Origin of the sequence: Oceaniferula flava (assembly GCF_016811075.1) — a bacterium.
GTDB classification, from domain to species: domain Bacteria; phylum Verrucomicrobiota; class Verrucomicrobiia; order Verrucomicrobiales; family Akkermansiaceae; genus Oceaniferula; species Oceaniferula flava.
The window spans coordinates 57,672-115,342 of record NZ_JAFBGL010000007.1 but is presented as its reverse complement, the minus strand read 5'-3'; the positions used below and the strand labels follow the sequence as shown (position 1 = coordinate 115,342).

52 protein-coding genes (2 of these 52 cut by a window edge) are annotated in these 57,671 nt (G+C 56.8%); 15 read left to right on the top strand and 37 right to left on the bottom strand.

Annotation, left to right across the window (positions count from 1 at the left end; genetic code table 11):
• On the bottom strand, positions 1–171 hold the beginning of the coding sequence (gene metE / locus JO972_RS11520; RefSeq protein WP_309490202.1) for a 5-methyltetrahydropteroyltriglutamate--homocysteine S-methyltransferase. 2,124 nt of this gene lie to the left of the window's left edge; 171 of the gene's 2,295 nt are visible here — the first part of the coding sequence; its start codon is at positions 169–171; the stop codon falls past the left edge of the window.
• A gap of 99 nt (positions 172–270) precedes the next feature.
• Here metE and JO972_RS11515 point away from each other — a divergent pair, with 99 nt between their 5' ends.
• Positions 271–1,194 (top strand): LysR family transcriptional regulator, encoded by a 924-nt coding sequence (locus JO972_RS11515; protein ID WP_309490201.1) that lies wholly within the window; start codon positions 271–273, stop codon positions 1,192–1,194.
• A gap of 187 nt (positions 1,195–1,381) precedes the next feature.
• Complete coding sequence (gene pheT, locus JO972_RS11510; protein ID WP_309490200.1) at positions 1,382–3,784, top strand: phenylalanine--tRNA ligase subunit beta; 2,403 nt, start codon at positions 1,382–1,384, stop codon at positions 3,782–3,784.
• 71 nt (positions 3,785–3,855) lie between these two features.
• Here the strand turns inward: pheT and JO972_RS11505 are convergent, their stop codons facing one another.
• The 4 genes from JO972_RS11505 to JO972_RS11490 all read right to left on the bottom strand — a co-directional run bounded on the left by JO972_RS11505 (position 3,856) and on the right by JO972_RS11490 (position 8,480).
• Positions 3,856–4,902: an ABC transporter ATP-binding protein gene (locus JO972_RS11505; RefSeq protein ID WP_309490199.1), complete on the bottom strand. Its 1,047-nt coding sequence runs from the start codon at positions 4,900–4,902 to the stop codon at positions 3,856–3,858.
• Positions 4,899–6,503, bottom strand: coding sequence for an ABC transporter permease (locus JO972_RS11500; RefSeq protein WP_309490198.1), 1,605 nt, complete (start codon positions 6,501–6,503; stop codon positions 4,899–4,901). The genes JO972_RS11505 and JO972_RS11500 overlap by 4 nt, the downstream gene beginning before the upstream one ends.
• 98 nt (positions 6,504–6,601) lie before the next feature.
• On the bottom strand, positions 6,602–7,660 hold the full coding sequence (locus tag JO972_RS11495) for a substrate-binding domain-containing protein (protein ID WP_309490197.1): 1,059 nt from the start codon (positions 7,658–7,660) through the stop codon (positions 6,602–6,604).
• Complete coding sequence (locus tag JO972_RS11490; protein WP_309490196.1) at positions 7,650–8,480, bottom strand: hypothetical protein; 831 nt, start codon at positions 8,478–8,480, stop codon at positions 7,650–7,652. The genes JO972_RS11495 and JO972_RS11490 overlap by 11 nt, the downstream gene beginning before the upstream one ends.
• Before the next feature lie 1,493 nt (positions 8,481–9,973).
• Between JO972_RS11490 and JO972_RS11485 the strand changes: the two genes are divergently transcribed.
• Complete coding sequence (locus JO972_RS11485; RefSeq protein WP_309490195.1) at positions 9,974–10,813, top strand: PEP-CTERM sorting domain-containing protein; 840 nt, start codon at positions 9,974–9,976, stop codon at positions 10,811–10,813.
• 262 nt (positions 10,814–11,075) lie between these two features.
• On the opposite strand, the gene JO972_RS11480 is transcribed toward JO972_RS11485, so the two are convergent.
• From JO972_RS11480 to JO972_RS11395, 18 genes are all read right to left on the bottom strand, one after another.
• Positions 11,076–11,504 (bottom strand): Fur family transcriptional regulator, encoded by a 429-nt coding sequence (locus JO972_RS11480; RefSeq protein WP_309490194.1) that lies wholly within the window; start codon positions 11,502–11,504, stop codon positions 11,076–11,078.
• Position 11,505: 1 nt separating this feature from the next.
• Complete coding sequence (ruvB, locus tag JO972_RS11475) at positions 11,506–12,522, bottom strand: Holliday junction branch migration DNA helicase RuvB (RefSeq protein ID WP_309490193.1); 1,017 nt, start codon at positions 12,520–12,522, stop codon at positions 11,506–11,508.
• A 54-nt stretch (positions 12,523–12,576) separates the two neighbouring features.
• Positions 12,577–13,035, bottom strand: coding sequence for an acetolactate synthase (locus tag JO972_RS11470; RefSeq protein WP_309490192.1), 459 nt, complete (start codon positions 13,033–13,035; stop codon positions 12,577–12,579).
• 171 nt (positions 13,036–13,206) lie between these two features.
• Complete coding sequence (locus tag JO972_RS11465) at positions 13,207–14,502, bottom strand: 3-keto-disaccharide hydrolase (RefSeq protein ID WP_309490191.1); 1,296 nt, start codon at positions 14,500–14,502, stop codon at positions 13,207–13,209.
• Positions 14,503–14,588: 86 nt separating this feature from the next.
• Positions 14,589–14,912, bottom strand: coding sequence for a MerR family transcriptional regulator (locus tag JO972_RS11460; protein ID WP_309490190.1), 324 nt, complete (start codon positions 14,910–14,912; stop codon positions 14,589–14,591).
• Between the two features lie 8 nt (positions 14,913–14,920).
• Positions 14,921–15,883 carry a DnaJ C-terminal domain-containing protein gene (locus JO972_RS11455; RefSeq protein ID WP_309490189.1) on the bottom strand — a complete coding sequence of 321 codons (963 nt, stop codon included), beginning with the start codon at positions 15,881–15,883 and terminating at the stop codon, positions 14,921–14,923.
• Positions 15,884–15,924: 41 nt separating this feature from the next.
• A complete protein-coding gene (locus JO972_RS11450; RefSeq protein ID WP_309490188.1) occupies positions 15,925–18,246 on the bottom strand; it encodes an alkaline phosphatase D family protein in 2,322 nt (773 codons plus the stop codon).
• Between the two features lie 93 nt (positions 18,247–18,339).
• The gene (locus tag JO972_RS11445; RefSeq protein WP_309490187.1) at positions 18,340–19,392 is read right to left on the bottom strand and encodes a sulfite exporter TauE/SafE family protein; all 1,053 of its coding nucleotides are present in this window, start codon (positions 19,390–19,392) and stop codon (positions 18,340–18,342) included.
• A gap of 73 nt (positions 19,393–19,465) precedes the next feature.
• The gene (locus tag JO972_RS11440) at positions 19,466–20,638 is read right to left on the bottom strand and encodes an alginate lyase family protein (RefSeq protein ID WP_309490186.1); all 1,173 of its coding nucleotides are present in this window, start codon (positions 20,636–20,638) and stop codon (positions 19,466–19,468) included.
• A 27-nt stretch (positions 20,639–20,665) separates the two neighbouring features.
• Positions 20,666–21,433: a 3-keto-disaccharide hydrolase gene (locus JO972_RS11435; RefSeq protein WP_309490185.1), complete on the bottom strand. Its 768-nt coding sequence runs from the start codon at positions 21,431–21,433 to the stop codon at positions 20,666–20,668.
• Between the two features lie 22 nt (positions 21,434–21,455).
• Positions 21,456–22,523 (bottom strand): Gfo/Idh/MocA family protein, encoded by a 1,068-nt coding sequence (locus JO972_RS11430; RefSeq protein ID WP_309490184.1) that lies wholly within the window; start codon positions 22,521–22,523, stop codon positions 21,456–21,458.
• 33 nt (positions 22,524–22,556) lie between these two features.
• On the bottom strand, positions 22,557–23,261 hold the full coding sequence (locus JO972_RS11425) for a hypothetical protein (protein WP_309490183.1): 705 nt from the start codon (positions 23,259–23,261) through the stop codon (positions 22,557–22,559).
• Positions 23,262–23,294: 33 nt separating this feature from the next.
• Positions 23,295–24,587 (bottom strand): Gfo/Idh/MocA family oxidoreductase, encoded by a 1,293-nt coding sequence (locus JO972_RS11420; protein ID WP_309490182.1) that lies wholly within the window; start codon positions 24,585–24,587, stop codon positions 23,295–23,297.
• A gap of 39 nt (positions 24,588–24,626) precedes the next feature.
• A complete protein-coding gene (locus tag JO972_RS11415) occupies positions 24,627–25,970 on the bottom strand; it encodes an MFS transporter (protein ID WP_309490181.1) in 1,344 nt (447 codons plus the stop codon).
• A 74-nt stretch (positions 25,971–26,044) separates the two neighbouring features.
• Positions 26,045–27,061, bottom strand: coding sequence for an FAD:protein FMN transferase (locus tag JO972_RS11410; protein WP_309490180.1), 1,017 nt, complete (start codon positions 27,059–27,061; stop codon positions 26,045–26,047).
• Positions 27,062–27,079: 18 nt separating this feature from the next.
• A complete protein-coding gene (locus JO972_RS11405) occupies positions 27,080–28,273 on the bottom strand; it encodes a formylglycine-generating enzyme family protein (protein WP_309490179.1) in 1,194 nt (397 codons plus the stop codon).
• 75 nt (positions 28,274–28,348) lie between these two features.
• Positions 28,349–29,650: a Gfo/Idh/MocA family protein gene (locus JO972_RS11400; protein ID WP_309490178.1), complete on the bottom strand. Its 1,302-nt coding sequence runs from the start codon at positions 29,648–29,650 to the stop codon at positions 28,349–28,351.
• Between the two features lie 139 nt (positions 29,651–29,789).
• Positions 29,790–30,920, bottom strand: a complete 1,131-nt coding sequence (locus tag JO972_RS11395) for a citrate/2-methylcitrate synthase (RefSeq protein WP_309490177.1) — start codon at positions 30,918–30,920, stop codon at positions 29,790–29,792.
• Between the two features lie 232 nt (positions 30,921–31,152).
• Between JO972_RS11395 and tsaB the strand changes: the two genes are divergently transcribed.
• Both tsaB and bamA read left to right on the top strand, forming a co-directional pair.
• Positions 31,153–31,875, top strand: coding sequence for a tRNA (adenosine(37)-N6)-threonylcarbamoyltransferase complex dimerization subunit type 1 TsaB (tsaB, locus tag JO972_RS11390; RefSeq protein WP_309490176.1), 723 nt, complete (start codon positions 31,153–31,155; stop codon positions 31,873–31,875).
• Between the two features lie 180 nt (positions 31,876–32,055).
• Positions 32,056–34,374, top strand: a complete 2,319-nt coding sequence (gene bamA, locus JO972_RS11385; RefSeq protein ID WP_309490175.1) for an outer membrane protein assembly factor BamA — start codon at positions 32,056–32,058, stop codon at positions 34,372–34,374.
• A gap of 163 nt (positions 34,375–34,537) precedes the next feature.
• On the opposite strand, the gene JO972_RS11380 is transcribed toward bamA, so the two are convergent.
• The 4 genes from JO972_RS11380 to JO972_RS11365 form a co-directional block, all read right to left on the bottom strand.
• The gene (locus JO972_RS11380; RefSeq protein WP_309490174.1) at positions 34,538–34,918 is read right to left on the bottom strand and encodes a response regulator; all 381 of its coding nucleotides are present in this window, start codon (positions 34,916–34,918) and stop codon (positions 34,538–34,540) included.
• Positions 34,919–34,991: 73 nt separating this feature from the next.
• On the bottom strand, positions 34,992–35,423 hold the full coding sequence (locus JO972_RS11375; protein ID WP_309490173.1) for a hypothetical protein: 432 nt from the start codon (positions 35,421–35,423) through the stop codon (positions 34,992–34,994).
• 46 nt (positions 35,424–35,469) lie between these two features.
• Positions 35,470–35,850 carry a hypothetical protein gene (locus JO972_RS11370; RefSeq protein WP_309490172.1) on the bottom strand — a complete coding sequence of 127 codons (381 nt, stop codon included), beginning with the start codon at positions 35,848–35,850 and terminating at the stop codon, positions 35,470–35,472.
• A gap of 112 nt (positions 35,851–35,962) precedes the next feature.
• Positions 35,963–36,460: an RDD family protein gene (locus JO972_RS11365; RefSeq protein WP_309490171.1), complete on the bottom strand. Its 498-nt coding sequence runs from the start codon at positions 36,458–36,460 to the stop codon at positions 35,963–35,965.
• 226 nt (positions 36,461–36,686) lie between these two features.
• On the opposite strand from JO972_RS11365, the gene JO972_RS11360 reads away from it, so the two are divergent.
• The 4 genes from JO972_RS11360 (at position 36,687) to JO972_RS11345 (ending at position 43,494) form a co-directional block, all read left to right on the top strand.
• On the top strand, positions 36,687–37,769 hold the full coding sequence (locus tag JO972_RS11360) for an ABC transporter ATP-binding protein (protein ID WP_309490170.1): 1,083 nt from the start codon (positions 36,687–36,689) through the stop codon (positions 37,767–37,769).
• Positions 37,766–39,292 (top strand): ABC transporter substrate-binding protein, encoded by a 1,527-nt coding sequence (locus JO972_RS11355; RefSeq protein ID WP_309490169.1) that lies wholly within the window; start codon positions 37,766–37,768, stop codon positions 39,290–39,292. Before JO972_RS11360 ends, JO972_RS11355 begins: the two co-directional genes overlap by 4 nt.
• Before the next feature lie 5 nt (positions 39,293–39,297).
• A complete protein-coding gene (locus JO972_RS11350) occupies positions 39,298–40,995 on the top strand; it encodes an ABC transporter permease (protein ID WP_309490168.1) in 1,698 nt (565 codons plus the stop codon).
• Positions 40,996–41,196: 201 nt separating this feature from the next.
• On the top strand, positions 41,197–43,494 hold the full coding sequence (locus JO972_RS11345) for a DUF6288 domain-containing protein (protein WP_309490167.1): 2,298 nt from the start codon (positions 41,197–41,199) through the stop codon (positions 43,492–43,494).
• A gap of 75 nt (positions 43,495–43,569) precedes the next feature.
• Here JO972_RS11345 and JO972_RS11340 read toward each other — a convergent pair whose 3' ends face one another.
• The 6 genes from JO972_RS11340 to kduI form a co-directional block, all read right to left on the bottom strand.
• On the bottom strand, positions 43,570–44,307 hold the full coding sequence (locus JO972_RS11340) for a PEP-CTERM sorting domain-containing protein (protein ID WP_309490166.1): 738 nt from the start codon (positions 44,305–44,307) through the stop codon (positions 43,570–43,572).
• 149 nt (positions 44,308–44,456) lie between these two features.
• Positions 44,457–45,218, bottom strand: coding sequence for an SDR family oxidoreductase (locus JO972_RS11335; RefSeq protein WP_309490165.1), 762 nt, complete (start codon positions 45,216–45,218; stop codon positions 44,457–44,459).
• A gap of 7 nt (positions 45,219–45,225) precedes the next feature.
• Entirely contained in the window at positions 45,226–46,515 is a 1,290-nt protein-coding gene (locus JO972_RS11330; protein ID WP_309490164.1) for a TRAP transporter large permease, read from the bottom strand.
• A gap of 21 nt (positions 46,516–46,536) precedes the next feature.
• A complete protein-coding gene (locus JO972_RS11325) occupies positions 46,537–47,001 on the bottom strand; it encodes a TRAP transporter small permease (protein WP_309490163.1) in 465 nt (154 codons plus the stop codon).
• 1 nt (position 47,002) lies between these two features.
• A complete protein-coding gene (locus tag JO972_RS11320; protein WP_309490162.1) occupies positions 47,003–48,037 on the bottom strand; it encodes a TRAP transporter substrate-binding protein in 1,035 nt (344 codons plus the stop codon).
• 98 nt (positions 48,038–48,135) lie between these two features.
• Positions 48,136–48,966 (bottom strand): 5-dehydro-4-deoxy-D-glucuronate isomerase, encoded by an 831-nt coding sequence (gene kduI / locus JO972_RS11315; protein WP_309490161.1) that lies wholly within the window; start codon positions 48,964–48,966, stop codon positions 48,136–48,138.
• 175 nt (positions 48,967–49,141) lie between these two features.
• On the opposite strand from kduI, the gene eda reads away from it, so the two are divergent.
• On the top strand, positions 49,142–49,798 hold the full coding sequence (gene eda / locus JO972_RS11310) for a bifunctional 4-hydroxy-2-oxoglutarate aldolase/2-dehydro-3-deoxy-phosphogluconate aldolase (protein ID WP_309490160.1): 657 nt from the start codon (positions 49,142–49,144) through the stop codon (positions 49,796–49,798).
• A 3-nt stretch (positions 49,799–49,801) separates the two neighbouring features.
• On the opposite strand, the gene nusG is transcribed toward eda, so the two are convergent.
• The 4 genes from nusG to JO972_RS11290 all read right to left on the bottom strand — a co-directional run bounded on the left by nusG (position 49,802) and on the right by JO972_RS11290 (position 52,811).
• Positions 49,802–50,362 (bottom strand): transcription termination/antitermination protein NusG, encoded by a 561-nt coding sequence (gene nusG / locus JO972_RS11305; protein WP_309490159.1) that lies wholly within the window; start codon positions 50,360–50,362, stop codon positions 49,802–49,804.
• A 29-nt stretch (positions 50,363–50,391) separates the two neighbouring features.
• A complete protein-coding gene (locus JO972_RS11300; RefSeq protein WP_309490158.1) occupies positions 50,392–50,892 on the bottom strand; it encodes a GbsR/MarR family transcriptional regulator in 501 nt (166 codons plus the stop codon).
• A gap of 128 nt (positions 50,893–51,020) precedes the next feature.
• Positions 51,021–51,221, bottom strand: a complete 201-nt coding sequence (locus JO972_RS11295; protein ID WP_309490157.1) for a hypothetical protein — start codon at positions 51,219–51,221, stop codon at positions 51,021–51,023.
• Positions 51,222–51,365: 144 nt separating this feature from the next.
• On the bottom strand, positions 51,366–52,811 hold the full coding sequence (locus JO972_RS11290; protein WP_309490156.1) for a glycoside hydrolase family 10-like protein: 1,446 nt from the start codon (positions 52,809–52,811) through the stop codon (positions 51,366–51,368).
• 551 nt (positions 52,812–53,362) lie between these two features.
• On the opposite strand from JO972_RS11290, the gene JO972_RS11285 reads away from it, so the two are divergent.
• The 5 genes from JO972_RS11285 to JO972_RS11265 all read left to right on the top strand — a co-directional run.
• On the top strand, positions 53,363–54,025 hold the full coding sequence (locus tag JO972_RS11285; RefSeq protein ID WP_309490155.1) for a helix-turn-helix transcriptional regulator: 663 nt from the start codon (positions 53,363–53,365) through the stop codon (positions 54,023–54,025).
• A 159-nt stretch (positions 54,026–54,184) separates the two neighbouring features.
• On the top strand, positions 54,185–54,934 hold the full coding sequence (locus JO972_RS11280) for an SDR family NAD(P)-dependent oxidoreductase (RefSeq protein ID WP_309490154.1): 750 nt from the start codon (positions 54,185–54,187) through the stop codon (positions 54,932–54,934).
• 32 nt (positions 54,935–54,966) lie between these two features.
• Complete coding sequence (locus JO972_RS11275) at positions 54,967–55,830, top strand: fumarylacetoacetate hydrolase family protein (protein ID WP_309490153.1); 864 nt, start codon at positions 54,967–54,969, stop codon at positions 55,828–55,830.
• A complete protein-coding gene (locus JO972_RS11270) occupies positions 55,827–57,164 on the top strand; it encodes an enolase C-terminal domain-like protein (protein WP_309490152.1) in 1,338 nt (445 codons plus the stop codon). The genes JO972_RS11275 and JO972_RS11270 overlap by 4 nt, the downstream gene beginning before the upstream one ends.
• 12 nt (positions 57,165–57,176) lie before the next feature.
• Positions 57,177–57,671: the 5' portion of an MFS transporter gene (locus JO972_RS11265; protein ID WP_309490151.1), read on the top strand. It continues 1,011 nt past the right edge of the window; 495 of the gene's 1,506 nt are visible here — the first part of the coding sequence; the start codon lies at positions 57,177–57,179; its stop codon lies beyond the right edge, outside the window.

Below are 57,671 nucleotides of genomic sequence, written 5' to 3'. Positions count from 1 at the left end.
GGCGTCCTGCTGCTCCTGCCAGTGACGTCGGCGCAACTTCCGGCCGACCTCTTGCAGCGCTGAGGCTGAGATTTCCTGACGCCAGAATTTTTCCGTCGCCCACTTCAGTTCGCGGCCAGCTCCCAGTCGCGGGTAGCCGATGACGTGTGTTGTAATGTGTTGTTTTTGCATTGCCAAAATAGCGTGAGGGAAATTGCATGATTAGAATAATGAAATGATGAGGGTGACAATATGAATTGAAATAATGATTCTGTGATGTTAGCGGAAGGCATGCAGCACTTAGAACTTAGGCAGATGCAGACGATGATTGCCTTGGCCGAAACCGGCAGCCTGACCAGGGCGGCAGAGCGTGTGAATCTGAGCCAGAGTGCTTTATCGCATCAGATCAAGGCGCTGGAAGAGCGCTACGAGGCCTCGCTTTACGTGCGCAAAACCAGTCCGCTGCAGTGGACCAGGGAGGGCGAGCGCTTGTTAGGATTGGCTTACGATGTACGCCGATTGATCGAGGATGCAGAGCGCGATCTAACCAAACTGAAGCAAGGCGTCTCAGGGCAGCTGCGCATCGCGGTGGAGTGCCACTCCTGTTTCGACTGGCTGATGCCGGCAATGGATTTGTTTCGGGAGTCGTGGCCGGATGTGGAGATGGATTTGATTTCAGGTTTCCACGCAGATCCGGGAGGCTTGTTGGATGAGGGGCGGGCCGACATGGTGATCGTCTCGCGCAACACGCGGCGCAAGCGCACCGAATATCAGCCATTGTTCAGCTTTGAAATGCCGGCTTTGTTAGCCAATGATCACCCGCTGTTAGCCAAGGACTACCTGACGGCGCGTGATTTTGAGCTGGAAAACGTGATCTGTTATCCCATTCCGGAAAGCCGCATGGACCTGTATCGTAAAGTCCTGCAGCCGGCAGGCGTGCGTCCCCGGCAGCAGCGGCGAACCGAGCTGACGGTGGCCATTTTACAGCTGGTGGCCAGTCGCAGGGGGATCGCGGTGCTGCCGCGTTGGGCGGTGAAACAGCACCTCGACAGCGGATATATCAGCGAGCGCCCAGTGACGCGGAACGGTTTGCAAAGCGAGCTTTATGCCGCCACCCAAGCGGGCTCCAGCGAGCACGCCTACATGCGTGATTTCGTGAAGATGATGAAATCGACCATGTCCAAGATGTTCACCGACGTGACCCTTTTGCAATGAGACCTCTTCGGACATGGCTTCGCATTCACTCTATCCTTGCTGCTCGACTGCCTTTCGCACCGCGGGTAACTCAATAATTTTACTGTAAAAATCCCCCGTTCTGTGGTCAAACCCACCGCGCCGCACGGTAGTCACTGCCGACCGCCTACCTACCACAGCCCACTGATTTCCACCGACCACCGAAAAAATGAACGTCTCACTCAACTGGCTCAACGATCACCTTGATCTCTCCCACATGTCCCTGCAGGAAATTGATGACCTGCTCACCTTTGCCGGTGTGGAAGTGGAGGGGATCGAATCCAAAGGTGTGCCATCGGATAAAATCGTGGTCGCTCAGGTGAAATCCGCCGAGCAGCATCCGGACGCCGACAAGCTGAAAGTTTGCATGGTCGACGCCGGCGAAGGCGAACTGCGCCAGATCGTCTGTGGCGCGAAGAATTACAAGGTGGGCGATAAAGTCCCCTGCGCGCTGCCCGGTGCCGACCTCGGTGGCGGCTTCGTGATCAAGGAGGGCAAGCTTCGCGGCGTGCCATCACTCGGCATGCTCTGCGCCGCCGGTGAGATCGGCCTGATCGATGCCGAAGACGGCCTGATGATCCTGCAGGAGGACGCCGTGATCGGTGAGAAGCTGCAAGACATGTTCGATGCCGATACCATCATCGAAGTCGAAGTCACACCAAACCGCCCCGACCTGCTTTCCCACACCGGCATGGCCCGCGAGCTCGGTGCACTGGCTGGCATCGATCGCAAATCTCCGGCACTCGAAACTCCCGAAACGACCGGTGCGGCTGGTCTGATCCAACTCAACGCCACCGACTCCTGCCCGTACTACACCGCCGTGAAAATCTCCGGTGTGAAGGTTACCGAGTCGCCCGAATGGTTGAAGACCAAGCTGGAAGCGATCGGCCTGCGCCCGATCAATAACGTCGTCGATATCACCAACTACGCCCTGCACGAGCTCGGCCACCCGCTGCACGCCTTCGATGCCGCGAAAGTAAAAGGCGCTCTCGATATCCGCATGGCCGCCGATGGCGAAACGTTCAAAGCTCTCGACGAAGTCGACTACAAGCTCGCCGCCGACGATGTGGTGATCTCAGACGCCTCCGGCAAAGCGCTTGCGCTCGGTGGCATCATGGGTGGGCTCGATAGCGGTGTTACCGAAACCACCACCGACGTCATTCTGGAAAGCGCCTACTTCACGCCATCGAATATCCGTCGCAGCTCACGCCGACTGGCACTCAGCTCGGATTCCTCCTATCGCTTCGAGCGTGGTAGCGATCCGCAAGCAGTGCTGACCTCCTCCGCGTTCGTCGCGAAATTGATCACCGAGCTGGCTGGTGGCAGCATTGAAGGCGCCACCGCTGTGGCCGGAGAAGCTCCTGTGCTCACCAGCGAAGTGGAGCTCGATGCCGCCAAGCTGGACCAGCTGATGGGAGGTTCTATTTCCCTTGCCGATGCCGAAGATATTCTTACTCGCCTCGGACTGGACAAGGTCGCCGACAACAAGTGGCAAGTCCCCAGCTATCGTCTCGACCTGCCGCGCCACATCGACCTCGTGGAAGAAGTCGCCCGCGTCCACGGTCTCGACAAAGTTCCCTCACGCTACACCGGCACCTTCGTGCAGGAAAGCGCGGTCGATGCCGCCTACGATTACCAAATGGCCCAGCGTAAGACGCTCGCCGCTCTCGGGTTCTACGAAACCCAGACGATCAAACTCATCGCCGAAAGCTCCACCGAGGCCACCGTGCCGCAGATGGACACCGCGTTGCCACTCCGTCCGCTGATGGATGGTGATGTCATTCGTGTCGCCCTGCCACTGAGCGAAGACCACGCGATCATGCGTCCTTCTCTGACTCCTGGTCTGGTCGCCACTGCCGCGCGTAACATCCGCCAGGGCGTGAAGTCGCTGCGTTTCTTCGAGATCGGTCGCCAGTTCCGCAATGCCGGAGGCGGCAAGGCGAAGGACTTGGAGGCGGATTCGCTGGCACTGCTGATGGGGGGCGATGCCTCACCGTCCGGTTGGTCGGCCGACAGCAAGAGCATCGATGCCTTCGATCTCAAAGCTGTGATCGAATCTCTGCTGCCAAACAAAGACATCCAATTCACACCGCGCAAACGCGACGGCTTCATCCTGGCTGCTGACATTCAGTGCGATGGCAAGCCGATCGGTGCCTTCGCCCAGCTCAGCCCGGCGAAGTGCCGCGAGCTTGGCTCGAACACACCGATCTACCTCGCTGAGCTGGAGCTGAAAAAGTGCCAGCAGCTCGGTGCTGGAACCTCTCAGGCGGATGAACTTCCCCAGTTCCCCGGATCGAGTCGTGACGCCGCCATGGAAGCTCCCGTGGACATGCCAAATGCGGACATCGAGAAAGCGATTAAGAAGCACAACGAGATGCTGTTAGTTTCCTCCGCCTGCTTCGATCTGTTCACCGATCCCACCGGCGAAAAACTGCCTGCCGATAAAAAATCCATCGCCTACACCTTCCACTACCGCTCCCCGGAGCGCACCCTGAAGGCCAAGGAAGTGGACGACGCACACCAGAAGCTGTTGGCTCACCTGACCAAAACACTGCCGATCACCTTCCGTTAGGAAAGAGCGGAACGGAGCATGGACATTCCTGTCCATGGGCAACCCCTGCCCGCAACCCAAGAGCACTGCCCTTAGCTTGCCGGCGGACAAGAATGTCCACCCTCCCTTCTGAACGCCATCAGGGGATGGCTGGCAATCACATCCAAGCGCACGGCTTCGCCGGGAGCGGGCTGAACTTCATGGCTGACGCGGACTTTGACCTCCTCGCCGCCCTCGTTCAGCTTCACCTTGCAAAGTCGGGAGCCTCCTTCGAAGCGCGACCAGATAAGCTGCGCATTGGGCTCGGCGCTTTCGGTGAGGGTGAAATCGTCGGGGCGCACGAGTAGCTGGATATCGCCGGACGGTGGGCAATCGACCGCAATCACCGGCACGCTACCGAGTGGGGTGTCGGCCCGGTTTTCCTGAAGTTGGGCGGATAAAAAGGATGCGTCACCGAGAAATTCGGCGACGAAGCGACTGGATGGGTGTTCGAAGCAATTCTCCGGCGTATCGAGCTGTTCCAGCTTTCCTTGGTTGAGGATCCCCACTCGATCGCCGATGGACATCGCTTCGTCCTGATCGTGGGTCACCCAGACGGCAGGCACGCCAGCTTCCTTGAGGGCATCGCGGATGGTCCAGCGTAGGCTGTCCTTGAGGGCGGCATCGAGATTGGAAAGAGGTTCGTCGAGCAGCATCAGCGATGGCTGATGGGCGAGGGCGCGGGCCAGCGCAACCCGTTGTTTCTGCCCGCCGGAAAGTGTCTGCGGCATCGCGCGCCGATGCGACTCCAGCCCGAGAACCTCGATCCAGTGCTTAACCTCAGACTTGTCACGCAGGCGGAAGCCGATGTTCTTCTCCACATTGAGATGGGGGAAAAGGGCGAAATCTTGGAACACCATACCGATATGGCGTTTCTCCGGCGGCACCGGGTTTCCCTTAGTGATGCGGAGATCGTTCATCCTGATCTCGCCGCTGGTCACAGGGAGGATGCCGGCGAGGGTGCGTAGAATCGTCGATTTGCCACAACCGGTCGGCCCCACTAGCATCAAGATCTCGTTGCCCTCAAGCTTGAGGTTCAAGTTCTCCACCACCGTGGCCTTGCCGTAGCCGGCGCATAGCTTGTCGATTTCTAGCTTCATGATTCTTCCTGGTGGAGCAGAAGTTTCTCAGCCCTCCGCTCACCGGCGAGCATGATGGCCAGACCGATGGCGGAAAACAAGACCAGTAACAGCCCGGGGATGGCGGCGCGGCCGAAGTAGCCAGCCTCGTAGACCAGCCAGATTTCCGTGGTCAAGGTTTCGTATTCATTCGGGCGCAGCAGCAGGGTGGCGGGCAGCTCGCGCATGGTTTCGAGGAAAACCAAGGCGGCTCCGGCGACGATTCCCCGCATGGCCAGCGGCATGGTTACCCGTAGGAAGACCTCACTGCGACCGGCCCCCAAGGTGCGCGCGGCGTGCACCATGTTGCCATCGATTTTTTCCAAAGTCGCCCGAATCGTGCCCACCGCCAGCGGCAGAAAACGCAGCACGTAGGCGATCACTAACAAAGCCAACGTCTGATACAAAAACGGCTCCTCCAGCCCCCATTTCTCCAGAAACTGAGTCACCTCTGGGTTCTCCTCAGACGCTTTGTAAATCTCAGCCTCGGCGCGCAGTCCGAGGTAAACCAGGGCGGTGCCCATGACGATTCCAGGCACGCCGTAGCCGAGGTAGACGATGCGTTCGAGGAAACGACCGACCTTTCCAATCGTTGCCGCATAAGCCACCGGCAGAGCCACGATCACCGCCACGCCCGCAGCGATCAGCGAGACCTTGAGTGAGTTCCAGGCGATGATTTGATCAAAGTCTCCCGCCCCCTCGCGCTTCAGCCAGATACCGAAGATCAGTAGCGGTAACCCGATAGCCAAAGCGACAATGCCGGCCACTGGTATCAGGGAAAATGCGACACCCGCACGGCTCGGCTGTAGCGACAAACAATGGCCGCTATTTTCCCGCACGCTGCGAAAGCAAAACTCGGCCACCAGCACCACCACCACGAGGAAAATCAACTGCAGCGAGAACAGGGCGGCGCGGTCGAGGCCGAAGGCATTGTATTCCACAAAGATGGCACGCGTGAAGGTGTCCAGCTGCATGATCGCCGGTGTGCCGAAATCCGAGAGCGTGTAGAGCGCCACCAGCAAAGAGCCGGCGGCGATGCCATTGCGCACCCGTGGCAGCACCACTCGCCAGAGGGAGCCCGGCAACGAGAGCCCGAGAGTGCGGGCGGCATTGACGATATTTCCGTCCAGTCCTCGCAGTGCAGCGCGTGTTGTTAGAAAAACAAAGGGGTAACTGTAAAGCGTCATCACCACGGTGGCACCCGCCAGTCCCTCCATTCTGGGCAAGGTCAAACCAATCAACTTTTCGAGCTCACCGCCCTTGCCGAAGGCGGCGTAGAAGGTGAAGGCGCCGAGGTAGCTGGGCATCGCCAAGGGCGTGGCCAGTGCGATCACCCAGAGGCGCTGGAGCGGTAGCTTGCAGTAGGCTGTTAGGAAGGCAAGCGGCACCCCGATCACGATCGACCCCACCACGGTGGTGGCTGTGAGCAGCAGGGTGTTTTTGAGAATTCGCCACGTTTCCTCGCTGAAATAAACCTCCGCTCCCTTAGCCAGGTAGTAGAGCACCGCAATAGGAGCTAGCGCCAGCACCGCAATCACAGCGGAGAGCAGGTAGGAAGGGTAGCGGCTTAGCCAGCGGGTCATCGCATGCGGTTATAAGGGCCGGCCGGCCTCCGCGTCAATGGCTACTGGGAGCGCATCGAGCGGTGACCGGCCTGCTTGAGCTTGAGAAGTTCCGAGTTTTACAAGACCCCGGTGCTGCGCATCAGTCGCAAGGTGGGGGCGAGATCCGCCAGCTGGGCGAGGTCGACCTTCGGCGGATGGATGTCAGCGAGGTCGGGCAGGCCTTTCGGCATGGTGACGCTCGGCAGCATCGGGATTTCATAGGCTTCCGAGGCGAGGAATGATTGCGCTTCGCGACTGAGGAGGTAGCGGACGAAATTCTGCGCCAGCTCGCCGCCGCGCAGGGTCATGGCGCCGGAGGCATTGAGCAGACAGCCGGCATCGTTGTTGGTGAATGCGAGGTCCACCTTGGCGTCCGGATCGCCTGCTTTCAGTCGCAGGGTGTAGTAGTGATTGGCAAAGGCGATGTCCACTTCGCCACGAGCCACGCCCATGACGGCACCGAGTTCGCCGGCGTAGGATTTGGCACGTTTCTTGGTGGCGATCAGCCATTTCTTGGTGGCCTCGTCACCGCGCAGGATCCGCATGGCGGAGACAAACGATTGAAAAGCTCCGTAAGCCGGGGCCCAGCCGATGGTGAGATCGCTGTCGGCAATTTCCGAAAGTGTCTTCGGCACATCGGCAGCTTTGAGTTTACCGGTGTGGAAGGGGATGGTGCGGATGCGACCCGAAATCGGCACCCAGTTATCGTAGCGGAAGCGTTCGTCGACTTGGCTGGTAATCGTATCGGGCAGCTTGCGCGCCTTGCCGGTGCCGGCGACCAGTCCGATGGCTCCGGAATCGACCGCCCAGAAGACGTCGGCGCGGACCAGGCCCATTTTCGCCTCGGCGACGATGGTGTTCGCCAGTGCCGCGGTGGGTCCGCGGCGGATGCTGAGTCGGAGATCCGGATTGCGCTTTTTCACCGCATCGATGACGCGCTCATACAGTCCGCCTTCGCCACGTCCGAGGTAGAGCGTCAGCTTCCCCTTCAGGCGCGGAAGATCTTCCACGGAAACGCCGGCAAGCTTTTGCGCGGCATCCTGGCCCAGCCCCATCAGCGGCAGCCCGGACATGCAGCCACCGGCGGCACCGATGGCGGAACGTAGGAAATGGCGGCGTGTGGGATTAAAAGGCATCTTTCTTCTCCTTGGCAGCTTTGGCCATCAGTTCGCTGGCCTTGGCAATTTTTGCCTTCATGGCTTCGGTGGTTTTTTTGATCTCAGCCAGTGCGGCCTCACCTTCGATCAGCTTCGGCAAGGTGACGTTGAAGTCTTTTTCCAGATCGGCCACCAGCTTGGCGTCTTGCTCAATGAGGCCACCTTCCACGCCCTCGAAAAGGTTCAGGTAGGTCGCGTGCACCATTTTCTTGGCTTCCTCGAAGTCGCGCTCGGCAGATTTTGCCATGATGCGATCGAGCTTGTCCTTGATGATGGCGAGCGTGGCTACTGGATCGGCAGCGGCGTCATGTTTGTCACCAGCGGCCTTGGGAGCGGCTGCTTGGTTATTGGCCTGTTGATGGGCGGCGAGTTTGACGGCGCCCAGCCCCTGCCAGAGTGTTTCACGCAGGCTGGTCATGGAGGCTTGAACCTCTTTGCCAGGCTTGCCGGCATCGATGCCTTCCTTAATCGCGTAAATGCCCTGCCAGATCTTGGCATAGTGCTGCACGAAGTTGAGCTCCACTGGGTAGTGCATCTTGGCGTCTTCCCAGAACTTCAGTAAATCACCGGTGTCCACGGCCTTACCGCCTTTTTCGGCGTAGGTGTTTACCAGGGTTTCATACTTGGAGATGGTCTTGCGCAGATCGGTTTCATACTCGCCGACGTGCGCCTGCATGTTTTTCACGTCCTCACCCAGTGCGCCGTGGGCGTTGGCATTGGATGGTTGCAGGGCAATAATGGCAGCGGCGACTGCCAACGAGGTAGGCAGCATGCGGGTCAGTGAGCGAGATAAAGTCATTGTTGGAATTTGTTGAGTTTGAGTCTCATTAGCAATGAGAGCGAGCGGGTTACGATTAGCACCCGTCCGATTTGCCGTCCAGTGCAAATGCCGAGACTGACTGTGAAAGCTGCGCATTTGGCAAGCTGGCGCTAGGGGTGACAAGCTGGCACCAAAGATCAGGAGACTGTGAAACTGGCTCTGCCTCTCCTGAATAGAGTGAATTGCGAGGCTGGTATTGCTTGGAGGCATTATCTGGTGTGGTGGTTGGACATTGTCTGTGACTGGATGGTATTATAAAAAATAACGTAAAAACGGGTGTTGGGCAGGAAGGTCATTGCGCAGATATGGGCTTCCAAGGCAGTTAATTGCAGACAAATAGGCCTGTATTATAAAAAACAGCAAAATTAATCGTAAAAAACGCTTTACCTATCTTGAAAATCACCCTAATTATGTTTTCAGCAAGCGAGACGATATTATCGCCGGACTTGCTGCCCTCCAATCCAGGACAAGACCACGCACGAAAGTGACAATGCTCTCTTGCAATCGACACCCTCCAAGTCGGTTGAGTCCTTGGAAACACAAAAACCAAGGATGCCAAGAGAACACGGTTGCAAGCTTTTCACTCTCTATTCCTTATCATTAAGACCCCCCTCCCAAGAAAACAGCGTTTCCCTCCAAGAAACATTATTTCATTAATCCAGAGCAGTCCTCAATTTTGACAGGCGTTTCCTCCCAAGAAACTCTGGATTAACTACCCAAAAAGCAGCTTTCTCCGTCTTCAATGGAGAAAGCTGTTTTTTATTATAGCTAAGCGGTGATTACAGAGGTCACAGCCTCGCGGCAGAAATTACAGAAAATGTATTTTATGTAATGGTGTAGAGGTAATCTGTGGGTCTAAATGGTCGATATTGAGTTAGGTTATCGTGTTTCTAACGTTAAATTATACTTTTTATTACTTTAAGCAGAAGAAATCCGTTTACATTTATAAAAAATAACATTAACTTCGTTTCAGCAAGCGAGACAATCCCCATTGCCGAACTTGCTAACCCCCTTCCAGGACGAGACCACCCTCCAAAGCTGACACTGCTCTCTTGCAATCGACGCCCCCCAAGTCGGTTGAGTCCTTGGACACCACACTAACCCAAGGATGCCAAGAGAACACAGTTGCAAGCTTTTCTCTCCCTTCCCCAGGTAGAACTCATGACAACCGTTCCTCCCCAAGGAAATTGTCGTAGGCCGCAAGGCCACCATACAGCCCGCTAGCTCAAATCCCCTCCGGAGCAGCGGGTTTTTTGGTGGAAGGGCGCGGATCCTGTGGGATTCAGCCGGGTATGAAGACTGCCGGAGCTAGGATAGTTTTTGGGTAAACACGGAGGCTATTAAGTAACCTATTTGTAAGGAATTAATATTGGATAAAGTTTGCAGTTGATGGGGAATATTTTGTATGTGTTATTTTGTATAGTAGGTGTGATCTATCGATTATTGCCTGCGTAAGTCACACACACATAACTATGAAAATTAATTATCATCGCAAAATCACTACCGCATCACTCACCCTGTCATGCTTGGCAGCTAGCGGTCTAGCAGCGTCAGCAGCCACCTATCTTCACACTGGAGGCAATCTGGAAACGGCGGCCAACTGGGAGAATCAAGCCGATTCATCGACTGGTGTTCTTCCAGGATCTGGCGACGTAGGTATTATCAACATCACCGATACCGTCGGCAATGGTGTGGGCACTAGCAATGTCATCCAAGGATTCGAGGGAGCTACTATCAACCATACGACGGGAACGATGACTGGAGCCTACAACTGGACCAGTGCTGATAGCACTTACAATCTCTCGGGTGATGCTGTCATCAATAATACGACCAACTTTAACTCCAATGGAGACAATGGTGCTTTTAACCTGTCGGGTAACTCCATGTTGATTTTTGCTAATGCCGCTAGTGATGTCATTGCGAATAGTACAAACTCGAGCATTAATTTGAGTGATGCAGCGACGATTGTGGTTCCCAATAACTTTGACCTTCGCCTCAGCGGCACGGGCGCTTCTTTCACCATTACTTCTGATTGGACAGGGAGCCTTATCGCTGGAACTACTGCTACTGAGACAGACTGGATCAACGAATTGGTCTACGGTGCCGAAGCGAATGGCACGATCCCGGGTACAGCCCCGACCAACTTCGTGTCTGTCGGCGGAGTTCAAGTGACGGAAGAAAATTTCTCTTCCATTTTCAAGGTGACCTCTGATGGTGGAACGGGTAGTTCTTTAACTCTTGTTCCTGAGCCTAGCTCTGCGGCTTTGCTCGGTCTTGGTGGTCTTGCTTTGATCTTGCGTCGTCGCAAGTAATCAGGCTGGGGTAAACAACTGAATCTATTTCACTGGGGGTGGTCTGTTAATCGGACCATCCCAGTTTTTTTTCTAGAGGCCTTTATTTGACGTGCTTCCAAGTATTGTATTTGGGCACCTCGCAAAATGTACAGGAGATGCAAAGAGGACTGTTACTGGATGCACCGTAAAGTAGCTAAGGAATAGCTAGTTATGGGTTTCCTCACACGGTTTGAAGTGTGAGGCACATCAAGCGCCTATCCTGTGAATGCCATTCTCCGAATCAAGCCGCGCAAGCTGGGCAGGTTCCGAAGAATTCGAGCTCGTGGTAGAGGTTTTTGTATCCGGTGGTGAACTGGATCTCTTTTTCCAAGTCTCGCACTGGGCAAGGTGCGTTGACGGTTTCGATATTGCCGCAGCTGGTGCAGATCAAGTAATCACAGTGCCGACCTGGAACGAGCAGGGCAAAATAAGCAGCGCGCTCGTGGAGACCGAGGCGGCGGACGATGCCTTTGTCTGCAAGGCGCTGCAGTAGACGGAAAACGGTGGCTTTGTCACATTGATTCACCAGTCGTGACGACTCCGCGAGCTCGGCGAGTGTCATGGGGCGCTCAGACTCTAGCAGGGTGGCGAGAAGTTCCTCAAGCGCCTTGGTGCGGCGCAGTCCCTCGGAGCGGCAGCGATCGATGATGGTGTTTAGTTCACTGGACATTTTAGAGGAGTTCTTGCTGGTTGGGGTTTGGTGTGGCGCCGATTTTGGTGTAGGCGGCGGGCAGGGCGACGCGTCCGCGAGGGGTGCGCTTGAGGAATCCCTGCATGATGAGGAAGGGTTCGTGTACTTCCTCCAAGGTAGAGGCATCTTCGCCGATGGCAACTGCAAGCGTAGAAAGTCCTACCGGGCCGCCGTTGAACTTGTAAATGGCGGCTTCGAGGATGCGTTTGTCCATTTCATCGAGACCATCGTTATCGATCTCGATCATGGCCAGGGCATCGTTGGCAATTGGGCCGGTGATGGTGCCATCGGCACGGACTTGTGCGTAGTCACGCACCCAGCGTAGGAGGTTATTGGCTATCCTTGGAGTGCCGCGAGAGCGGGAGGCAATTTCCTCGGCTCCATCAGGTTTGATGGAAACGTCGAGTAGGCCAGCGGAGCGCAGGATGATACCGGCCAGTTGCTTGGCGGTGTAGTAATCGAGCCGGTTCACCAGGCCAAAGCGAGATCTTAGAGGCGAGGTCAACATACCGGCGCGGGTGGTGGCACCGACTAGGGTGAATTTCGGTAGGTTCAGCTGAATGGTGCGAGCAGATGGCCCGGAGTCGATGATGATATCGAGTCGATAATCCTCCATCGCGGGATAGAGGTATTCCTCAATGGCGGGGTGCAGGCGGTGAATTTCATCGATGAAGAGAATGTCGCCCTTCTGAATGTTGGTGAGGATGCCGGCGAGGTCACCTGCCTTTTCAATCTGTGGTCCGGAAGTTGTGTGTAGTTGGGTGCCGGTGGCGTTGGCAATGATGTTCGCCAGGGTGGTTTTACCTAGCCCCGGAGGGCCTGAGAGCAGGATATGCTCAAGCACATCGTCCCGACGCTGCGCGGCCTCAACCATCAGCATCAGGCGATCGGTGACTTTTTCCTGACCTTGAAAATCCTCAAAGCCCGGGGGCCGTAGCGATTGCTCAAAGGTCTTGTCCGGAGACTCGTTCGCTTGCTGGTAGAGGGATTCGGACATGGCTGGATAGAAAGAAGGAAAATACGAGAGGGTGCAACTCTGAAGGCAGCGGCCTTAGCGCACAAGGTCTTCCTCGTAGTAAACTTTGAAGCCGGCATTGTGCAGCACTGACATACCGAAGTGGGTGTCCTCCAGGTGCAGCGCCATCAGTGATTTCCCTTCGGGGTGCGACATCAGGGAGTAGGCAAAATCGACATTGGTCTCTGCGGCGCGCAGGGTATCGAGCGCACGGGCCAAGCCGCCACCGGTTTCGGTCAGCCCGATCACAGCGATCTCCGAGGTGGTGTGCGGGATCCCTTTTTCCATGAAAATGCGCATCGCATTGTCGGGGTCCGAGAGCACCAGGCGGACTACGCAGGCGTCACGTGAATCCTGCACGCTCAGGCCGATGACCTCGATGTGGTCGCCACGGAGTAGGCGGACCAGTGAACTCAATGCGCCCGCACGGTTCTTCAGCATCACTGAGAACTGGATGGGAGGCGTGCCGTTGGGTTTGATCTCAAGGTCTGGCATAAGGTGCCGACATTAAACCATGAGAGCCACTGAGTGGAAAGTGGATTTTCCCCGTCGCGATGGGTTTGCAGCCATCCGACGGGTCAATTTGGTTTCGCGGGCCGCAGACCCAGTCTGCGGCATCCCTCTGCAGCGGCGTGGCGCTAGCAGAACGCGAGAGCTGGGGCCGGTTTACAGCTCCTTGATTGCGATGTTGGCGAACTCGATGGCCGAGCCGTGGTGCTGCAGGGCGATGGCGCCTTTTTCAGGCACGCCGGGCAGTTGGGCTTCGGAGATAACGGTTTTACCGTTGAGCACGACGGTTAAGCGGTCGCCTTTGAGGGTGATCAATGTGCGGTTCCATTCGCCGATGGCGTTGTCTGCATTCTCGCTGGGAGTGAGGGCGGCGCGGATGGCTTGCGGGTGCTTTTTGTTAGTGCGGTAGCCGTAAACTTCACCGGATCCCCCAGGCCAGTTCCAGAGGTTCACCTGGGAACGGTTGTTGCCGCGGAAATAGATGCCGGAATCGAGCTCGTCGACTTCCATGATGATTGGCTTGCCCTCGGCGTCGAGTTTGGCTTCGCCGGTTTTAGGATCGAGTAATGGGCGCATGGCCTTCTTGCTGGCGGGGGCTGCCCAGCGCCAATCGACGGCGAGGACCACGTCGCCGTATTCCTTGGCTGTCCACAGGTTCTTGTCCTTGGCGGTGGATTTTCCATCGTAGTGCAGGACCTCACCGCGCGTTTGCCAGTGGCCGGCGTGACCGGGATCATTTTTCCAGCCGCTGAGGTCCTTGCCATTGTAGAGCGGGGTGAATCCCTCGAGCTGGGGCGCGGGAAGCGCTGTTGGGCTGGTCTGGGCATTGGCATTGATTGCGCTGGGCAGCTCGGTGACTTTCATGCCACGGAACTGGACTGGATCGCCATGACCGCAGAAGGCGATGTGGCCGGAGCGACGTTTGACGCCCTCGTGTTTCGGGAATTTCTGGGAAAGTGTGTCCAAGTTGGCTTCGTTGATCACGGTGCCGTTGAGTTCCACGGTGATGGTGTTGCCGTTCACGGTGATGGTCTCCTTATTCCACTCGCCGAGCGGTTTGAGGTGGCCTTTTTTTGCTGCCTTCAGGGTGTAGAGACCGCCGTGGAATTGGTAGTCCTTGAGTTTGGCATACTTGGGGTGGGTGTTGTCGAGCACCTGCACCTCCATGGCGACGTAGGCTGGGTTGCCCTCGCCGGGGTAATGAATGCCAATGCCGTTGTTGCCGCCGGGTGGCAGCTTGAATTCGAATTCGAAAATGTAGTTGGAGTAGACCTTTTCGGTCATCAAGTTGGTGCCCTTCGGGGTGCAGACGATGGCGCCGTCCTTCACAGCGTAGCCTTCACCCTTCCAGCCGGTGAGGTCCTTGCCATTGAACAGGGAGACGGCTTCTTCCTTGGCCTGGCCAAGCATCGGCGTGCAAACGGCTGCCAAGCAGCAAATGGTGATCTTCATGGTGTCTTTATACATGCGCTGACTCTGAGATCTTAAGAGGAATTTGGCAAGCGGTGGGTTTTTCCCGCAAAGGGGCGCATTCTGGCCTAAGGACCGGGGTATTGCCGCTGGCGTTGGCGGCGTTCTAGACGAAGTTGTTCGATCTCTTGCAGCATGCCGGCGATCAGCTGCAGGCCGCTGTCGGTGAGCTGATGGCTTTGCCGGAGCTGCTCGAGCCGGCAGAGTTGGCGCAGGCCTTCGCTGTCGAACTCCATGGCCTCGGTGGCCGGAGAAACGACACCGAGCTCGTGGTAGTGCAGCACCGTTTGTCGATCGACTCCGGCGAGCTTGGCGACGATTTCCACGGAGTAGATGGCGTCGACTTCGTCCACCGGTGAGTGGTGCTTGGATGGCGATGGTTCGTCAGGCATGGTGAGGATTAGTTCGAGTTGGTCGATGCGTCGGAATCGCGCAGTTGCTCCCAGAGCTTGCGCTGCTCGGTGGTGATTTCGTCGGGGGTGGTGATGTTGAGAACGATGTAGAGGTCGCCGCGCTCGCCGCTTTTACCTATCGGCAAGCCGCGCTGGCGGATTCGCATTTGCTGTCCGTTTTCCGCACCTTCGGGAATGCGGATTTTGATCGGCCCATCGAGTGAAGGCACTTCGTGTTTGGACCCTAACACGGCCTCCCAAGGAGCGATGTCGAGTTCGTGGTAGAGATCGGATTGGTTCGAGGTGAATTCGGGGTGGGCGGCATGGCGAACCCGTAGGTAGAGATCGCCATCGGGCGCGCCGCCGGTGCCGGAACTGCCGTGGCCGGGCACCCGAATCCGCTGGCCATCCTTGACCCCGAGGGGGATGCGCACTTGGAAGGTGGTGGTCTCGGTTTTTCCCGTCTGGCGGTTTGCCGTTTGCATGGATATCGAGCGCACGGCGCCCTGCATCGATTCCTCGAGGGTCACTAGAATATCGCCCTCGATATCATGGCCGCGACGAGCACCGCCGCCGCGGGGGGCGCTGTAGGATTCATAGGCACTGCCGCCGTAACGACTGCCCGAGCTGAAATACTGCTCGAAAAAATCACTGAAACCGGTGCCGCTGAAACTGAAATCTTCGCCGCCAGCCTGGAAGCCGCCAGCGGCTCCCTGCGAGAAGCCTTGGCCGGCATTGGGGTTGTCCCAATCGGCGCCAAGGGTATCGTATTTCTGCCGTTTCTCAGGATCGCTGAGCACCTCGTAGGCCTCGTTGATCTCCTTGAATTTGGCCTCCGCCGTGGACTTGTCCTTGGCGACGTCCGGGTGGTATTTTCGCGCGAGTTTGCGGAATGCTTTTTTGATATCAGCAGCCGAGGCGTCTTCGCTGACGCCCAGGCTCTGGTAGTAGTCTTTGAAATCTACGGCCATGAGTTGAGGGTATTGTTGACTCATCCATGGCAGTTCGCAAGTCAGGAGATGATGTTATCGCCCTTGTTTTCTTTTTGATGCACGGTGACCGGCCAGCCGGGGAACTGATTCGACGCTTTGCCATCGGTGGCATCCACGAGGAAACGGAAGCAGTCCATGGTGTAGGTTTTTTTCGCACTATTGATGGTGACCAGGCCGAAGCCGCTGGCTTTGTTGTGTGCCACTTCGTAGCGGTCCTTGGCTCCCTTTTGGGGGTTGTCTAGAGGGTTGCCGACGGCGTAGACGTAGGCTTTGTTGCCAAACCCATCGATGTACTCCCCGGTGTCAGGCAGCCCGTGTTTGGGGCGATTGGTGTGTGGGGTTTTAAGCTCGTCAGGTTTCCACCAGCGTGGGTATCCGACCGAGATTGCGGGTGTGCAGAACGACCAGTTTGAGTCGCGTTGCTGCTCGACGCCGTATTGCACCAGGGTGGTGAGGTGTTGGTCGCCATTGATGTGCAGGGCCATGGACTCACGGATCAGATCGATGGCTCGGTTCCGTGGGGTTTGCGGCCAGCCGCCGGAATCGAGATCCCCCTTGAGGTAGCCGTTGCGAGCGCCGTGGTAGGTGGCGACGGCGGCGAAAACGGTCTGTGATAACAGCACCTTCATGCTGTGGCCCCGCCAGTCCTTGCTCCATTTTTCCAAGAACTTCTCCTGACGTTCACCGAGCATGCTGAGGCCGGGTTGGTCGAGTGTGGAGGTATCGAAATCTGGATCCGTTACGTGATCGTAGCGAGCGCCGCTGGTGTTGACGGTTTCCGGTCCGGATTTCCACTGGCGATCCGCGATGATGGCGAAGTTGACGCCGCCGTAGAGCATGTCGCCATAGTAGACCGAGATGTCCTGCTTACAGGGTTTGGGGGAGGCGAAGTCCGGGTGGTGCGAGCAGTTCGTGCGGTGCACGGCATTGATCATGCGGGCCGGCTGATGGTAGCCGACGCGGCTGGGTCCTTTGGCATCCTGGTTCCACGGCACGCCGCCGCCGCCCCAGAGGTTGCCGTGGAAGACATCGTGATCGTCCGGCAGGCAGATGGTGGGCGCGTGGCGCATGGCCTCGCGGAAGGCCCAGCCAAACTGATAGAACTTGCGGAGATAGTTGTGAATGGCCGGGACGGCCGGCTTGCGAAGGATGCCGAAGCCGCCGTGCTGTTCGTAGAGTTGGTCGCCGGAGAAGTAGAGCAGATCGGTGTCCAGTTTGACCAAGTTATCGGCCACCGGTTGGTAAGGAAACCCGATGTCGTTTTGGCAGGTGAGGGCACCGATGCGCAGGGGGCGGCCACTTGGGTTGGCGCGGATGGTGCCGGTGAAGCTGTGCGATGTTTCACTGCCGTTGCTGTGTTTTTCCAGGTAGCTGATACGGTATGGGCAAGCTTCGGATTCATTCCACTGGGGCACGCGGAAGGTGGCGGTCCAGGAGTCGGTTTCCGCCTTGGCTTCGCCGAGCTTTTTCCACACTCCGTCACGTTTGACCTCTAACGAAAGTGTGTGGTTGTCCTTTTCTCCGAGGGGCGGCACCAGCGCGGTGAGTTTCATCACAAAGCGGTCGTCATTGCGGTTGTCGCTGAGGGAATACATGGCCCAGAGAATGGGGCCAAATTGGCGGTCCTGATGGTGGCTGAAGGCATCGCCGGAGATCTGCCAGTTGCGGAATTTGTAGCCACTGCCGTCATGTTTGCCCGGACGGTTGGCGGATCGGTCTCCTGGGGCGGGGTATTGGGAGGCGAGCGCGATGTTACCGGTAAGTTCGATGGCCGGCACGCTGGTGGTGGCTGAGCCGAGCGACTTTCCGCTGGCAGGATCGGTGGCGGTCAAGGTCAGCTCCACCTGGGTGCCGGACGGCTTGCCTACCAAGGTGAGTTCGGTGTGGGCGGGCGCTTTTTCCGCGAGTGGAACCATCTTTTTACCGAGGATGAGCTGATTGCCTTGAATGCCAGCTCGGTAGCCGTTGTTGGCGAAACAGCGGGCGCGGTGGTCGGCGATGTCCGCGGTGATGCCGATGCGGAAACCGGCGCCATGATCTTTTTTCAGCGTAGCGGGGCGCATGAGCTCCGTGCTGAGAGTGAATGGTTGGTTTGGTTGGGTAAGATCGTAAACCAATGAGTGGATGGAGCGATTGGCCGCGCCTGTTAGGCAGCTCGCCCAGCCCTTCTCGACCCGCCAGTCTTCCATGGGGTTGGCCCAGAATTCGCCACCGAGGAAAATCCGGTCGTGGCTCAGGTTCCAGCGATCGATACGAGTCAAGGTAGTCAGTGATTCGGCGGCGCGCAGGTAGGGCTGGCCCAGGACGGCGGTGAGGAGCGTGAGGAAATGACGGCGTTTCATGTTGGATCAATACTGACCTCTGAGCCGCGATCTTGCCATAGGAAATACAGCGTCAAATTTCCCTTTTTTATAGAGAATTCTCGTCGGAGGCGATCAGGCTTCCGGTTGACTAACAGCGGCGATGTTGGTGTCTCGCTGCGGGTGTTCGCTGCGTTCACCCACCAAGCGGGCACCCCAGATGCGGAGTCGTTCAAAGCCTAGAAGACAGGCACCTACGGCCAGCACGGAGATGCTCATACCCAGTGCTCCCAGGTTGTCGCTCTCCTGCAGCAAGGTCCACAGCAGCTGCCCTACGCAGAGAATGGCGACCACGATCAGGGTGGGTTTGCGACCAATCAGATCCACGACAAAAACTCCCAATGGCGCCCCGAGTGCCACCACCGGCGCTGCGGCCAGCCAGTTGCCATAGACACCCGGCTGAACTCCGGTGAAGGCGAGTTTGGTGAGAATGCCTAACACCGAGGCGAAAGCCATGATGACCACGGAGGTGGGAATGGCGATCTTCAGGTCGGCGCGGCAGAGTAGAACCAGCACGGTGTAGAGTGCCATGTCTACCCCGACGCCGGAAACGGAGACCACTGCCGCTCCGGCTAACAGTCCCACCAAGAATCCGGCCTTCTGGTCCCAGCGTTCATCGAAATCGGTCATGCCCTCATGGCCGGCAATTTCCTGAATCCGCCAGAGGTGCAGGATGCCAAAGCTGCCCCACACCACCGCGAAGATGATTTTAATATGCAACCCCGGGACCCAGGGAGCGACCAGGAAGATCCCGATTGGTAGCCCAATAGTGGTTCCTAACAAAGCACCCTTGAGCATGGCGCCCGCCAGGGCTTGGCGACGGGCAAAGATGAAGATCGCCGCGCTGCTCATGCCAATCGACTGCACGGCAAAGCTGAAATCCCGCCCCAGCTCGGCGGACTCACCGAAGAGTAGGACGAGGATGGGGAAACCGACGCTGCCCCCGCCCATGGGAGTGGACCCTGCCGCGTAGCTGCCCACGGCCATCGCTGCGGCCATTGGCCAGTGGCTGACGACCTCCGACCATTGCTCTTGATAGAAAACCAACCACGCCCAGACGAGGTAAAATCCGCCGAGGCAAAGGAACCAGATCCACATTTTCGGCTGTGGCTGAGGGAGAATGCTCATGGTGTGGTGGCAAGATGTTAGGTAGTCCGGAAGCGATCATTCACAGGCACGGCAAGTGACCTGCAGCTCTGCATTACTTCGCCTCGGGGAAACGAGCCGGCTGATCGGCATACATCAGGGTGTCCATGGCAGCACCACGTCTGACCCGGCCCTTGCGTCCGCGACGTTCGTTGCCTCCCTCTCTCGATTTCAGAGCGGCCTGCTTGGTGAATGGCGCATTCAGCCCCTTACGGTTGTGGTAGTGGTTGTAAACCCGCTCATACATGGGACGCAGGCGACCGCGTGCTTTGTCCGACAACTTCTTGTAGTGATATCTGCCCTCGAAGCTCTTGTAGGGCACGTAGGGAACATCGTGGCCGAGGTTGTATTTCGCGGTGTATTCGAAGCCTTTCAGGAGACGATTATCGAGGGCCTGATAGAGATCCACTCCCTGGATCCAGGCGGTTTCGCAGGTGTTGGCGAGATATTCCAAGCCCATCTGAGTATGTCCTTGGTCGCGGCCGGTTTCCTGACACTGGCCGGAAGGTTTGAAATACATACCGATGGCACCGTTGCCCTTGCCCTTGAGGAAATAGGTAGTCGCACGATCGAACATCGCCTGATCGTCGAGAAAGACCCCCATGGCGGCCATGGCCTGGAGCATGGATGCATCCCAGTTGCCATTGGCGCTGGGGTAGAAATCTTTGATTACCGGGTAAAAGACACGACGCAGCATGGTGCTGAATGCCTGCTGCTTCTCGGCCGGCCAGCCGTTCCAGGTGTGCTTCAGTAACTCGGCGGCGATGCAGTAGTGGTAGCCGTCCATGCCAATCAGAAGGCGGGCGTCGTGGTTGCCCACGGATTTTAAGGTCGACGACCACGCATCGAGGATCTCCGCGGCTTTCTTGGCGTGTGCTTCGTCACCGTTGATGTTCCAACAAATCGCGTGGGTGTAGGCCACGATCGAGTCCTGGGTGAAATCCGAGGAACCGATATCGGGGTTATTGCTCGGACCGCGTTCCACCCGAGCGTGGGGGCTGGGTTTCCAGTCGAGACTGGCTTGGCGCGATTGCTTCAAGCGTTTCCAGGCGTCGCTCCACGGTTGTTCACCTTCGGCCACCTTCTGCTTGGCAAAGTGGATGCTCTGCTGGCTGTGGGCGATGCCCGGATGGACGAACTCGGCTCTCAATGCATGAGAGAATGCGAGCACGGTGAGAACGAGAAGAAACGGGAAAAGGAAAAAGCGGCGTGACGGCGTTGTTGTCATCGAGCGAGGGGGCAATGCTGGCTGATCCTAGAGTTCTTTGATCCTGATATTGCGATACATGAGCTCGGCCCACTCGGCCTGGAGGCCGATGCGACCTTCGGCCAGCGGCACTTTCTTACCGTCGACTTCTGCGGTGAAATCGTGGATCTCGTGCACCACTTCACCGTTGAAGATGAAGGTGGCCTTGTTCGAGCCATCGACCCGGATCTCCATTTCGTTCCACTCACCTTTCGGTTTTTCCACACCTAAGCGGGTGGGGCAGTGGCGGGAGCTGACAAGCTTCCCCTTGGGGTCGAAGATGCCATCGGTTTTGGTGGTTTTGCAGCGCAGGTTTTTCCCAAGCACAAAAAGATCACCGGTGTGGAAGCGGTCGCCTTCGAACTTGTCCCCCGGAGACTCACCGATCTGCATTTCCAGCGACAGCGGCCAGACTCGGGTCAGGTCGCCGTGGATGTGGAAAAGCAGGCCAGCGTCACGATCGTATTCAGCCCGTGGCTCGAAACGTTTGTCCAGCCACTTGTATTCCAGTTTGAGGATGAACTTGCTGTAGCTTTTCTCGGTGTAGAGACAGTCCGACTTCTGCTTGCTGCCAGCCTCGTCACCTTGGTAGACGTGGATGGCTTTTTCTTTTTCATCGATGCGGAACGGTCCCCAGTCGCCCTCACCTTTGGAGTGGGCACTTTTCCAGCCCTGCAATGTTTTACCATCGAAGAGTGGGGTGAAGCCTTCTTCAGCGAAGAGGGAGCCGAGCGAGGTCACTCCAAGGAGGCATGCGGTGAGGAACAGAGGTTTCATCAAGTGGGTAGGTTGGTATAGGTTAGAGCTGGACGATCTCGCCGGTGCGGAATGATTCATCAGCAGCGGCGACGATTTTCATCGAGTTGATGGCATCGTCCATATGATCAGTGAGGTCACTATCATTTTTGATGGCATTGAGGAAGAACTCCTGCTCGCGCTGACAGAGTTCATCGTGGTCTGGCTCGTCGCCGGTTTCGGTCCAGGTGTCCTGTTTGACAAATTGGTTATCCGCATCGAGCTCGGAGAAGTGACGACGCAGGGTGTTGGTTTTGGTGTGGGCATCGACGTCCGCGGAGGCGCCTTCGCCAGCGGCTTCCTTGGCCTCGATGGTGACGCAGCCTTTCGGGCCGACAACATCCTTCACGAAGAAAGCGGTCTCGCTCATCATCGGGCCCCAGCCGGCTTCATACCAGCCCACGGAGCCATCTTCGAAGGTCACTTGCAGGTGGCCGTAGTTGATTTTGCCTTCCGGAAGTTCATCGGACAAACGGGCACCCAGGCCGGCGACGCGGACTGGCTTGGAGCGGGTCATCTGACACATCACATCGACGTAGTGGACGCCGCAGTCGACGATCGGCGAGATCGAGGACATCAAGTTTTTATGGGTCTCCCAGTTATCGCCGAACGATTGCTGGTTCAGGTTCATGCGCATCACCAGTGGCTTGCCGAGGTCGTGGGACATCTCGATGAACTTCTGCCAGCTCGGGTGGTGGCGGAGAATGTAGCCGATCACCAGTTTGCGACCGGATTTTTTGGCGGCATCGACGATCGATTGAGCCTCCTCAACGGTTTCGGCGAGTGGTTTTTCGATAAACACATCGCAGCCGGCTTCGAGCGCGGCGATGGCGTAGGGGGCGTGGGTGTCCGGGTAGGTGGAGATGGAAACCGCATCCGGTTTGGTTTCTTCGAGCGCTTTGTAGTAATCGTCAAAAAGCGCGTAATTGCCGCCGAGTTCCTCGTTGAGCTTCTCACGTGAGCCGGCGGAGCGGGTGCAGATGCCGACGATATCGAATTCAGGGATGTTGTGGTAAGCGAGGGCGTGTGAGCGGCCCATGTGGCCTGCTCCGGCGCAGAGTATTTTGATCATGATTGATGAGTAGGATGCGGAAGGGTGCGTGGGTTATTGAGAGAGATAGTCTACCAAGGTCAGGAAGGTGAGCAGCTTTTTGCCGCGTTTGTTGATAGTGGTGTCGATAAACACGGTCATACGTTTGGTGGGTCTGGTGAGCAGCATGGTGCCGACATCGCGCACCTTGGTGGCTTCCTCGTCCGAGGGGAGGAGGGTGATGTTGAAGGCGACCTTGTGAGGATCGTCGCCGCGGTGTTCGATCACTTTCACCGCGTTCGGCTTCAGTTTTTCAGCATTATCGCCCAGGCTGACCTCGAGTTTGTCCTCGCTGAGGTTGACGAAGCGCAGAGTTCCGCCTGAGTAGACCATGGTGGAGAGATCGAGCACGAGGTAGCGGAGTTTTTCGGGCTTTTCTTCGTTTTCTTCATCGTTGGGGACAAAAACAATGAGGGGCTGGGAAATGTGGCCTGGGATATCGATGGTGGCGATCAGGGAGGTGCGACTGCTTTTGCGGGTGGGATCTTCTTTGGCGTGGATCTCGATGGCCGAGCCTTGGCGGTAGGTGTAAGGCTGGGAAATAGCGACGCTGTGCAGCTGCAGTGGGGTGAGATCGGACGACTGCTTAATGTAGAGCTCCGGACCGGTCCATTTCCCTACCGAGGAGGTTTGGAAAGTGGCTTTAGCGGCTGTGGCCGCGCTGAAAATCCCCATGATGGCAGTGAGGAAGATCGTAGTGATGAGGTGTTTAGGGATCATTCGATTGTGGGTTTTTTGATGACTGAAATTGCGCTAGCTGAGCGACCATGGGCCGCGCATGGGCTGGTCAATATAACGGTTCGCCACATCATTATCGATGAATTTTAGATTTTTCGAGTCGAAATGTAGCGGTTGATTCATTCGTAGTGCCACCTTGGCGATATTAATCAAGGTACAAGAGCGGAATCCATTGCGCTGGTTGAGGGCGAATGTCTTACGTTCGCGGACCGACTGGTGGAAGTCGGTGACCATCGGCGGTGGACCGGGGAGGTCTTTGAGTTTTTTGTCCAAATCCGGCACGTCAGACTTAAATCCACGGTAAATATTGCCTTTCGGTCCACTGATGATCGGGTCCTTGGGTTTGTTGGCCGCATCGAGGACGATTTTGGTGCCGTCGGCGTAGGTCATTTCGATCCGGCGCCAGGGCAAGACCGCGTCGTCGTCCTGAGGTTGGGTATCAACTTCCACGTGCACCGGGCTTTCGCCGTCTTTGCCGAGAACAAACTGGCAGGGGTCCAGGTAGTGCTGGCCCATGTCGCCGAGGCCGCCGCCATCGTAGTCCCAGTAGCCACGGAACTTGCCGTGGACACGCAGCGGGGTGTAGGGCTTCATGGGTGCCGGCCCGAGCCAGAAATCGTAGTCGAGGTGCTCGGGGATCGGCTGCTCCTTGAGATCGGTGCGTCCCGACCACTGGCGCAGTTTCCAGTTTCCGACAAATCCAGTGCCGAGGTTAAAGGTGTAGGGGCCATCGCCGAGCAGCTTGTGCTGCACCACCTTCCAGGCGTCCGAGGCGGGTCTGCCGAGACCGTAATAATTGCCGCGGAAGCGGAACCAGGTGTTCAGGCGGAACATCCGTTGCTGTTCCTCCACGGCTTTGACCATCGCGATGCCTTCGCCGATGGTGCGCGACATCGGTTTTTCACACCAGATGTCTTTGCCGGCTTTCGCCGCGGCAATGCTCATCAGCGCGTGCCAGTGCGGTGGCGTGGCCACGTGCACGATATCGATGTCCTTGCGGGCAATGAGCTCGCGGAAATCCGAGTAGCCGGTGACCTCCTTCGATCCGCGCTTTTTCGCCTGCGCCATCCGGCGGTCGAGGTGTTTGCGATCGACGTCACAGAGTGCCAGCAGCTTGCCAGGCATTCCCAGGTGGGCTGAGCAGATTCCGCCGCAGCCGATGATTCCTTTGGTCAGTTGATTACTGGGTGCCTTGGGGCCGCCGAGGGCGAGGTGGCTGGGTAAAATTTGCACGGTCGCCATCGCAGCCAGCCCCTTGAGAGCGGAGCGGCGGCTGAGTTTGGCGGCATTGGAAGGTTTTTCGGGCATGCAAATGATACGTGGGGGGACGAATCGGTATTTCGGCGATTACATCGCGGACTCTTCGTCCGGTGATGCCGCGACAGCCACTTCCTCGAGGTCGGTTTTCTTGTCGACTTTGTCCCAGAAGAAGAGGGCGAAGAGAATCATCACTACAAATGCGAACCCAGCTGGCACATACCAGAATTTTGAGAAGTCGATGGTATCACCAGATGTGCACATCGCGGTCCAACGCCCAAAAAGTTGAGCTCCGAGACCAAGTCCTAATCCTTGGGTAAGCATTACTACGAGTGATTGAGCCTGATTTCTGATTGCAGCTGGGGCTTTCTTGTCTGTGTAAATCATGCCTGTGACAAAGAAAAAGTCGTAGCAAATACCGTGAAGAAGGATGCCGATAAAGATAGGCAGTGTAAGCATAGGGCCTTCTTGGCCGAAGGCATACCCCCATAGGCCATAGCGAGCGACCCAAGCTGCCATTCCGATTGTCAGCATCCATTTGACGCCCAAGCGGGCGAAGCAAAACGGCATCACGAGCATAAAGAAGATCTCGGACATTTGCCCTGTGCTCATAGCCCCTGTGGTGGAGCCAAACAGAGTGACCCCCATGCTATCTACATAGCCGTATCCTTTAGCATAATATCCAGCTAAAGGGATACAGATGAGGAAACTAGCAATAGCGAAAACAAAGAATCCTTTGTTCTTGAGTAGGCCCCAGGCATCAATACCAACGATTTCTCCCAGAGCGATTTTTTTGCCTTTAGACGGTGGCGTGGTTTTTGGAAGTGTGAGGCAGTAAAGGCCTAGAATGCCTGAAGCTAAAGCCGCAGCTGTGAAAATGTGTGGTGAATTATCTGAAAATACATCAGCATCAAGTCCAGTAGAACGACATAACCACATGGCCCAGTTTCCAACAATCCAACCGATTGTTCCCATCACACGTACAACTGGAAATTGTTTTTCCGCATTCTCGAGGTGACTGAAGGAGAGGCTTGCTGTTAGTCCCAAGGTGGGCATGAAGCAGATCATGTAAGCCAGCAGACATAAAATCATCGGATGGCTAAACTGGCCAAGAAATGATTCAGGAGCTCCAGCTTGAGCGAGGCTCGGCGCGATGTAGAGCAGGATAGCTCCTACAAGGAAGAGTATGGATAGGACTTTTTCTGTATTGAGAAATCGATCTGCGATAAGACCTAATGTCAGAGGTGCGAGGATGGCTGCAATTGGAGCTACCGTATAAGCTGCGGCATCAAAGGAACCTCCGTTACCGATTGCGGTCATTCCCGAGTTTTTTAGGAAACCCCACATGGCGACATACCATGCTCCCCAAACGAAGAATTGGAGAAACATCATGACGGAAAGACGTAGAGTATTTGAATTTTTAGCTGTGCTCATGGATGGTGGATGTGAGTGGGTGGATTGAATCAGGAATCAAAAATTTGGCAATCTGTCTATTGCCGAAGAATGGGTCACGGGGCGGTGTGGATGTTTGGGAAATCGGCCGACCTTCGTTGCTGCGGCCGCCCCGCTTTATCGAGGGTGATGATGAGGGCTTTCTCCGCCCGCTTGTTGGCCAGTAGGAGGGCTCGGAATCTGTCGCTGACGCAGCTGGCGGTGGCCAAGGCGTCGGATCGGGTGGCTGTGGGGGCGACCACGGTGGCGGAGATCCGCTGCGTGAGTCCCAGGCCGGTGGCGGGGTCGACAATGTGGGAGTAGCGCTTGCCGTCGATCACCGAGAACTGATGCAAATCCCCGGAGGTGGAGACGGCGCAGTTGGAAACGATGATGAATGCTCGGGCTTTGGCCGGCTCGCTGCCGAGCGTTTTCAGTCCTACACGCCAGCCTTGTTGACCCGGTGGTGGGTCGCCGAGGCGGACGTCGCCACCGGCGGCCACGGTCGCGATGCGGATGCCGCGGCGTTTGAGCTCTTCGAGCATCAGGTCGGCGGCGTAGCCTTTGGCGATGCCTCCGAGGTCGAGTTTCATGCCCGGCAGTCCCTTGGTCACCCGACCTTGGGCGTCGATCGTCAAGTTGCGCCAGCCGGAGATCGCTTGGGCGGCGGCGATGGCTTGGGCGGTGGGGAGTTTACCGCGTGTGCGGGCCCGGCGCCAGTTCCAGCTGTGGCCGCCTAGTGTGGGGTCGAACCCGCCATCGGTCTCTTGGGCGATGGCGAGTGATTTGGATAAAACATCCGCCAGCAGAGGGCTGACCTGCTGGGTGGCGGGTGGCTTCATCAGGGCCATCAGCTCGCTCCGGGGATCGTAATCCGAGCAAGCGTCCTCCACCTTTTGGCCGAGCTCAAAGGCGGCATCGGCTGCTTTTTTGGCGCTGCCAGCATCGTCGCTGTAGAGGACGATCTGGAACTTGGTGCCCATCAGGGCGCTTTGAAAATGGTAGCGCTCCAGAGCTACCGGCTCAGCCGCCAGTGATACCGAGGTTATCGGGCTCAATGACAGCAGGCAGGCGATGATGGAGCGGGCTGTCATGACAGCGCATGGGTGGGCTTAGAGCTCGCCAGGGCCGGTGTTCCAGAGCAGGTGCATTTCCTCGACGGGTGGGATCTTGGCCGGGCGCACGATGCGGAAACCGAGCCATCGGGCCTTGGTATGATACCAGATCGACCGCGGTGCTTGTGGATCGTTTTCCTTCCAGCTGGGGTGCGACGGGTGGCGGGCGGCGGAGCGCAGGCCGTCAGCGTCCATCTCAAAGTGGCCGCCACGCACCACGCGAGGGTAGCGATCTTTGCTCAGCTGCACGGGATTGAGGGTGCCGTTGGGAACTTTGGCGTAGCTTGTCTGGTAGCTGTCGATCACCCACTCGGCGACGTTGCCGTGCATGTCGTGCAGGCCCCAGGCGTTGGGTTTTTTCTCACCCACCGGTTGGTATTCGTATTCGTAAACCGCATCGATGCGGGCATTTTTGCGGAACCAGGCGTATTCCTCCAGCTTCGAGGCGTCGTCACCGAAGGAGTAGGCGGTTTTGCTGCCGGCGCGGCAGGCGTATTCCCACTCGGCTTCGGTGGGCAGGCGGTAGTAGTGACCTGTCTGGGCGCTCAGCCATTCGCAGAACTTGCTGGCGGCGTGTTGGGTCATTGAGCAGGCGGGGTAATCTTCGGAGTAGCCGGCGCCGTTGCCCATGTTGAAGTGCATCACGTGGAAGGGGGCGGTGGGCTGGGAGAGGATGTCTACCAGGGTTTCGTCGCCTTCGGCCTTGTTCGGCTCGGGTGTCTGGCGATCGTTGTCGCGGTTCAGACTGCCGTTTTTATTCCGTGTGACATAGTTCAGGTTCTCGTTGTCCATGAACTGGCGGTAGAGGTCCCAAGTGACTTCCACCTTGCCCATCCAGAAGGGCTCGATCTTGATTTCACGCTGCGGGCCTTCGTCGGCCTTGCGTCCCTCCTCACCTTCGGGTGATCCCATGGTGAAGGTGCCGCCGGGAATCGGCAGCATTTCAAACTCAGCATCCTCGGCTTCCGGGGCGGTCTCGGTGTAGGCCTTCATTTCCCCGGCTTCCTGTTCAGCGGCTTTCTTGACGATGGCGGCGTGAATGGTCTTGGTGAGATCGAGGAATTCGGGCGCAGGCTGGTCGCCAACGCTGCCGACGGGAGTAATACTGACGGCTTTCTCATCGGCGTGGCAATTCAGGCTGATGAGGCTGACGAGCGGTAGGATGAGAGCGATTCTGGATGATACGTTCATGGTGATGGCTTGGTGCAAAACAGCCGACCGCACTGCTGCGGTCGGCGTTTTGAGTGAGGGGTGTGGTCGGTTCAGTTAGGATTTTTTGCCGGGCACAGGGACCGGGGCAATCGCGAAGCTGTCCTCGAACTTCAGGCTGTCAGGAGCCATGTCTTCGTCGGATTTGAACAGCTTGTCCCAAGTGATGCGCTTGCCGGTGTGAGCGGCTTCGCGACCGAGGATGGCGAGGGCGGTGGAGTTCGCCATGTATTCGCCGGAGTTGTTGATCTTGCCGGCACGAAGGTCGGCGAAGAACTCGTTGTGGCAAACTTGATACATGTTCTGCTCGGCTCCGGCTTCGGGGCGGTAGCGCCATGTGGTCTTGCCGTTGCCATCGATGGCACGCGGCTGGCCTGGTCCAACGACGCTGCCATCTTCGCAGAAAATGCGGTCGATGACTTCGGTGTGGCTTCGGCTGAACTGACGGGCGCCGAGCTGGCAGAACACGCCATTCGGGTATTCGAAGGAGACGTTGTAGTGATCGTAGACGTTACTTGGGTCGTCACGCTGGATGCGGCCACCGGTGCCGACAGCGGCTATGGGTGCCACATCGCCCATGCCCCAGGCGATTTTATCCACAGTGTGGATGGATTGCTCAAGGATAGGAGCGCCGGAGAGCCACTCGTAGTTGGTCCACCAGCTGACCTGCCACTCGACATCGCCCATGCCCTTGGGCTTGACCGCGTCTTTGGGGATCGGTTTGTAAACGCTGCTCATGTAAGTTCCGTAGATGGAAGTCACGCGGCCGAAGTCGCCGTTGAGGATCTTGCCGTAGGCGGCGCGGGTGCTGGGAGCGTAGCGCCAGCAGAAGCCGTGTTGGATGGCGACGTTGTTTTTCTTGGCGAGCGCAGTGGACTCGAGCACGGATTTCACCCCGGCCATATCCACGGCCATGGGTTTTTCAGCGAAGGTGTGCTTTTTCGCTTCCACGGCAGCACGCAGGTGCTGGGGACGGAAGCCGGGAGGCGCTGCGAGCAGGACGACGTCGACACCGGAGTCGATGACCTGCTGGAAGGCATTCAGGCCACTGAACTGACGCTCGGCGGCCACTTCACTGCGCTTGCCGAATTTTTTCAGCTGCTTCAGTGAGCTTTCGATCTGCTTGGAGAAGGCATCGCCCATCGCCCAAAGCTGGATGTTCTCGTCGGCGGACAGCGCCTGAACGGCGGCGCCGGTGCCACGACCACCACAGCCGATCAGGCCGACTTTGAGGGTCTTGCTGCCCATGTTCTGAGCGTTAACGATGGCTGGAACGCCGAGAATGGGGGTGACTGCGGCCGCGGCGCTGGCTTTCTTAAGAAAGCTGCGGCGGGTGTTGTTTTCTGAGTCGTGGTTCATGATTTTTTTATACGTTTTGGTTGAGCTTATAACGTTTGCTTGCCGACAACTCTTGCGAATATAGTACCAACTTCCAATAAAAAACCCGACGAGCCCTTGGCTGGTCGGGTTTTTTGAATGAGATATACGGATTGTATGCCTATCGCTCGCTAATCGGCGGAACGGGCATGGTTTCCTGAGGTCCGACATATTTGGTCAGAGGGCGATACAGGCGGTTGTCCTGCAGCTGCTCCAGCACCTGGGCGGTCCAGCCGGCTGCGCGGGCGATCGCGAAGATCGGGGTGAACAGGTCGGTGGGGATGCCCATGGAGTAATACACGGTGGCGGAGTAGAAATCGACGTTGGCATTCAGGCCCTTGCGCTCGCGCATGATTTCCGCAATGCGGTTGGACATGTTGATCCACTTGGGCTCGCCGAGCTCTTCGGTGAGCTTGATCGCCATTTTCTGCAAGTGTGGTGCGCGAGGGTCGAGCACTTTGTAAACGCGGTGGCCGATGCCCATGATCTTCTTCTTGTTGGTCAGGCAGTCTTCCACGTAGGCGTCCACCTTGTCTTCCTCACCGATTTCCTCGAGCATCTGGATCACACCTTCGTTAGCGCCGCCGTGCAGTGGTCCCTTGAGGGTGCCGATGGCCGAAGTGACGGCGGAATACATGTCGCTGAGTGTGGCGACGGTGACCCGTGCGGAGAAGGTGGAGGCATTCATGCCGTGATCCGCATGGATGATGTAGGCGATGTCGAGCGTGCGAGCCATGGCTTCGCTGGGCTCCTCGCCATTGATCAGGTAGAGGAAATGAGCGGCCTCACCGAGATCGGTGCGGACAGGTGGGAGATCCATTCCCTGGCGTGCACGGTGGTAGTAAGCGACGATCACGGGGATCTGAGCGACGATGGACAGGGCGACTTCGCGGTTGGCCTCGTGATCCGGCTCACCAATCTTGGCGCGCTTGTCGGTCAGGCCGAGCATGGAAACGCCGGTGCGGATGATATCCATCGGCAGAGCGTCCTTGGGGGCTGACTTCAGGAAATCGACCACACCTTGAGGGAGCTCCCGGCGACCTCTAAGGCTCTCGCAAAAGGCGTCGAGCTCGGATTGGTTTGGCAGTTGGCCGTTCTGCAGCAGGTAGGTGACTTCCTCGAATGTGCATCCGTTTACTAGATCATCGATGTCGTATCCAAGGTAGGAAAGCTTTCCCTCCAGACCCTCAACACGGCTGAGGGCTGATTCATTGGCGATGACTCCTTCGAGTCCTTTGGCGTAGTCACTCATATGATAATAAACGGGTTTGAAGTTAGAAATTGTGAACTGAATCTTGGATTTTCCAAAAATTGTCAGCGCGAAGACCTAAGCGCGTAGCGAAACTCATTGCAAGAATGAATCGGCGATCTTTTGTGACGCTGAAAAATGCGGTCGGCCAGAAGCTCTTGAGGCAAAATGTTCAGGCTGCCTATTTCAGGATTTCAGAATTGGTATTTTCATCGATTGGCATTAAACCGCTCGTGTGGAGACTGCAAATCATCGAGCTGAAACCGGCGCATTTCTAGCCATTGAGACCAGTGTGCCGGATGCCAGTATTGCGCTCTGGTGTGATGGTGAGGTGATCTATCAGAAGGATTTCACCAGCGATCGCAATCACAACTCGATGGTGTTCGAGCCCTTGGCGGAAGCGCTGGATTTACTTGGCGAACGGACACTCGATGCGGTTCTCGTGGGCACCGGTCCGGGGAGCTACAGTGGAGTGCGCACGGGCATTGCCGCAGGCCAGGGAGTGGCCCTCACCCATGGCTGTCCGGCGGTCGGTTTGGGATCGCTGGCGGCGACTCCTTGTTCCCGCGCTGCCGATGCGGAGACCGTCAGTCTGGCCATCGGCGATGCGCGCCGTGGACTATATTTCCTGGCTGAAATTGACCCCGGTGGTGAAGCCGCCGAACCGGAGCTGATGGATGTTGCCGAATTCCAGCAGCGCTTGCAGCAGAGTGCCGAGGCAAACCCTCTCAATCTCTTCACCTTGGACGATCCTGCCGCACCATGGTTGGATGGCATGTCGCTTCCTGGGCAAGTCACTCGCACGCGCCCGCAGGCTCAAGGGCTGATCGGGGTTTGGTTAGGTTTGTCCGAGACACGTCGCGCGGAGATGGTTCGCCTTCCCTTGGCGCCTTGTTATCTTAGACCCCCCTTTACCTCGAAGGCTAAGCCGGGTCACCCCTTGCTGCGGACGCCCTAACGTGGGTCGGCTCGGCGAATCGCTGTGATTGTGTCATGGTCATTTACAGGCGACTTGAAAATCGCCGCCAAGCCGCATGGAATCTTAGCTTGGGCGCAATCGATTCCCTGCTGATTGACCTTGACTGGATAGTTGTTAGGTGGCCTACTGGCGGCCAACCAACCCATATCCACACGAAGAATGTTTAAAGGTATCACCCAACGCGTCTCTCAGTCACTCCTGGTGCTGACGGGGCTCATGATGTTAGTGGCCAGCGCCACCACCGCAAATGCGCAAAATTTTGAAGGCAAAAAGATCACGTCTGTGGCCGTCCGCTACGTCGGCCCACGCACTGTGGATGAAGCCCGGATCCGCGGCAACATGGCAGTCCGCGCCGGTCAGAATTACAGCGCAGCTCGTCTCGATGACGATGTTCGCAGCCTTTACGCCAGTGGTCTGGTAGACGATGTCCGTTTCTTCGCTGAAGCTGTCGGCTCCGGAGTCAAGGTGATCGCCGAAGTTAAAACACGTGGAAAAATTGTGGCTGTTGGTTTTCTTGGCAACACACGCTTCAGTGAGCGTAAACTCGCCAACGTCACCAAGCTGAAAGCTGGTGGTGTGATGAGCGATGAAGCGATCCTGACTGCTCGCCGCAACATTCAGGAGCACTACCGTGGATTTGGTTACGCCGATGTCAGTGTCTCCCACCGCATTCAGCCAGCGGCTGCCGCTGGCACAGCTGAGTTGGTCTTCATTGTCAACGAGGGTGCTCGTGCCGAAGTTGATGAGATTCGTTTCGAAGGAAATAACTCGGTTGCCTCTCACGTTCTGCGCAACGAGATGAAAACCAAGCAGAAAGGTTGGTTCTCCTTCTTCACTAAATCAGGCCGCATCGATGTAGTGAAGCTCGAAGAAGATGTCGACCGTGTGCTCGACTACTATCGCAACCGCGGCTACCTCCGCGCCACGGCCGATGTGCGTCGTGAGCCAGCTGCCGATGAGCGTGTGGATCTCGTCATCAGCATCAACGAAGGTGCCAAATACACCGTGGCCAATGTCGGCTTCGGAAAAATGACCGTTTTCAAACCTGCCGATCTGGCACCCGCACTCACCCTGAATGCCGGTGACGGCTACTCACTGAGCAAGATGCGCGCAGATATCACCAGCATCCGTAGCTACTACGGCTCCCGTGGTTATGCCGATGCCGCTGTCAGCCCTGACATCCGCAACGTCACTGCTACCAGCGTTAGCATCACTTACCGCATTACTGAGGGTCGTCGCTACCGTGTTGGCCGCATCACCATCGAAGGTAATGACAAGACTCAGGACCGCGTCATCCGCCGCGAAGTTCCTCTGAAGCCCGGCGAGTATTATAACTCCGTTGAGCTCGATACCACCCGCCGCCGTCTGAAGAACATGAACTACTTCAACGATGTGCAAGTGGGTGCCTCCCCAAGCAATCAAGCTGGCTACCGCGACGTCAGCATTCAGGTGAACGAGAAGAAGACTGGTTCGATCAGCTTCGGTCTCGGATTCAGCTCCGTCGATAGCATCGTCGGTTACGTTAACTTGGAGCAAACCAACTTCGACATTGGAAACTGGCCAAGCTTCACCGGTGCCGGTCAGCGTTTCGGTGCCAAACTGCAGCTCGGTAGCGAGCGCACCGATTTCCGCCTGTCATGGGTGGAACCATGGTTCCTCGGCCAGCGTCTTGCGCTCGGCACTGAGTTCTTCTACCGCGATGCGCTCTACTACAGCTCCGAATATGAGCAGAGCCAATACGGTGCTGCCGTTTCCCTCAGGAAGCCGGTCAGCAAACGCGCCTACATCAAAGGTGAATATCGCCTGGAGAAAATCACCATTGATGCCGAAAGCGATACTTCCGCCGTATTCATGGCCGAAGACGGTGACTTTATCCGCAGTGCTCTGAGCTTCAACTACGTTTACGATAGCCGCGACAGCAACCAGCTGCCACGTAAGGGTCACAAGATCGACCTCGGTGTCACCTACGCCGGTGGATTTATCGGTGGTGATGTGGATGTCTTCATCGTTCAAGGTTCCGGCGCCAAACACTGGAACCTCTGGGGCGACAGCATCCTGAACCTTCGCGGTGCTTTCAGCGTGGCTGATACCCACGGCGACAGCAACATGGTGCCAATCTTCGATCGTGAATTCCTCGGCGGACCTCACAACCTGCGTGGTTTTGACAACCGTGACGTGGGTCCCCGTGACGCCACAACGGAGGAAGTCTTCGGTGGTAACACCTCGGCCTACGCCACTGTGGAATACACCTTCCCGCTCATCGAGCGTGTCCGTGGTGCGGTGTTCTACGACATCGGTCTGGTCAACGCCAAGTCCTGGGACTTCGGCAGCGATCTCTACCACGATGCGGGTGTGGGCCTCCGCCTGAACCTTCCTTTCGGCCCGCTCGCCATCGATTACGCCATCCCACTTCAGTCACCTGACGAAGAGGCTGACAAAGGTGGCCAGTTCCAGTTCTACCTGGACTACAAATTCTAAGGTCTAACGATCCTATCCAATTTCAAAGCCCCCAGGTGATGCACCTGGGGGCTTTTTTGTTGAGGTCGGTGGTTTCGTGAGGAGGCGATCCGCATATGGCGTGATGTTCGATAGCGAACGCTCACGATGTTCCCTCCGCAGATTGGCAGAGACGGCTGTCACCTTAGCTCTTCTTCTCGCCGTAGCGTTCGAACAGGTCTTCTAACCATTCCCTTTTCAGTGGCTTGGAAAGTAGGGTCACCTGGCCTTGAGGGAGTAATCGATTCACCACGGCGACTTCCTCGGCATCGAGTGAGTCGACGAGGGCGACCACGGGCAGGGTGTAATGCGATTCGGATTTCAGCAGTTTCTGATAGAGCTCGTCACCATCCATATCAGCCAGTTTCAGGTCGAGGATGGCGAGGGGGAAATCGTAACCGGATGCCATCGTCAGCGCTTGCTGGCCACTGGAGGCTGCGATGTGGAAATAACCACCCTCCTTGAGGATTTTGGTGATATCGGCGAGGAGACTGCTGTCGTCGTTGACTACTAGAATAGGGTTCATACTGGGATGTTAGACAAACGCTCTCGGCTGTCTGTTATAAAATTGTGTCAGTATTCTATTCATAAAGCTGACTTCAAAGAGCATGCTTCTGTAGATTTTCAAAATCTTTGTTCGAGAGTGTTAGGCTGGTGATGCGAGGGGATCCCACGTCTAACTTAACCGATTGAAGCCAGAGAAAAGATCGGACAGTTGGGTTGTTCAGATCGTCCCAGGGGATCAACACGGGTGGATGACCCGGGCGAAAGATGGGAAAGACGGAAAGGCTCAAGCCGTCAGACGATGATCTGAGGTTGAGGCAGTTGCTATAGTTGACCAGCCCCACCGACCCGCTGGCCATGTAGCGGGCGTATCCATCAGACGGTTCCGTATTTCGGTAACGTTTCGCCAGCTGATTCCAACCACTTATCTGCCCAAGCAGCCAACATACCAAGCACCAGAACCCAACAAAGCCGAGCATGAGTGCAGGAACCATGATCACGAGAAGAATGGAAGATAGGTCCGCCATGGCTGGGAGTGATTGATAAGGGGGGGATGGCTGACGTTAGCCGGTATTAGCGCGATGGGTCGGATTCTTGCCGGGCGTGGTCCTCATCCAACACGCGGTAGCTTCGAGATGAAAACTCCCAGTTGCAATAGCCGGGGATGATGGCACCGGTATCGGTCCACTGCAGTTCGTTGGCCTGGCTAATTTTCGACAAGGGGATGCGTCCGTAAGACTGGCCGCTGCGGTCGTAGATCGTGATGAACCCGGGCATGCCGCCGCTGTCGCCCGGTGCCGAGGGCAGGTAAGTCTGATAGTTACGATAGCTAACCACGGCGGTGAAGGCGCCATCGGGTCTGGTGATCCGCTTGCTTTCCGATGGATTGAAAAGCACAGCACAGACGGCCGCGACGGCACAGGCGAGAATGACCAAGGGGATGAGCTTTTTCATCAGGGGACTGATTGTGCTCGCGATGGGCTCGTGTGGAAATCAAAAAGAAAAAACTCCCGGCCGACACACACACGACCGAGAGTTTTTGGGGTTTTTCTACGATGGAAAAAGCTTACTTAGGCACCTGGATGACCTTGGTGTTTGCCCACTGGTCACCGAGACGGAGCAGCCCTTCGGGGGCATCTTTCTTGGTGATCAGGACGATCAGTTCAACCAGGGCCATGAAGGGAATGACCAGGATGACGTTGCGCAGTAGGCCGGGCTGCCAGTTGCCGCTCAGGCTTTGGCCATCGCTGGTGACGGCGCGCAGACCGAGAAGTTTCTTACCGATGCTCTGGCCATCAGTTTGTGGCAGTGAGTCACGCACCAAGACGTAGGCGATACCAGTGAAGGAAAGCAGGGAGCCGAGGATGGAGGAGACTTGTCCTACAAGTGACGAGAGGATGCCGGCTACGATGCTCGCAAGGATGACGTCAATGAGGTAAGCACCGGCGCGCTGGCCGAGAGTGGCTTGAGCTGCGCTGCCAGCGACAGCCGGTGTGGCTGCTGGCGCGGTGGTTTCCGGAGTGGTGTAGGGAGATGTGGAATCGGTGGTTGTTTGGTCAGACATGGTGTTGTGGAATGTTGTTCAGGGTGTAGACGTGCCGACGTAGGATCTATGCGAAAAAATGGCGATTATATGCTGCGGGAGCTCGCGTGATTTGGCAGGCGCGGGGATCTAGCTCCTGATAGATACGCTCTGGATTGCAGTTTTTCTCAATGAGATTCACACAACAGTATTGCCGCAGTTCTATGCTTGCATTGCTGAAGGGGGCTTTAGAAGATATATGACGGATATGGATGCGATACGTGCAGAATCACTGGTGAAGAACTTTGGCGAGACGAAGGCCTTGGACCAAGCAAGTATCACCATCGAAAAAGGCGAGCTGTTTTTCCTGCTGGGCGCCAGTGGCTGTGGCAAGACCACGCTGCTGCGTTGTATTGCCGGTCTGGAAAACCCGGACTCTGGACGAGTGCTTTATGGCGATCGCGATGTCACTGGGCTACCAACCCATAAACGGGAAGCTGCCATGGTATTCCAAAGCTATGCGCTCTGGCCCCACATGAGCGTGGGGGAGAATGTCGCGTTCGGGCTTGAGGAGCGCAAGGTGCCCCGTAAGGAAATCACTCAACGGGTGGACGAGGCTCTGGCGATGGTCCATTTGGAAGGATACAATGATCGCCGGATCGATCACATGTCTGGCGGCCAGCAGCAGCGCGTGGCCCTTGCTCGTGCCCTGGTGGTCAAGCCGAAGTGTCTCCTCCTCGACGAGCCGTTATCTAATTTGGATGCCAAATTAAGGTTGGAAATGCGCCGTGAGATTCGGCGGATTGTGAAAGAGAACAACCTCACAGGTGTCTACGTAACTCACGATCAGGAAGAGGCCCTTTCAATGGCCGACCGCATGGCAGTGCTGGATGCTGGCAGAGTGGTGCAGATGGGCACGCCTAATGATATTTATCGAAATCCATTGAGCGCTCACGTCGCGGGTTTCATCGGTGAGACAAACTTAATCGAAGCGACCGTTGACCGCATCGTCCGCGATGACGATGAGCTTGGCTTGAGTGTTTCCAGCCCGATGGGGCGCTTCAACGGCAGGATCAGTCGTCGAGGCTGGCGACCAAAAGAGGGCTCGAAGGTGCTGGTTTCCATTCGTCCGGAAGCGCTTTTCGTGGATTATTCCGGAGTGCCGATTAACCGTATTCGTGGTAAGATTAAGGATCGCATGTATCTGGGTAGCCACATCCAATATCGCGTTGCCGCTGCAGGTGATCACCTCTGGTCCGTCACTGAAACCAACCCCCATGTGATCCGAGAAGATGGCGATGATATTGTGCTCACCGCCGACCCTGCAGATGTGATTATTCTCAAGGCATGAAACTTCATCAACACCTTGCCCCTTGGGTGAATAGTAAATCTCTAGTCGCCCTGGCGCTGGTGATCTGCGTGGCGACTCCTTTGCTGATGAGCCGCAAAGCCGGCACGGGGAAGATTACCGCGGAAAATGCCGACCGCCGAATCACCATCATCACACCTCATAACGAGACCATCCGCCGTGAGTTTGGCGAGGCATTCCAAGCATGGTGGCAGGAAGAACATGGCGAGACCGTCTACGTGAACTGGCTCACCCCGGGCGGCACCTCCGAGATCAGGAAGATCTTGGATGGACGCTTTGCCGCGGCGAAGAAAACTGGCGACACAGGGGTGGAAATCGATATTTTCTTCGGTGGCGGCGATTACGAGTTTCGCATTCAGGCGGAGAAAGATCGCTTCGCCAAACTCGATGTCTTCGAGTCGCACCCTGAGTGGTTCGGTGAAGACGCGCTGCCGCAGACGTTTTCCGGAGAGATTTACTACGCGGAAGACCACAGCTGGGTGGGCGTTTGTTTGTCGCGTTTTGGTATTTGTTACAACGTCGATGCGCTGCGTCGCCGGGGGTTGGAACCTCCGGAAACCTGGGAGGACCTCGGCGACCCCAAGTATTTCGGCGGCATCGCCCTGTCCGATCCTAACAAAAGTGGCTCGGTGGCCCGTGCCTTCGAGATGCTGATCCAGCAGCAGATGCATGAGGCGGCCGCCACAGCAAAAGTGGCACCCGGCGAGACTCCGGACCGATTCCAGGCACGCGTGCTCAACGATGGTTGGGACCGGGGCATTAATTTGATTCAGAAAATTGGAGCCAATGCCCGCTACTTCACCGACAGCTCCACCAAGATCCCGCACGATGTGGCCTCAGGAGATGCCGCGGCGGGTATGTGTGTGGACTTTTACGGTCGCACCTACGAGCAGATGCTGATGAAAGAAGATGGCAGTTCCAGGCTTCACTGGATATCACCGAAGGGAGGCACCTCCATGAGTGTCGATCCCGTGGCGGTGCTGAAAGGTGCGCCCGACCCGGAGCTGGCCCAGGCGTTTGTCGAATTCCTCGTTTCCGAACAGGGGCAAGTGCTCTGGAATGCTCGGCCTGGCAGCCCGATAGGTCCCCGTCACCACGCTCTGCGGCGCATGCCGGTAAGGCGTGATGTTTACACAGCGGAAAACCTCCAACATTTCACCGATCAGGAGAACCCCTACGAGATGACTGGCGGTTTTGTCTATGATCGTGCCCTGACGGGGAAAGGTTTCAAGGCCTTGCAATTCGTCATCCGCGTGCTCTGTCTGGACGCTCACGAAGAGCTCAAAGAAGCCTGGGTGAAGCTCACCGATGCCGGCATGCCGGAGCGTGCGACGAAGATTTTTTCCGACACCACGTTGGTTTCCTACCAAAATACGATGGGTGATCTCCGCAGGCAGCTCAGCGATGGGACGAAGGTGGAAACGGCCAGGATGGCAGTGCGGCTCGGCAAGCTTTTCAGAAAGAACTATGAACTCGCTGGTGAGCTGGCGGAGGAAGGGAAGTAATCAGCATGAACAAAACCACCGCGTATTCCATCACCGCCGTTGTCGTTCTGATCTTCGGAGTTTTCTTTGTCTACCCCGTGGCGATGACCTTGGCTGTCGCTTTCGAGGCTGAGGACGGAGGGTTCACTCTCGATTACGTGTTCGGTGTGTTTAATAACCCGATCTACATGGAGGGGCTGTGGAATGCCTTTGTCATGGGGCTTGGTAGCACCGTGCTCTCGCTTGCCATTGCCTTTCCGCTGGCGCTGGCCTCGCACCGTTGGGTTTTTCCGCTGAAAAAGTGGCTCTGCATCCTGATTCTCGCGCCCTTGGTATTACCTCCCTTTGTAGGTGCCGTCGGGATCAAACACATCCTTGGTGTGAGCGGATCGTTGAATGCCTTTCTCATCGATCTCGGGCTGATGAGTGCCAATGCGCCGGTCGATTGGTTAGGAGAAGGTCGTCTCTGGGGCGTGATCATCATGAACGCGCTGCACCTCTACCCCATCCTCTACCTGAACATTTCTGCCGCCCTGTCTCACCTCGATCCCGCGATGGAGCAGGCTGCTCAGAACCTCGGCTGCCCTCCATGGCGCCGACTGTGGAAAATCACGCTGCCACTGTGCATGCCGGGTGTCTTTGCTGGGGCGGCCATTGTCTTTATTTGGTCATTCACCGAGCTCGGCGTGCCCTTAGTTTTCGATTACACACGGGTCGCCTCTGTGCAGGTTTACGATGGTATCAAAGATCTCAATGCCAATCCCATGCCCTACGCACTGGTTGGCATTATGCTGATTGTTTCCGCTTCTGTATTTGCGGTTTCCAAGGTGGTGCTGGGTCGTTCTGGACTGGGCACGGCTCCACGACCCAAAACGCACGCCAGTGAAGCCACGCTCTCGGCTAAAAAAGGATGGGCGCTGGCGGCGGGTTTCATGACGGTGTTTTTCATCGCCTGCGTGCCGCACTTGGGTGTCCTGTTTCTCTCGGTCTCTGGCGACTGGTATGGGACGATTTTCCCAGAGTCGATGACCATGGCGCACTACAACGAGGCCCTCGGTCATCCCCTGGTGGTGCCATCGATCAAAAACAGCCTGATCTACGCCACGGGATCTACTTTGTTAGATGTTATTCTGGGCACAGCCATCGCCTGGGTGGTGGTGCGCAGCACGATTCGTGGTCGGGTGTTGCTCGATGCGGTGATGATGTTGCCGCTTGCAGTGCCGGGGCTGGTGTTGGCCTTCGGTTACATTGCCATCACTCAAAAAGGGGAGCCTCTGCATTGGTTGGTGGGGCCATCGAACAATCCGATCTTCCTCCTGATTGCCGCTTATGCGGTGAGGAGACTTCCCTACGTGGTGCGCGCTGCCGTGGCGGGTCTGCAACAGAGCAACATCACCCTGGAGGAAGCGGCCAAATCGCTCGGGGCTTCGCCGGCCCGCACCATGCGGCGTGTAGCCATCCCATTGATCGGGGCGAACTTGGTGGCCGGTGGCATCCTCGCCTTTGCCTTCGCTATGTTAGAGGTGTCCGATAGCCTCATCCTCGCGCAGCAGGCCGAGCATTATCCTATCACCAAGGCCATCTACTCCCTGCTCAGCACTCTGGGGACGGGTCACGAACTTGCCTCCGCCCTTGGCGTCTGGGCGATGATTTTCCTCGGCATTTCCATCATGGGCGCCTTCGTGATCATGGGGAAAAAGGGCGGCAGTATTTTCCGGATGTAGCAGTGAGGGCAGGGCAACCCTGTGAGCACGGCGTCTATCTTTCATCAAAAACTCACCTTCAATGGGTTATAAAATGAGCTCTGTCTTGCGATCTAGACAAAGACACAGGTCCGTGTTATAAGCACTGCTCAAATGCCTATGAATCAACTATTTTCACGCCGCTTAGTAAGTGCGGCATGCGTGCTTGCCTCGCTCACGCTCATGCCTGCTGCTGATGCTGCCAGGGATCCGGCGATCAGCTCTACCATCTATGATTTCACCGCAGGTGACAAACTGCCGAGGGGGGCTTCTCACGACTGGACACTCGGGCCAACGGGGGCGCGTGGATGGTGTCAGATCGGAAAAGGTCTGGCGTCCGAAGGCAATACCAGGCCTTCACGCCAAATTTTAATCACCCAGGTTTCCTCCGGGACTCCTGCTTCCGGGGTGCTGCAAAAAGGAGATGTCATCGTCGGAATCGGCGACCAGGCATTCAGCAGCGATGCGCGGATTGCATTTGCCAAAGCCCTTGGCACGGCTCAGGCGGCCGATGGTCAACTGGTGCTGCAGCGATTCCGTCAGGGGAAAACCGAGCAGGTAAGCATCACCCTGCCAAAGCTGCCGGCATTTTCCGCCACCGCGCCCTATGATTGCGAAAAGTCCCGCATTCTCTTCGATCAAGGTTGCGAGGCATTGTCGAAACGTGGTCTCAAGCGCACCGATATCCCCACGCACATTAATGCGCTGGCCTTGCTGGCTTCCGGCGAGGAAAAATACATGGAGCAGCTCAAGGACTACGCCCACCGCATGGTCAGCCGTCCCGTGTCGCCCGAGATCGGCCTGCCGTGCTGGCACTTCGCCTTCGCGAACCTCTTCCTTAGCGAATATTATCTGGTGACAAACGATCAGAAAGTGCTGCCGGAGATCAAACGTCTCAGCAAATACCTGGTCGATGGCCGTGGTCCTCTGAGCACTTGGGGACATAGTTTTGTCGATCCCACCAACCATCGCCTGCGCGGTTACGGCGCGGTCAATGCCGTGGGTGTGCCGGTGGTGATGTCGCTGACGCTCGCTCGCGAGTGCGGTGTCGATGTTCCCAACCTGGACAAATGCATCACCGAGAGCGCTCACTTTTTCCGTCGTCACGTAGGCCTCGGTGCCATCCCCTACGGTGATGGACCACCTACCACGCAGTATGGTCACGATGACAATGGCAAGAACTCAGCCAGCGCGTTATTCTTCAACTTCTTGGAGGATAGCCGGGCGACGAAATATTACACTCGCACCGCGATGGCGTCCTACGGCAGCGACCGCGAACAGGGTCACACCGGCAACTTTTTCAACATGTTCTGGTCCTTGCCAGCCGTTGCTCTCGGTGGTCCGGAAGCGACTGGAATGTGGCTCAAGGAGTTCGGCTGGTATTACGATCTCGCCCGCGATCCCCAGCATCGATACCCCTATCAAGGTTACCCCAATGAACGTGAGGGCAGTGCTCACTCTGGTTGGGATTGCCCCGGAGCTTACCTTTTGCACCTCGCTCTGCCGCGCAAAGTGATTCGCCTCACTGGCAAGAAAGGCTCCAGCATCGAAGCCTTCACCGCGGAGGAAAATAAGGAAAACATGGACGCTGGTCGGACAAGCTACAAAGGCGCTTCCGAGGTGGTGCTGAAGAAGGCGCTGACATCGTGGTCGCCCGTGGCCCGCATTCGTGCTGAGAAAGAGCTGCGCAAACGTAAGCTGCTGGAAGGTGGCGAGACCATTCTGGCCGCCAAAGACCCCATCGTGCGGATCGCGGCAGTGAACTCCCTCAAGGACTATGAAATTTGCACCAAGATGCTCGATGACGAAGACCTGAGAGTGCGTATCGCCGCCATGCAGGCCAGTGCGCGTTTGGATAAACCTCGCGCTGTGGAGGCTGTTTTCAGCCATCTCGTAAGAGCCAAGGGCGAGAACCCGGTTTTCACTCAGAAGCTGGGTGATATCTTTTTCCCACTCGGTTCACGTGGGAAACAGATTGGTGACCTGCTTAACGGGATCAAGGACCGCAAGGTGGCCGTGCAGGGAGTGATGATTCTGCTCGATGACGAAGACGCCTTGGTTTCTTCACGCGTTGCCATGGGGGTGCGTTACTTGCCGAAAGATGAGCAAGTCGAGCTGCTGCCTAAAATCTATCAGCGTGCCACCGAGCCACCGGCTGGCAATGTCATGTTTGCTAACGGCCTGCGCGTTTCCTGCGTGGAGGTGCTAGCTAGCATGAAACTGAAAGAGGGTCTGGAAATTGCCGCCGATCTGGTAGCGGAAAATTCTTGGGGAAGAAACGCCCGCATTCCACGTGCCGCTGCCGTGGTTGCCAGTTATCAAGGACATGCGAAGTCGGTTCTTCCTGTGCTTAACAAGGCCGCTGCGGCTTACGGTAAGGGCGACAACAAGTGGAAGGCTCTGATTGAGCAAACGGCGAAAAAAATCGAGTCGGCACCCACCACAAGAGATCGCTTGAAAACGATCAAGAACTTCCGTTAGAGGATTTCCGTTCTTCAACCAAAAACGCCACTCCGCGCTCTTTGCGGGTGGCGTTTTTTTATGATGATTGAGTCATTATTTCCTACGCCGAACCATGAGAGCCAGTCCACCAAGTCCAAGAAGAGCCATGCTGCTGGCTTCAGGGACAGTGGTGATCATCCAAGTTCCAGCGCCCGCATATTGCGTATTCGCCCGGGTGCTGAGCTGGTCCATGTTTTGTAATTGGGTCGCGGAAATGTTCAGTGCGAGGTCGGTGATCAGTGCCGATTCGTTGACGCCACCCGGATCATAGATCAGGTCGGCAGTGCCAGTGATCACATCGTAATCGAGTCGTAAGCTGGCGGCGTTGCCATTGACCGTCGAGGCGAGGTTGTTGTCGTTGCCGTAACGCGTGCCATTGAAGTTGATGTAGAAGTCATCACTGTTGTTGTAATCGCCCCCGATCAGGAGCTGTGCACCACCAGCTGAAGGGGCCAAACCGGCTTCCCAAAACGAATCGACACGGGCATCAATTTGCATCGAGAACGATGTGACACCAGCGAGGTTATAAGAGAAATTAGCATCGTTGTCGCGCTTGATAGTGTCATCTCCACGGTTGTGGTTTCTCAGGTAAACCAAATCGGACTGGCTTTGTGTCTGCCAGTTTTCAATATCATCCCCTGTCCAGTTATCGCGATTGCCAGCGTCCGAGAAGAGCGTGCCGGACGGGCCTATTTCTATTTCCGCGCTGTAAACAACAGTTGTTGCGGCATGCACCGAACTGACCATGACCAGCGGCAGTGCCATACTTGTGAGTAAAAGGTATTTTTTCATAGGATTGATGGGTGTTAGGAGAATCCATCCAATCATCCCTGATACTTGGTAGAAGACCTTTCTTTGTGCGTAGGAAATCGAACCCCTGCATGGGGGTTTCATTACCCCCTAATCGTGGGGGCTTCATCGCGCAATTGAACTAACAGAATCTAACGGCCCATCCAGCCACCATCGACCACCAAGGTCTCCCCGCTGACGTAATTGGCGGCATCGGAGGCGAGGAAAACGATCGGGCCTTTGAAATCGGCGGCGTCTCCCCAGCGGCCGGCTGGGATGCGGCTGAGGATTTGCTCGGAGCGCACCGGGTCCTCGCGCAGCGCCTCGGTGTTGTCGGTGGCGATGTAGCCTGGAGCGATGGCGTTCACGTTGATGCCTTGACTGGCCCACTCGTTGGCGAAGGCCTTGGTCAGCTGGCCGATGCCGCCCTTCGAGGCAGCGTAGCCAGGCACGGTGATGCCACCTTGGAACGTCAGTAATGAGGCCGTGAAGATGACCTTACCGCTGCCGCGCTCAAGCATGCCCTTGCCAAACTCGCGGGTGATAATGAACTGGGAGTTGAGGTTCACCTCGATTACTTGGTCCCAGAATTCGTCGCTGTGTTCAGCGGCGGGTGCGCGCATGATGGTGCCGGCATTGTTGACGATGATGTCCGGGGTCCCGTGGTTCTTTTTCACCGCTTCAATGAAGGCGTAAAGCGATGCCCGATCTGAAAAGTCTGCCTGGTAGCCAGTGAAGTTTTTCCCGGTAGCTTGTACGGCCTTCTCAATCTTGCTGCCGGAGGTTTCTAGCGATGCGGAGACGCCGATGATGTCGGCTCCGGCTTCGGCAAGGCCTTCGGCCATAGCAAATCCAATGCCGCGTTTGCAGCCGGTGACGAGGGCGGTTTTTCCAGTGAGATCGAATGCTTTCATAAGGTGATTATTTAATCGAGTTAGGCAGCCAGAGCGACAGCGATGGCCAGAAGGTGATGACCATGAGCACGACGATCATGGCGATGTAAAAGGGAATCATCTCGCGCGAGACTCCGGCGATGCGGGTCTTGCCGACCGAGCAACCGACAAAGAGGCAGGTGCCCACGGGCGGCGTGCAGAGGCCGATCGAAAGGTTGGCAATCATCAGGATGCCGAAGTGGATCGGATCCATGCCCAGGCCGATGGCGACCGGCAGGAAGATCGGTGTGAAGATCAAAATCGCCGGGGTGATATCCATGAAGGTGCCCACCAGCAGCAGAACCACATTGATGATCAGCAGAATCAAGATCGGGTTCTCGGACAGCGCCAGCATGGTGGCGCTGACCATCTGCGGCACGCGCTCGGCGGTGAGCAGCTGGCTCATCGCGGAGCTGGTGGCGATCAGTAGCATCACCACGCCGGTGGTGCGCGCGGAGCGGGCGATCAGGGCGCCGAGCTCTTTGAGCGGGATTTCGCGATAGAAAACCACGGCTAACAAAAATGCCCAGACTACCGCAATGGCCGAGGCTTCGGTGGCGGTGAACCAGCCTTTGAAAATCCCTCCGATGACGATGACCACCAGCATCAGGCTCGGCAAGGCACTGACCAGAGAGGGCCACAACTTGGGGAAGGTGGCATCTGGAGCGGCTCCGTATCCTCTTTTCAATGAAACGATGACGCAGACGCCCATCAGTGCCAGGCCTAACAAAAGGCCGGGAAAAACGCCCGCGAGGAAGAGATCGGAAACCGAAATATTCGCAGCGACGACGGCGAACACGATCATCACATTACTCGGAGGAATCAGCAGCCCGGTGATGGAGCCGGAGGTGGTGACGGCAACGTTGAAGTCCTTGTCGTATCCCTTCTTGTTCATCTCGGGGATCAGGGTGTTACCAATGGAGGAAACGGCAGCCGCGGCGGAGCCAGAAATCGATCCGAAGAGCATGCAGCTCAGGGTGTTCACCATGGAAAGTCCGCCGGGAAGCCGACCGACGATGACCGAGGCGAAGTTGATCAGTCGGCGCGCCAATCCACCCGCGCCCATCAGGTCGCCCGCGAGGATGAAGAAGGGAATGGCCAGCAGGGCGAACTCATCCACGGCATTTGCCATGTCGCTGGAGATGGCTTCGGCCACGCCGTGGTTTCCTAATGCCAAAGCGGCCAAGGCGGTGGCGATACCGACCACAAAAGCCACGGGAACTTCCAGCAGCAGCAGGCTGATGAAGGCAACGATGAGAATGGCAAGGCCGAGCGTCATGAGTGGTGGGGGAGCTCCTTGTTAGGGGTTGGGGGTGGGTTTTTTGCCAAGGTAAAGGATGGCGGTGAGAAAGATCAGGCAGCCGGAGACCGGCACGGCGAAGTAGAACCAGGCCTTGCGAATACCGAGCGCGGGCAGCACCTGGGCCGATTCCCAACGGGCTTGAAACAGCTGGAATCCACCGATCACCATGACCAGCAGGGCAAAGAGTGCGATCAGCAGGTGGCTGAGTTTGGCGGTGAACTTGCGGGTGCCATCGTCGGTGTGGTTGACCAGGATATCGACGCCTAGGTGGGAGTGTTCGAGGTAGGCGAGCGCTCCGCCGAACATGACGGTCCATACTAACAGGAACTCAGCCAGCTCGGTGGTCCAGGCGATGCCGAGGCCGAGTCGGGCCGAGAGAATGCCTAACAACACAGCCAGCAGCAACACCACCAGACAGGCGGCGGAGATGCACTTGAGAGATTTGGTGAGCAGGGAGAGCATGCTATTGGGCGGACTCGATTTTTTCAGCGTAGGACTTCACTTCACCGGTGAGGAAGTCCTTGCGTGACGGGCCGGCGGCTTGTTGGAAGGCGGAGATATCGGCTTCGCGGATGCTGACGCCATTTTTCTTCATCTCCTCCACGGCAGCGTCTGATTGGGCCTGCCAGAGTTTGCGTTGGAAATGGGACGACTCGCGAGCGGCGGTGAGCACCCACTCGCGTTCCTGGTCGGTCAGGGTTTTCCACAGCGTGCTGCTGATGTTGAGCACATCGGGGATGCGGGAGTGGTGATCGAAAATGAAGTGCTTACAGACCTCGTAGTGGCGCTGGGCGACAAAGGTCGGGGGGTTGTTCTCCGCGCCGTTGATGTTGCCTCGTTGCAGGGCGGAGTAGATTTCTCCGCCGGGCATCGGCACCGGATTGGCACCCAGGGTGCTGGTCATGGCGATGGCAATCGGGTCTTTCATCACACGGATATTGAGCCCTTTGAGATCGGCGGGAGCTTTCACCTCGCCGACGGTGTAGAAGTTCCGGCTGCCGGCATCGTAGTAACACAGGCCGCGGATGCCGGAGGGGTTCTCGCCGTCGCGGGTTTCCAGTTCTTCCAGGAGATGGCTGCCAATTTCGCCGTCTAACACACTCCAGTAATGTTCACGATCGCGGAACAGGTAGGGCAGGCTGAAGACCTTCATGCGGGGCACGAAGTTGGCGATCGGTGCGGCGCTGGTCTTGGCGATATCCAGCGAGCCAGCTTGAAGTTTCTCGAGGTATTCCGTTTCGTCCCCAAGCTGTCCGTTCGGAAAGACATCGCACTTCATCCGGCCACCGGATAGGGCCTCGAGGCGTTGCGCGAAGTGCTCGATTCCGCGGTGCACCGGGTGGGAGACCGGCATGTTGTGCGCCACCTTGATGCTGCGCTCCTGAGTGACACCGCCACCACTTCCTCCGGTCAGCTGTTTCCTGCCGAGATAGGCAAAGAGCGCACTGGCGCTGAGCGCGCCGATCAGAATGCCGGTGAGGAGGTTGGCTTTTTTCATGAGGGGGTAGAGGGGTGGGGGCGCCGCTGGACGGCGCGGGTTTTCTGGGAGTCGGGTCCCAGGGAGAGGGGTTTTGAGTGCAGCTTGTTAGGCTGCCATTACTTGAGCGTGGAAAGCGGGAAGCCGTCCATGTCATCGAAGCGTTGGTTCTCGCCACCCATGCCCCAGACGAATGAGTAGGAGCCGGTGCCGGCGCCGCAGTGGATCGACCATGAAGGCGACAGCGCGATGTCTTTTTCCGACATCCACAGCACGCGGGTCTCGTCCGGATGTCCCATGAAGTGGGCGATGCGGTGGTCATTTTCCACATCGAAGTAGGCGTAGACCTCCGAGCGCCGATCGTGAGTGTGTGGCGGCATGGTATTCCAGATGCTGCCGGGCTGAAGAATGGTGAAACCCATGACGAGCTGGCAGGACTGGATGCCGTTCTCATGGATGTACTGATAGAGGTGGCGCTCGTTGGCCTCGGCTTTGGAACCGAGTTCCAGCTTGTTCGCATCCTCGATTTTGGCGTGGGCCGTTGGGTAATCCGTGTGCGCCGGGTAGCTGAGCAGATAGAACTGGGCTGGCTCGGCGGCATCGGCGCTGGTGAAGCTGATTTCCTTGCTGCCGCGACCGATGTAGAGGCACTCGGTGTGGCTGAGCTGGTAGCTTTCCCCATCCACGGTGATGCTGCCGGTGGCTCCAAGGTTGATCACCCCCAGCTCGCGGCGCTCGCAGAAATACTCGGCACGCAGGGCCTCTGCGGCACTGAGTGTCAGGGTGTCTAACGTGGGCACGGCCGAGCCGACGATGGCGCGATCGAGATCGGTGTAAACCAGCTGCAGCTGGCCTTCGGTGAAAAGATCCTGCAGCAAAAATCGATCGCGCAGGCCGGTGGTATCGAGAGACTTGTAGCTGATGTCGTCAGCGGTTCGGTGGTTGAGCATAATGAAATAAGTTAGAGCGGGTGATAGGAAAGGTGCAATGTTCTCAGATCATCATTGGACGGGAGGGGATGGGTGGTCAATGAGGAATCCTGATGTGGCGTTGGTATGTCACGCATAGTTGGATTTCAGCAGTTTTTCACTGGTTTACGTTAGGGCGCTTTTGCTAGAAGGCGCTATGTCAGAAAACCTCCCTACGCAGGCACAAGCGGATATTGTTTGTCAGATGAAAAGTCACCGACTGGTTCCGGTGATCGTGTTAGACCGAGCTGAAGAGGGCGCGCCCTTGGCTGAAGCCCTGGTCAGTGGTGGCCTGCCGGTGGCCGAGGTCACTATGCGCACGCCTGCCGCCCTGGATGCGATGCGGAACATTGCACAATTCCCCGACGTCCTACTCGGTGCCGGCACTGTCTTGCAGCCTGAGCAAGTGGACATGGCGGTGGACAGTGGTGCGAAATACATCATCTGCCCGGGGATGCACCGTGGGGTGATCGAGCGATGTCTCGAACTCGGAGTGCTCTGCATCCCGGGGGCGATTACTCCCTCCGACATTGCTTTGGCGATGGATTACGGGCTGGAACAGGTGAAGTTCTTCCCGGCTGAGGCCTTCGGTGGTGCCAAAACATTGAAAGCCATGGCGGCTCCGTATCAGGAGATGCGCTTTGTGCCGACAGGCGGGATTCACGCCGGCAATGTGGCCGATTATCTGGCCATTCCCAGTGTGGTTGCCTGTGGCGGATCTTGGATGGTCGATCGCAAACTGGTCAACGAAGGCAAGTTCGATGCTATCACCTCGCTGGTCAGCGAAGCGGTGAACTTGGTCAAGGGGATCTAAGTTCTAGTCCTCCGGCAGCGGCTTGCTGGGCAGGAGCAGGGAGAATAAATCGGCATCGACCAGTTGATCGCTACCGAGGAATTCAACTAGCAATTTTACCCGTTCTTGGGACGGTAACACCTCGACCACCTTGCCCTGGATCCCCTGCATGGCACCGTGGGCGATTTCCACTTCATCGCCTTCTTTGACGGTAGGCTGCAGGGTGAGCATGTCATTCCCCTCCTCGTCTTGCTCCTGCATTTGGCGCACTAGCTCGGCGACGAAGGTGGCTTTGATTTCCGGCACGTAGTCGCCGAACTTTAGCAGCTTCATCACTCCGGGGGTGTGCACGACGAGGCGCTCACTTTGTTTACGGGAGAAAAAGGCGAAAATATAGCCAGGGAACATGGCTTCAACCCACCAAATCTTCCCTCGGCGAGTGGCTTTGCGGTAGCGTAGACGGGGACAGAAAGACTCGATGCCCTCGAGCTGTTTCAGGCTTTTCGCGGCCAGATGTTCACGCTTGGTCTGGGTGCGCACGCAATACCAGGCTGGTGAGTCGTCGCTGTCTTGTATGTCGGCCATGTGTGTGGGGGCTGATTAGCACTGGATCACTATTCTCCCAAGAACTTTTGTAGGAGCGGGAGCACCAAATTGGCTTTTCCTGACCACCGTTCAAGGCGCTCGATCCGTTCGTCATAAAACGCGCGCAACTCGGGGTCCTCGATGTGCTGCGCCTCTGAGCGGATTTCCTTGAGCTTCTCCTTGCCACTGGTGAGATGCGGTCGGATTTGCTCGCGGATGAAACCACCCACCAGCTTTTTGAGTTCCACATCGGCTTCGAAATACGTTTTCCGATCGTCTTTGAAATCCACTTCGCGCACTGCTCCCAGAGTGCGAAGCATTTTCAGCCCTTGGCTGGCTGATCCCTTGCTGATGCCGAGTCGATCGACCAAGTCAATCATCGTCAAGGGGGTAGGTGAGGCGTAGAGCACGCCATAAATCTCGCCTACGGACTTGGGTAGCCCCAGAAGACGCACCGCATCTTGGAAAAAGGCAAGCAATCGATCGTCAATGATCCGGGTCTCGGAGGATGGGCAGTCGTTGGCGCTCATGACAAGCAGACTAGCTGTCTAAGCAGTTGAGTTCAATTTTTTTTGAACCTAGTGAGCACAAAAAAGACCGGCGTGGCCGGTCTGAAGATGCATTCCACTCGCTGGCGGAATTGTGAATGAAAGCGAGACTACTTCATGTGCGCCACTGGCAGTGGTGTCTTGAGGCTTTCGCTGGATGCTTTGACCGTGGCTTTCACGGCATCGCTCAGGGCCGGCTTCGCCGCTTGCTGCTGATCTGTGCTGATGGAGACCTCGGTGACAAAAGAGGCGCCGAGCCATGCAGCCAGAACCAATGAATTAACGACGATAACAAGGCGAATATTTTTCATGCTGTGTGTCCGGATTTGGGGAAGTTCCTTTGAACGACCCGCCAAAAATAGCATGGTAGAGCGGTTTCGGTAAAGCCTTATGTTTACAAAGTAAATGAAGTTTGATGTGACATTTGGCTGACAATTGGCCCTCGCGGTAACCTCTTAACGTGCAATCACGGAAGGGCGACTTGTATTGCCGTAGCGATCGACTGAACTCACCGCGATGGCGTCCGGGGAGCCCTTCAGAAGTAGCTGGGTCACAGCACCGGGCACCACTTTTACAGTGAACCAATTTCGGCCGTAGCGTGCCTGCACTGCATACTTGGCACTGCTTTTCACCGCGGTCCATCGCAGGTTGACGCCACCACGCGATGTCACTGCCTGCGCCTGTGGAGTCGGCGGCAGTGTCTTGCTCATCCACGGCATGGGAGGAACGAGGGCAGGGGTGGTGTAGGATTGCTTGGTGAGGAGGCTGGAAATGCCACCACGGTTCTGTTTGAGGCTTTTCATGCTCCAGTGGACGTGACCGGCGTAGTTCCGACCAATGGTTCTGGAGAGTTGCACCTGATTAACGATCTCGCTCGCGGGTCGGCCAGGGTCTTCGCTGCTGTTGATGCGCGAGGTGGCGATGCCTGGCCAGACTGGTCGACTGCTCTGTGCGCGCCACCAGTTGAGTAGGCGGCTGTAGCTTTGCGGGCCAGCGATGCGCCAGTAGAGTTGAGGCGACATATAATCGCACCAACCGTTGGCCAGCCACTTCCGAGAGTCGGCGGCTAGATGTTCGTAGGCATTGATGCTGGCAGTGGTGCCTGAGGGGACTCCTGGTTTCCAAATGCCAAAGGGACTGATGCCGACACGCACCCAGGGTTTGGTTTTTTTCACCGAGGTATACATGTCGCGGACGAAGGAATCGACATAGGACCGCCGCTGCGATGCGCTCTTGCCATCGGGGAACTGCTGTTTGGCCCGACCGTTTTTATCCACATCCGGATAAGGGTAGAAATAGTCGTCAATATGAATGCCATCGATGTCGTAGCGACGGGTGACATCGAGGATCACGGACAGTGCACGCTGGCGGGTGAAGGAGCTCGAGGGGTCCATCCACTTGTAGTTCTTGAACTTCCTGATCACTGAGGGATGGGTGCGGGCGACGTGTTTCGATGAGGTTGGCATCGACGCATTGGGGAGGGCGCGGAAGGGGTTGAACCAGGCGTGCACTTCGATCCCGCGTGCGTGGGCCTGGGCGATGCAGTAGGCTAGTGGATCGTAGCCGGGGGATCGGCCCATGGTGCCACTTAACCAAGGGCTCCATGGTTCGAGGCTCGAGCGGTAAAGTGCATCGGCATGAGGTCGGACTTGGAAAATGATCGCGTTGAGATTGAGTCGGGCCATTTGGTCGAGCATCGCACGGAGCTCTGCCTGTTGGCTGGATGCGGATAGACCTTGGCGACTTGGCCAATCGATATTGTAAACTGATGCCACCCAAGCGCCACGGAATTCACGTGTTACTAACGGCGGCGCTTCGCGGCTTGGGGCGTATTGCTGGGCCAATCCGGAGAGGGGAGTGGAAAAAATTGCTGTTAGGATGATCCACAGGCGCATTGTCATGAGCGTAAACCTCGGTGATGCCGATTTAGATGCAAGCTGAAAGCCAGAGAGAGATCGGATTTTTGAGATTGAATCATCAAGGGGATCCACCGATTATCGCTTGCCGTTAGAAAAAAGAGCTGTGTGATCGCCTGGTTCAGAAGAACCGAATCATTGTATTCTGATGTCACACACACATGAGAAACACACATGGCGACCACACAGCAAAGCGTTAAACACAAAGCGAAAATAACACGCTAACTGGGTGTTGCAACCCCCCTATCGAGGGGTATCTTTGAAGGAAAAGTAACTTTTTTTCTAACTTTATCGCTACCAATACTATGGTTAGCGTGTTAGATAGACCTTGCTTCTAGTAATATTCCAAAGTAATCTGTGCGTTCACTATGTTAGATACGAAAGGTAGTAACGGTAAATCATACCCGCCAGATCAATTGCGCGATCTATGGCATGAGGTGGCGTCATTCCCTGTGTGTCACACGGAGCTAGCGGTGCATACCTTTCTCACTAGGTTGAGTGAAATGGTTGGGGCTCATTCAGCCACGTGGTTGGCTTTGAAAAAGCAAGAGGCGTCACCCAAGAACATTCCCGCCGATTATCATGACCTTATTCACGAAGGGCTCAATGGTTGGATGTCGATCGCCGCGGTGTATACAAACAAGCAGAAAAACTTGAAAGCAGTCATGGACCGTTGGTTCGTGCGCGCGCAGCGTGAGGGGGCTGATGATTACACCCGTGCGATTTGCGCTAACAGTGGCAGCACTCGCGCTATTCTACGTCGCGATATTGTTAGTGATGAAGATTGGGAGAACGATTGGTTTCGTCGGGACTTTTTACATTACTTCGGTGTCAGCGATCGCTTGAGCAGCGTGGTTACGCTGAATGATGAGTGCGAGGCGTGTATATTTCTAGATCGTCCGTTAGATGCCGAGCCGTTCACCGAATCTGAAAAGAATCTCATCTACCTCGCCTCCGCCGGCACGGCTGAGCTGCACAAGCGAATGTTTCTTGAGCACGGGGCGATGGTGGCCAGTTCGCCACTGAGCAAACGCGAGCGCGAAACCTACCGCTACTTACTAACGGAGATGTCTGAAAGTCAGATCGCCGACCATATGAAACTCTCCGCCCATACCGTGCACGATTACGCACGGGGGCTGTACAAAAAATTCGGTGTCAAAGGTAGACTTGGGCTCATGGCACTGGTGCTGGGGCGGTGATGGACCGATGAAGAGGCTGCGACGGGGGAATGGGGAGAATTTTCGCTTTGGCTATCGAAACGAGTCCCGATACGCCGTGATCTCGTCCCAATTAGCTATGGATGCATGCTTTCTGCTCGCATTACGCTACCAGACTCATTAGCAACTTGCATTGATATCATGAAAACAGCCGTCATCACAGGAGCTGGATCTGGCATTGGCCAGGCCGTCGCACTACGTCTCGCAGAAGAAAAACACCACATTGTCATCCTCGACTTCGATACCGAAGCGGGTGGTAAAACCGCCGACACGATCAAGGCGGCCGGAGGGAGTGCGGAGTGCCTGGCTTGCGATGTTTCTAATACCGAGTCAGTTGCCAAGGCCTTTGAACAAATCTCGGAGGTCCATATCTTGGTCAACAATGCCGGCATCGCTGCGATCGGCAATGTCGAGACCTGCAGCCCGGAGGAGCTCGATAAAATTTACGGCGTGAATGTCAAAGGCATCTACCACTGTCTGCACTACGCCATTCCCAAAATGCTGTCCACTGGAGAGGGCGCAATTGTCAACCTGGCGTCGATTGCCTCCAAGGTGGGGATCCAGGACCGCTTTGCCTACTCGATGTCCAAGGGTGCAGCGCTGAGTATGACGCTTTCCGTTGCTCGCGATTATGTGGATAAAAACATCCGCTGCAACTGCGTCTGCCCGGCGCGGGTGCACACTCCCTTCGTCGATGGCTACTTGGAGAAAAACTACCCTGAAGACGAGCTCGCTGAAATGTTCAGCAAACTCAGCGAGTATCAACCGATCGGCCGCATGGGGAAACCCGAGGAGATTGCCGAGCTGATTGCCTTCCTGACCTCCGATAAAGCCGGCTTCATCACCGGGTCTGCCTACGACATCGACGGCGGCGTCACACTTCTTCGCTAAGCAAGACGACCAAGCACAACCATTGAAAAGACATGAAACTGATTCGATTTTATAAAAACGACACCCTGACACCTGGCATCATCTGCAAGGACTGCTCGAACACCGCTGTGGACTGCTCATCGTTCGGCGAGGACTGGAACGAGCAATTTTTTGAAACGGATGGTCTGTCGCGGCTGCATGATTTCCTGGTGGCCAAGCGCGAGGAATTGCCGGAATCCAAGCTCGATGAGGTGAAACTAGCCCCCGCGATTGCGCGTCCGTCGAAGATCGTCTGCATCGGCCTGAACTACGCCGCCCACGCCGCCGAATCCGGCATGGAGCCACCCACCGAGCCAGTGGTCTTTTTCAAAGCCACCACCGCCTGGGCCGGACCGAACGACGACGTGGTGATCCCGCGCAAGTCGGACAAAACCGACTGGGAAGTGGAGCTCGCTGTGGTCATCGGCAAGAAGGCCAAATACGTCTCCAAAGAAGACGCCCTCGATTACGTCGCCGGCTACGCGGTGCACAACGATTACTCGGAGCGCGAGTGGCAGTTGGAAAAGCTGGGCCAGTGGGTGAAGGGAAAATCAGCCGACACCTATGCTCCGTTCGGTCCTTACGTCGCCACCAAGGACGAGATTGAAAACCCGAACAACCTGGACCTCTGGCTCAGCTTGAACGGCAAGAAAATCCAGAACAGCAACACCTCCGATTTCATCTACAACGTCCAGCACGTGATCAGCTACCTCTCCGAGTTCATGACCCTGCTGCCGGGCGATGTGATCTCCACCGGCACTCCGGCAGGGGTGGGGCTCGGCTTTGATCCGCCGGTTTATCTTAAGGAAGGTGACGTCGTGGAACTCGGCATCGAAGGGCTCGGCACGCAGAAACAAACAGCGGTTAAAGAACAATGAAGATCACCTCCGCCAACGTCATCGATCTCCGTGTCCCTACCTCGGATGATCTCTTGGGGTCCGACCCCTTCCACACCGAGCCGGATTACTCCTCCGCGGTGCTACATTTGGAAACCGACAATGGTCTCCGCGGTGTTTCCGTGGTGTTCACCATCGGCGCCGGCACCGATTGGATTTGCCACGGGATTCAGGACCTGACGCAGCTCGTCATCGGATCGGACCTCGAGGATTTTACCACCTCACCGATCAAGCTCTACAAGCGCCTGATCGATCACCATCAGCTCCGCTGGCTGCACGATGGTGTGTTCCGCATGGCCTGCGGTGCCATTCTGAACGCCATGTGGGACCTTTGGGCGAAGCAGGAGGGCAAACCCCTGTGGAAACTGCTGGTCGATCTCGAGCCCGAGTTCATCGTCGATCACTGCATCGACTGGCGGAATATCAAAGACGCGCTGACTCCCGAGGAGGCGCTGGAAATTCTCCACAAGGCGAAGGCGAACAAGGCGACCCGCGAGCAGCAGATGTCGGAAATCGGTCCCAAAGCCTACTGCACAGCAGGCTGGCTGGGGCTGAGCAATGAGCAAATCATTGCAACCATCCAAAAGCTTCAGAAAACCGGCTTTGACACCTTCAAACTCAAGGTCGGCCAGAACCTCGAGGACGATGTCGCCCGGATTAAGTTCACCCGCGAGGCCATCGGTCCGGACCAAAACCTGATGGTCGATGCCAACCAGTATTGGGGCGTGGATGAGGCCAAGGAGCACATCCAACATTACCTGCCATACAACCTCAAATGGATCGAAGAACCCATCGCCCGCGACGATGTCTTAGGCTACGTGGAGCTCTCCGAAACCTTCAAAGACGCGTCCTTCAAAATGGCCTGCGGTGAGCAAGGTGCATCACCGGTGATCTTTAAGCAGCTGTTGAAATCCAAAGCCATCGGTTACTGCCAGATCGATGCGGTGAGGGTGGCCGGCGTCAATGACGTCATGGCCAATATCCTGATGGCGGCGAAGTATGACATCCCCGTCTGCCCGCACGGCGGCGGCATCGCCCTGTGCAACATGATCCAGCACTACGGCATGTGGGACCAGATCGCGGTCAGCGGTCACTCGGATACCCAGCTGGTGGAATACATCGATTTCCTCGCCGAGTGCGTGGAACATCCGGTCGCTACGAAGGACGGTCACTACGTCACCCCGAAGGCCCCCGGTTGGGGACTGGAGTTCCACAGCGATTTCCTTGCCGACCACACCTACCCGACTGGTAAAGTCTGGGCGAACCGTCCGCCTGAGAAGTGCGGAGCTCGATTTGAATCCCCCCCCAAACACTAAACCTACCTCACTATGGAAAAATCACCTGTTGTCTCAAAAAAATACCTCGTTCCGTTCATTCTGGTCACGATTCTGTTTCCACTCTGGGCCTTTGCGAACAACTTCACGGATCCCTTTGTCAAAGTCTTCAAGGACGTCTTCAACACCAGCAACGACAAAGCGGCCTGGGTGCAGATGGCCTTCTACGGGGGCTATGCCACCATGGCGATCCCTGCGGCCATTTTCATCAGGAAATTTTCCTACAAGGCGGGCATTCTCGTCGGTCTGCTGCTCTTCGCCGTTGGGGCGTTGATCACCATTCCGGCGGCACAGAGTGTGAACTTCACCCTGTTTATCATCGCCTTCTACATTCTGACCTTCGGCCTCGCATTCCTTGAGACCACTGCGAACCCGTTCATCCTGTCGATGGGCTCGGAAGAGACCGCCACACGCCGACTCAACCTCGCCCAGGCATTCAACCCGATTGGGGCCCTGGCTGGGGCCGGTGTGGCCGCTGCGGTGGTGCTG

Coding starts and splice junctions, on each gene's coding strand:
- nusG (WP_309490159.1), bottom strand. CDS start 50,362: ATGGCCGACATACAAGACAGCGACGACTCACCAGCCTGGTATTGCGTG.
- JO972_RS11400 (WP_309490178.1), bottom strand. CDS start 29,650: ATGAACCACGACTCAGAAAACAACACCCGCCGCAGCTTTCTTAAGAAA.
- JO972_RS11350 (WP_309490168.1), top strand. CDS start 39,298: ATGAACAAAACCACCGCGTATTCCATCACCGCCGTTGTCGTTCTGATC.
- JO972_RS11410 (WP_309490180.1), bottom strand. CDS start 27,061: ATGACAGCCCGCTCCATCATCGCCTGCCTGCTGTCATTGAGCCCGATA.
- JO972_RS11425 (WP_309490183.1), bottom strand. CDS start 23,261: ATGATCCCTAAACACCTCATCACTACGATCTTCCTCACTGCCATCATG.
- JO972_RS11340 (WP_309490166.1), bottom strand. CDS start 44,307: ATGAAAAAATACCTTTTACTCACAAGTATGGCACTGCCGCTGGTCATG.
- JO972_RS11490 (WP_309490196.1), bottom strand. CDS start 8,480: ATGACTTTATCTCGCTCACTGACCCGCATGCTGCCTACCTCGTTGGCA.
- JO972_RS11445 (WP_309490187.1), bottom strand. CDS start 19,392: ATGAGCATTCTCCCTCAGCCACAGCCGAAAATGTGGATCTGGTTCCTT.
- JO972_RS11300 (WP_309490158.1), bottom strand. CDS start 50,892: ATGAGCGCCAACGACTGCCCATCCTCCGAGACCCGGATCATTGACGAT.
- JO972_RS11420 (WP_309490182.1), bottom strand. CDS start 24,587: ATGCCCGAAAAACCTTCCAATGCCGCCAAACTCAGCCGCCGCTCCGCT.
- JO972_RS11450 (WP_309490188.1), bottom strand. CDS start 18,246: ATGAAACGCCGTCATTTCCTCACGCTCCTCACCGCCGTCCTGGGCCAG.
- JO972_RS11370 (WP_309490172.1), bottom strand. CDS start 35,850: ATGAAAAAGCTCATCCCCTTGGTCATTCTCGCCTGTGCCGTCGCGGCC.
- JO972_RS11480 (WP_309490194.1), bottom strand. CDS start 11,504: ATGTCCAGTGAACTAAACACCATCATCGATCGCTGCCGCTCCGAGGGA.
- JO972_RS11290 (WP_309490156.1), bottom strand. CDS start 52,811: ATGACAATGCGCCTGTGGATCATCCTAACAGCAATTTTTTCCACTCCC.
- JO972_RS11460 (WP_309490190.1), bottom strand. CDS start 14,912: ATGCCTGACGAACCATCGCCATCCAAGCACCACTCACCGGTGGACGAA.
- JO972_RS11435 (WP_309490185.1), bottom strand. CDS start 21,433: ATGAAACCTCTGTTCCTCACCGCATGCCTCCTTGGAGTGACCTCGCTC.
- JO972_RS11465 (WP_309490191.1), bottom strand. CDS start 14,502: ATGAAGATCACCATTTGCTGCTTGGCAGCCGTTTGCACGCCGATGCTT.
- JO972_RS11270 (WP_309490152.1), top strand. CDS start 55,827: ATGAAGATCACCTCCGCCAACGTCATCGATCTCCGTGTCCCTACCTCG.
- JO972_RS11470 (WP_309490192.1), bottom strand. CDS start 13,035: ATGCCAGACCTTGAGATCAAACCCAACGGCACGCCTCCCATCCAGTTC.
- JO972_RS11295 (WP_309490157.1), bottom strand. CDS start 51,221: ATGAAAAATATTCGCCTTGTTATCGTCGTTAATTCATTGGTTCTGGCT.
- bamA (WP_309490175.1), top strand. CDS start 32,056: ATGTTTAAAGGTATCACCCAACGCGTCTCTCAGTCACTCCTGGTGCTG.
- kduI (WP_309490161.1), bottom strand. CDS start 48,966: ATGCTCAACCACCGAACCGCTGACGACATCAGCTACAAGTCTCTCGAT.
- JO972_RS11405 (WP_309490179.1), bottom strand. CDS start 28,273: ATGAACGTATCATCCAGAATCGCTCTCATCCTACCGCTCGTCAGCCTC.
- JO972_RS11430 (WP_309490184.1), bottom strand. CDS start 22,523: ATGATCAAAATACTCTGCGCCGGAGCAGGCCACATGGGCCGCTCACAC.
- JO972_RS11395 (WP_309490177.1), bottom strand. CDS start 30,920: ATGAGTGACTACGCCAAAGGACTCGAAGGAGTCATCGCCAATGAATCA.
- JO972_RS11375 (WP_309490173.1), bottom strand. CDS start 35,423: ATGGCGGACCTATCTTCCATTCTTCTCGTGATCATGGTTCCTGCACTC.
- JO972_RS11320 (WP_309490162.1), bottom strand. CDS start 48,037: ATGAAAAAAGCCAACCTCCTCACCGGCATTCTGATCGGCGCGCTCAGC.
- eda (WP_309490160.1), top strand. CDS start 49,142: ATGTCAGAAAACCTCCCTACGCAGGCACAAGCGGATATTGTTTGTCAG.
- JO972_RS11415 (WP_309490181.1), bottom strand. CDS start 25,970: ATGAGCACAGCTAAAAATTCAAATACTCTACGTCTTTCCGTCATGATG.
- JO972_RS11505 (WP_309490199.1), bottom strand. CDS start 4,902: ATGAAGCTAGAAATCGACAAGCTATGCGCCGGCTACGGCAAGGCCACG.
- JO972_RS11360 (WP_309490170.1), top strand. CDS start 36,687: ATGGATGCGATACGTGCAGAATCACTGGTGAAGAACTTTGGCGAGACG.
- JO972_RS11275 (WP_309490153.1), top strand. CDS start 54,967: ATGAAACTGATTCGATTTTATAAAAACGACACCCTGACACCTGGCATC.
- JO972_RS11325 (WP_309490163.1), bottom strand. CDS start 47,001: ATGCTCTCCCTGCTCACCAAATCTCTCAAGTGCATCTCCGCCGCCTGT.
- JO972_RS11380 (WP_309490174.1), bottom strand. CDS start 34,918: ATGAACCCTATTCTAGTAGTCAACGACGACAGCAGTCTCCTCGCCGAT.
- pheT (WP_309490200.1), top strand. CDS start 1,382: ATGAACGTCTCACTCAACTGGCTCAACGATCACCTTGATCTCTCCCAC.
- JO972_RS11500 (WP_309490198.1), bottom strand. CDS start 6,503: ATGACCCGCTGGCTAAGCCGCTACCCTTCCTACCTGCTCTCCGCTGTG.
- JO972_RS11485 (WP_309490195.1), top strand. CDS start 9,974: ATGAAAATTAATTATCATCGCAAAATCACTACCGCATCACTCACCCTG.
- JO972_RS11355 (WP_309490169.1), top strand. CDS start 37,766: ATGAAACTTCATCAACACCTTGCCCCTTGGGTGAATAGTAAATCTCTA.
- JO972_RS11280 (WP_309490154.1), top strand. CDS start 54,185: ATGAAAACAGCCGTCATCACAGGAGCTGGATCTGGCATTGGCCAGGCC.
- JO972_RS11335 (WP_309490165.1), bottom strand. CDS start 45,218: ATGAAAGCATTCGATCTCACTGGAAAAACCGCCCTCGTCACCGGCTGC.
- JO972_RS11495 (WP_309490197.1), bottom strand. CDS start 7,660: ATGCCTTTTAATCCCACACGCCGCCATTTCCTACGTTCCGCCATCGGT.
- JO972_RS11455 (WP_309490189.1), bottom strand. CDS start 15,883: ATGGCCGTAGATTTCAAAGACTACTACCAGAGCCTGGGCGTCAGCGAA.
- JO972_RS11330 (WP_309490164.1), bottom strand. CDS start 46,515: ATGACGCTCGGCCTTGCCATTCTCATCGTTGCCTTCATCAGCCTGCTG.
- ruvB (WP_309490193.1), bottom strand. CDS start 12,522: ATGTCCGAATCCCTCTACCAGCAAGCGAACGAGTCTCCGGACAAGACC.
- JO972_RS11345 (WP_309490167.1), top strand. CDS start 41,197: ATGCCTGCTGCTGATGCTGCCAGGGATCCGGCGATCAGCTCTACCATC.
- JO972_RS11440 (WP_309490186.1), bottom strand. CDS start 20,638: ATGACAACAACGCCGTCACGCCGCTTTTTCCTTTTCCCGTTTCTTCTC.
- JO972_RS11365 (WP_309490171.1), bottom strand. CDS start 36,460: ATGTCTGACCAAACAACCACCGATTCCACATCTCCCTACACCACTCCG.
- JO972_RS11515 (WP_309490201.1), top strand. CDS start 271: ATGCAGCACTTAGAACTTAGGCAGATGCAGACGATGATTGCCTTGGCC.